49 protein-coding genes, 1 tRNA gene and 5 pseudogenes (1 of these 55 cut by a window edge) are annotated in these 56,584 nt (G+C 68.5%); 29 read left to right on the top strand and 26 right to left on the bottom strand.

The annotated features are described in order from the left end of the window. From ACFXGX_RS24835 to ACFXGX_RS24810, 6 genes are all read left to right on the top strand, one after another. Positions 1-263: the 3' end of a LamG-like jellyroll fold domain-containing protein gene (locus ACFXGX_RS24835; RefSeq protein WP_384795022.1), read on the top strand. Its footprint begins 325 nt before the window's first position; 263 of the gene's 588 nt are visible here — the last part of the coding sequence; the start codon falls outside the window, past its left edge; its stop codon occupies positions 261-263. 968 nt (positions 264-1,231) lie between these two features. After that, positions 1,232-3,469 carry a hypothetical protein gene (locus ACFXGX_RS24830; protein ID WP_384795020.1) on the top strand — a complete coding sequence of 746 codons (2,238 nt, stop codon included), beginning with the start codon at positions 1,232-1,234 and terminating at the stop codon, positions 3,467-3,469. 143 nt (positions 3,470-3,612) lie between these two features. Then, positions 3,613-4,038: an RHS repeat-associated core domain-containing protein gene (locus ACFXGX_RS24825; RefSeq protein ID WP_384795040.1), complete on the top strand. Its 426-nt coding sequence runs from the start codon at positions 3,613-3,615 to the stop codon at positions 4,036-4,038. Positions 4,039-4,093: 55 nt separating this feature from the next. After that, a complete protein-coding gene (locus tag ACFXGX_RS24820) occupies positions 4,094-5,365 on the top strand; it encodes an IS256 family transposase (RefSeq protein WP_384795018.1) in 1,272 nt (423 codons plus the stop codon). Next, positions 5,362-6,261: a hypothetical protein gene (locus tag ACFXGX_RS24815; protein ID WP_384795016.1), complete on the top strand. Its 900-nt coding sequence runs from the start codon at positions 5,362-5,364 to the stop codon at positions 6,259-6,261. The genes ACFXGX_RS24820 and ACFXGX_RS24815 overlap by 4 nt, the downstream gene beginning before the upstream one ends. A 28-nt stretch (positions 6,262-6,289) precedes the next feature. Further along, complete coding sequence (locus ACFXGX_RS24810; RefSeq protein WP_384795014.1) at positions 6,290-6,778, top strand: hypothetical protein; 489 nt, start codon at positions 6,290-6,292, stop codon at positions 6,776-6,778. A 653-nt stretch (positions 6,779-7,431) separates the two neighbouring features. Here the strand turns inward: ACFXGX_RS24810 and ACFXGX_RS24805 are convergent. Genes ACFXGX_RS24805 through ACFXGX_RS24790 form a run of 4 tightly spaced genes read right to left on the bottom strand, consistent with a single transcriptional unit; the run spans position 7,432 to position 9,994 of the window. Further along, complete coding sequence (locus ACFXGX_RS24805; RefSeq protein ID WP_384795012.1) at positions 7,432-8,694, bottom strand: protein-L-isoaspartate O-methyltransferase; 1,263 nt, start codon at positions 8,692-8,694, stop codon at positions 7,432-7,434. Further along, positions 8,694-9,398: an NUDIX domain-containing protein gene (locus ACFXGX_RS24800; RefSeq protein WP_384795010.1), complete on the bottom strand. Its 705-nt coding sequence runs from the start codon at positions 9,396-9,398 to the stop codon at positions 8,694-8,696. The genes ACFXGX_RS24805 and ACFXGX_RS24800 overlap by 1 nt, the downstream gene beginning before the upstream one ends. Continuing rightward, positions 9,316-9,576 carry an NUDIX domain-containing protein gene (locus tag ACFXGX_RS24795; protein ID WP_384795038.1) on the bottom strand — a complete coding sequence of 87 codons (261 nt, stop codon included), beginning with the start codon at positions 9,574-9,576 and terminating at the stop codon, positions 9,316-9,318. Before ACFXGX_RS24795 ends, ACFXGX_RS24800 begins: the two co-directional genes overlap by 83 nt. Further along, positions 9,533-9,994 (bottom strand): NUDIX domain-containing protein, encoded by a 462-nt coding sequence (locus ACFXGX_RS24790; RefSeq protein ID WP_384795036.1) that lies wholly within the window; start codon positions 9,992-9,994, stop codon positions 9,533-9,535. Before ACFXGX_RS24790 ends, ACFXGX_RS24795 begins: the two co-directional genes overlap by 44 nt. A gap of 599 nt (positions 9,995-10,593) precedes the next feature. On the opposite strand from ACFXGX_RS24790, the pseudogene ACFXGX_RS24785 reads away from it, so the two are divergent. The 3 genes and pseudogenes from ACFXGX_RS24785 to ACFXGX_RS24775 form a co-directional block, all read left to right on the top strand. Next, positions 10,594-10,847, top strand: a pseudogene (locus ACFXGX_RS24785) (transcriptional regulator); the annotation flags it as partial. A 63-nt stretch (positions 10,848-10,910) separates the two neighbouring features. Continuing rightward, a tRNA-Met gene (locus tag ACFXGX_RS24780) sits at positions 10,911-10,984 on the top strand. Positions 10,985-11,863: 879 nt separating this feature from the next. Continuing rightward, a complete protein-coding gene (locus ACFXGX_RS24775) occupies positions 11,864-12,217 on the top strand; it encodes a hypothetical protein (RefSeq protein ID WP_384795008.1) in 354 nt (117 codons plus the stop codon). A 72-nt stretch (positions 12,218-12,289) separates the two neighbouring features. Here the strand turns inward: ACFXGX_RS24775 and ACFXGX_RS24770 are convergent, their stop codons facing one another. Next, the gene (locus ACFXGX_RS24770; RefSeq protein ID WP_384795006.1) at positions 12,290-13,660 is read right to left on the bottom strand and encodes a transcriptional regulator; all 1,371 of its coding nucleotides are present in this window, start codon (positions 13,658-13,660) and stop codon (positions 12,290-12,292) included. 184 nt (positions 13,661-13,844) lie between these two features. On the opposite strand from ACFXGX_RS24770, the gene ACFXGX_RS24765 reads away from it, so the two are divergent. From ACFXGX_RS24765 to ACFXGX_RS24725, 9 genes are all read left to right on the top strand, one after another. Continuing rightward, entirely contained in the window at positions 13,845-14,837 is a 993-nt protein-coding gene (locus ACFXGX_RS24765; protein ID WP_384795004.1) for a glycosyltransferase, read from the top strand. Further along, positions 14,828-16,072 (top strand): methionine adenosyltransferase, encoded by a 1,245-nt coding sequence (locus ACFXGX_RS24760; RefSeq protein WP_384795002.1) that lies wholly within the window; start codon positions 14,828-14,830, stop codon positions 16,070-16,072. Before ACFXGX_RS24765 ends, ACFXGX_RS24760 begins: the two co-directional genes overlap by 10 nt. Then, positions 16,069-16,983 (top strand): sugar phosphate isomerase/epimerase family protein, encoded by a 915-nt coding sequence (locus ACFXGX_RS24755; RefSeq protein ID WP_384795000.1) that lies wholly within the window; start codon positions 16,069-16,071, stop codon positions 16,981-16,983. Before ACFXGX_RS24760 ends, ACFXGX_RS24755 begins: the two co-directional genes overlap by 4 nt. Next, positions 16,980-18,020, top strand: a complete 1,041-nt coding sequence (locus tag ACFXGX_RS24750) for a Gfo/Idh/MocA family oxidoreductase (RefSeq protein WP_384794998.1) — start codon at positions 16,980-16,982, stop codon at positions 18,018-18,020. The genes ACFXGX_RS24755 and ACFXGX_RS24750 overlap by 4 nt, the downstream gene beginning before the upstream one ends. A 2-nt stretch (positions 18,021-18,022) precedes the next feature. Further along, positions 18,023-18,889: an AAA family ATPase gene (locus ACFXGX_RS24745; RefSeq protein WP_384794996.1), complete on the top strand. Its 867-nt coding sequence runs from the start codon at positions 18,023-18,025 to the stop codon at positions 18,887-18,889. Next, positions 18,889-20,505, top strand: a complete 1,617-nt coding sequence (locus ACFXGX_RS24740; RefSeq protein ID WP_384794994.1) for a carbamoyltransferase — start codon at positions 18,889-18,891, stop codon at positions 20,503-20,505. The genes ACFXGX_RS24745 and ACFXGX_RS24740 overlap by 1 nt, the downstream gene beginning before the upstream one ends. Positions 20,506-20,536: 31 nt before the next feature. Further along, positions 20,537-21,013 carry an NUDIX hydrolase gene (locus ACFXGX_RS24735; protein WP_384794992.1) on the top strand — a complete coding sequence of 159 codons (477 nt, stop codon included), beginning with the start codon at positions 20,537-20,539 and terminating at the stop codon, positions 21,011-21,013. A 37-nt stretch (positions 21,014-21,050) separates the two neighbouring features. Then, the gene (locus tag ACFXGX_RS24730; protein ID WP_384794990.1) at positions 21,051-21,686 is read left to right on the top strand and encodes an HAD-IA family hydrolase; all 636 of its coding nucleotides are present in this window, start codon (positions 21,051-21,053) and stop codon (positions 21,684-21,686) included. Positions 21,687-21,791: 105 nt separating this feature from the next. After that, positions 21,792-24,020, top strand: coding sequence for a zinc-ribbon domain-containing protein (locus ACFXGX_RS24725; RefSeq protein ID WP_384794988.1), 2,229 nt, complete (start codon positions 21,792-21,794; stop codon positions 24,018-24,020). Positions 24,021-24,471: 451 nt separating this feature from the next. Here ACFXGX_RS24725 and ACFXGX_RS24720 read toward each other — a convergent pair whose 3' ends face one another. Genes ACFXGX_RS24720 through ACFXGX_RS24710 form a run of 3 tightly spaced genes read right to left on the bottom strand, consistent with a single transcriptional unit; the run spans position 24,472 to position 28,936 of the window. Continuing rightward, on the bottom strand, positions 24,472-25,203 hold the full coding sequence (locus ACFXGX_RS24720; protein WP_384794986.1) for a hypothetical protein: 732 nt from the start codon (positions 25,201-25,203) through the stop codon (positions 24,472-24,474). Continuing rightward, a complete protein-coding gene (locus tag ACFXGX_RS24715) occupies positions 25,164-25,472 on the bottom strand; it encodes a hypothetical protein (RefSeq protein ID WP_384794984.1) in 309 nt (102 codons plus the stop codon). The genes ACFXGX_RS24720 and ACFXGX_RS24715 overlap by 40 nt, the downstream gene beginning before the upstream one ends. Before the next feature lie 5 nt (positions 25,473-25,477). After that, the gene (locus ACFXGX_RS24710) at positions 25,478-28,936 is read right to left on the bottom strand and encodes a DNA polymerase III subunit alpha (RefSeq protein WP_384794982.1); all 3,459 of its coding nucleotides are present in this window, start codon (positions 28,934-28,936) and stop codon (positions 25,478-25,480) included. A gap of 336 nt (positions 28,937-29,272) precedes the next feature. Here ACFXGX_RS24710 and ACFXGX_RS24705 point away from each other — a divergent pair, with 336 nt between their 5' ends. Together ACFXGX_RS24705 and ACFXGX_RS24700 are read left to right on the top strand one after the other, a co-directional pair. Beyond that, the gene (locus ACFXGX_RS24705; RefSeq protein ID WP_384794980.1) at positions 29,273-29,710 is read left to right on the top strand and encodes a hypothetical protein; all 438 of its coding nucleotides are present in this window, start codon (positions 29,273-29,275) and stop codon (positions 29,708-29,710) included. 53 nt (positions 29,711-29,763) lie between these two features. Next, a pseudogene (locus ACFXGX_RS24700) lies at positions 29,764-30,578 on the top strand (DNA-3-methyladenine glycosylase family protein); the annotation flags it as partial. Between the two features lie 58 nt (positions 30,579-30,636). Here ACFXGX_RS24700 and ACFXGX_RS24695 read toward each other — a convergent pair. After that, a complete protein-coding gene (locus ACFXGX_RS24695) occupies positions 30,637-30,918 on the bottom strand; it encodes a transposase (protein WP_384794978.1) in 282 nt (93 codons plus the stop codon). 128 nt (positions 30,919-31,046) lie between these two features. Here ACFXGX_RS24695 and ACFXGX_RS24690 point away from each other — a divergent pair, with 128 nt between their 5' ends. Then, the gene (locus tag ACFXGX_RS24690; protein ID WP_384794976.1) at positions 31,047-31,673 is read left to right on the top strand and encodes a TetR/AcrR family transcriptional regulator C-terminal domain-containing protein; all 627 of its coding nucleotides are present in this window, start codon (positions 31,047-31,049) and stop codon (positions 31,671-31,673) included. Positions 31,674-31,774: 101 nt separating this feature from the next. On the opposite strand, the gene ACFXGX_RS24685 is transcribed toward ACFXGX_RS24690, so the two are convergent. From ACFXGX_RS24685 to ACFXGX_RS24660, 6 genes are all read right to left on the bottom strand, one after another. After that, positions 31,775-33,124, bottom strand: coding sequence for a ferric reductase-like transmembrane domain-containing protein (locus ACFXGX_RS24685; RefSeq protein WP_384794974.1), 1,350 nt, complete (start codon positions 33,122-33,124; stop codon positions 31,775-31,777). 204 nt (positions 33,125-33,328) lie between these two features. Then, positions 33,329-33,673 carry a DoxX family protein gene (locus tag ACFXGX_RS24680; RefSeq protein ID WP_384794972.1) on the bottom strand — a complete coding sequence of 115 codons (345 nt, stop codon included), beginning with the start codon at positions 33,671-33,673 and terminating at the stop codon, positions 33,329-33,331. A 463-nt stretch (positions 33,674-34,136) separates the two neighbouring features. Next, a complete protein-coding gene (locus ACFXGX_RS24675) occupies positions 34,137-35,696 on the bottom strand; it encodes an FAD-dependent oxidoreductase (protein ID WP_384794970.1) in 1,560 nt (519 codons plus the stop codon). Next, a complete protein-coding gene (locus ACFXGX_RS24670; RefSeq protein WP_384794968.1) occupies positions 35,693-36,598 on the bottom strand; it encodes an alpha/beta fold hydrolase in 906 nt (301 codons plus the stop codon). Before ACFXGX_RS24670 ends, ACFXGX_RS24675 begins: the two co-directional genes overlap by 4 nt. An 18-nt stretch (positions 36,599-36,616) precedes the next feature. After that, a complete protein-coding gene (locus tag ACFXGX_RS24665; RefSeq protein ID WP_384794966.1) occupies positions 36,617-37,450 on the bottom strand; it encodes an alpha/beta fold hydrolase in 834 nt (277 codons plus the stop codon). A 5-nt stretch (positions 37,451-37,455) separates the two neighbouring features. Continuing rightward, the gene (locus ACFXGX_RS24660) at positions 37,456-37,674 is read right to left on the bottom strand and encodes a hypothetical protein (protein WP_384794964.1); all 219 of its coding nucleotides are present in this window, start codon (positions 37,672-37,674) and stop codon (positions 37,456-37,458) included. A 56-nt stretch (positions 37,675-37,730) separates the two neighbouring features. Here ACFXGX_RS24660 and ACFXGX_RS24655 point away from each other — a divergent pair, with 56 nt between their 5' ends. Then, on the top strand, positions 37,731-38,750 hold the full coding sequence (locus ACFXGX_RS24655) for an alpha/beta hydrolase (RefSeq protein ID WP_384794962.1): 1,020 nt from the start codon (positions 37,731-37,733) through the stop codon (positions 38,748-38,750). A 587-nt stretch (positions 38,751-39,337) separates the two neighbouring features. Here the strand turns inward: ACFXGX_RS24655 and ACFXGX_RS24650 are convergent. From ACFXGX_RS24650 to ACFXGX_RS24625, 6 genes and pseudogenes are all read right to left on the bottom strand, one after another. Next, positions 39,338-39,616 (bottom strand): annotated as a pseudogene (locus tag ACFXGX_RS24650) (phosphotransferase); the annotation flags it as partial. Next, entirely contained in the window at positions 39,613-39,795 is a 183-nt protein-coding gene (locus ACFXGX_RS24645) for a hypothetical protein (protein WP_384794960.1), read from the bottom strand. The gene ACFXGX_RS24645 and the pseudogene ACFXGX_RS24650, both read right to left, overlap by 4 nt. A 150-nt stretch (positions 39,796-39,945) precedes the next feature. Then, on the bottom strand, positions 39,946-43,155 hold the full coding sequence (locus tag ACFXGX_RS24640) for a tetratricopeptide repeat protein (RefSeq protein WP_384794958.1): 3,210 nt from the start codon (positions 43,153-43,155) through the stop codon (positions 39,946-39,948). A gap of 49 nt (positions 43,156-43,204) precedes the next feature. Then, on the bottom strand, positions 43,205-43,753 hold the full coding sequence (locus ACFXGX_RS24635; protein ID WP_384794956.1) for a trypco2 family protein: 549 nt from the start codon (positions 43,751-43,753) through the stop codon (positions 43,205-43,207). 270 nt (positions 43,754-44,023) lie between these two features. Continuing rightward, positions 44,024-44,353: a hypothetical protein gene (locus ACFXGX_RS24630; protein ID WP_384794954.1), complete on the bottom strand. Its 330-nt coding sequence runs from the start codon at positions 44,351-44,353 to the stop codon at positions 44,024-44,026. 139 nt (positions 44,354-44,492) lie between these two features. After that, complete coding sequence (locus ACFXGX_RS24625) at positions 44,493-44,708, bottom strand: hypothetical protein (protein WP_384794952.1); 216 nt, start codon at positions 44,706-44,708, stop codon at positions 44,493-44,495. Positions 44,709-44,899: 191 nt separating this feature from the next. On the opposite strand from ACFXGX_RS24625, the gene ACFXGX_RS24620 reads away from it, so the two are divergent. Then, positions 44,900-45,079 (top strand): hypothetical protein, encoded by a 180-nt coding sequence (locus ACFXGX_RS24620; protein ID WP_384794950.1) that lies wholly within the window; start codon positions 44,900-44,902, stop codon positions 45,077-45,079. 486 nt (positions 45,080-45,565) lie between these two features. On the opposite strand, the gene ACFXGX_RS24615 is transcribed toward ACFXGX_RS24620, so the two are convergent. From ACFXGX_RS24615 to ACFXGX_RS24605, 3 genes are all read right to left on the bottom strand, one after another. Next, entirely contained in the window at positions 45,566-45,712 is a 147-nt protein-coding gene (locus ACFXGX_RS24615; protein ID WP_384795042.1) for a hypothetical protein, read from the bottom strand. A gap of 134 nt (positions 45,713-45,846) precedes the next feature. Beyond that, the gene (locus ACFXGX_RS24610) at positions 45,847-46,224 is read right to left on the bottom strand and encodes a toxin Doc (RefSeq protein ID WP_384794948.1); all 378 of its coding nucleotides are present in this window, start codon (positions 46,222-46,224) and stop codon (positions 45,847-45,849) included. Further along, entirely contained in the window at positions 46,224-46,463 is a 240-nt protein-coding gene (locus ACFXGX_RS24605; protein WP_384794946.1) for a hypothetical protein, read from the bottom strand. Before ACFXGX_RS24605 ends, ACFXGX_RS24610 begins: the two co-directional genes overlap by 1 nt. 203 nt (positions 46,464-46,666) lie before the next feature. On the opposite strand from ACFXGX_RS24605, the gene ACFXGX_RS24600 reads away from it, so the two are divergent. Further along, positions 46,667-47,056, top strand: coding sequence for a hypothetical protein (locus tag ACFXGX_RS24600; protein WP_384794944.1), 390 nt, complete (start codon positions 46,667-46,669; stop codon positions 47,054-47,056). A 20-nt stretch (positions 47,057-47,076) separates the two neighbouring features. Here ACFXGX_RS24600 and ACFXGX_RS24595 read toward each other — a convergent pair. Then, positions 47,077-48,195, bottom strand: a pseudogene (locus tag ACFXGX_RS24595) (IS630 family transposase). A 107-nt stretch (positions 48,196-48,302) separates the two neighbouring features. Beyond that, entirely contained in the window at positions 48,303-48,851 is a 549-nt protein-coding gene (locus ACFXGX_RS24590) for a GNAT family N-acetyltransferase (protein WP_384794942.1), read from the bottom strand. 910 nt (positions 48,852-49,761) lie between these two features. On the opposite strand from ACFXGX_RS24590, the gene ACFXGX_RS24585 reads away from it, so the two are divergent. From ACFXGX_RS24585 to ctaD, 5 genes and pseudogenes are all read left to right on the top strand, one after another. Beyond that, the gene (locus tag ACFXGX_RS24585; protein ID WP_384794940.1) at positions 49,762-50,715 is read left to right on the top strand and encodes a TIGR03557 family F420-dependent LLM class oxidoreductase; all 954 of its coding nucleotides are present in this window, start codon (positions 49,762-49,764) and stop codon (positions 50,713-50,715) included. 734 nt (positions 50,716-51,449) lie between these two features. After that, positions 51,450-52,289 (top strand): SigB/SigF/SigG family RNA polymerase sigma factor, encoded by an 840-nt coding sequence (locus tag ACFXGX_RS24580; protein ID WP_384794938.1) that lies wholly within the window; start codon positions 51,450-51,452, stop codon positions 52,287-52,289. 414 nt (positions 52,290-52,703) lie between these two features. Beyond that, positions 52,704-53,033: a hypothetical protein gene (locus tag ACFXGX_RS24575; protein WP_384794936.1), complete on the top strand. Its 330-nt coding sequence runs from the start codon at positions 52,704-52,706 to the stop codon at positions 53,031-53,033. Between the two features lie 282 nt (positions 53,034-53,315). Further along, positions 53,316-54,521 (top strand): annotated as a pseudogene (locus ACFXGX_RS24570) (IS256 family transposase). A 228-nt stretch (positions 54,522-54,749) separates the two neighbouring features. Further along, positions 54,750-56,417 carry a cytochrome c oxidase subunit I gene (gene ctaD, locus ACFXGX_RS24565; protein WP_384795034.1) on the top strand — a complete coding sequence of 556 codons (1,668 nt, stop codon included), beginning with the start codon at positions 54,750-54,752 and terminating at the stop codon, positions 56,415-56,417. Positions 56,418-56,584: the final 167 nt, after the last annotated feature.

Below are 56,584 nucleotides of genomic sequence, written 5' to 3'. Positions count from 1 at the left end.
ACGCCCAGGCAGCAGCTGACCCGGAAGACACTTCCAGGCTTGGCGCGCTCAGGCTCTACGTCGACAGCGCCCTGATGGGTGACGAGGACGGCGTGCCGTACTCAGCCCCCTGGCAGGGCGGCGGAGCGTTCGAGATCGGCCGGGCAAAGATCAACGGCGCGGCCGCGCGCTACTTCCCCGGAACGATCGACAGCGTTCGCGTCTGGGCCGGAGCCACCTCCACCGACACGATCGCCAACCGGCGCAACGCCGAACAGCGGTAAGAGCAGGGCGGGACAGGGCGGGCCTCCTTGCCTGCCCTGTCCCGCCCCCTTCTGCTCGGTTTCGTTTCTGCTCGCATCGCCCGCGTACCTGCGCGGATGTGCTGTCGAGCTCCGGCGTTCTCGGGCGCGGACACCGACGCCCGGGCGCTTCCTGTCCCTTTCCATTTCTGAAAACGGGAAAGAACCGTGTCTCCAACACCCTTCCGCACACGTTTGCCAGGGGCAGTCATACGTCGCTGGCTCGGCCGTGGCGCACTCGTCGCCTCCCTCTCCCTTCTGCCGCAAGTCGTAGTTCCTGCGGGCTATGACTTCGCTGCGCAGGCTCAGTCCCAGGCCGCCCGCAAGCCGCTTGAGCATCGGTCCAAGGCGAAGACCGACAAGGTGGGCGTGCTTAAGCCCGGCGTGTCCAAGGCCCCGAAGGATAAAGCCGCACCGGCAACCCGCCAGACCCGTGAGCGGCTGAAGAGAGCCGCCTGGCCGAAGGCTGGGAAGGCCACCACCGAGGTTGCAGCGACTGGCAAGGCCGCTATCACCATCGGCGGACTCGGCATGACGCTGGCCCAGGAACCCGCCTCAGCAGCAGTGAAATCGGCGAAGACCAAGAAGAGGGCGAAGGCCACCGGCCCGGCCGAGAAGGTGGCGCTCAGCATTCACTCTCAGTCGGCCGCGAAGAAGGCGGGTGTCAACGGCATCCTGCTCACCGTCGACCCGGCGGGAGCAGCATCCGCAAACTCCGCCGGTGACACCGACAAACTCCGCCTCTCCCTGGACTACTCCTCCTTCAACGATGTCTACGGCGGCAACTTCGGACCCCGTCTGCGCTTGGTGAGCCTTCCGGCGTGTGCGCTGACCACTCCAGAGAAGAAGTCCTGCCGCACCCAGAGCCCAGTGGCGGGCGCGGACAATAACGCGGAGTCCCAAGCCCTGACAGGCACCGTCTCCGCCCGCGCATTCGCGGCCGGCACCCGATGCTGTTGGCGGCGGCGGCCGACAGTTCCGGCGGTGGAAGCGATTACAGCGCCACCTCGCTGTCCCCGACCGCAACCTGGGAGGCGGGCGGCAGCACCGGGGACTTCACGTGGAACTACCCGCTGCGGGTTCCCCCCGCGACGGCGGGTCCGTCCCCGAACCTGTCGATCTCTTACAACTCTGCCTCGGTGGACGGCCGTACAGCAGGCGAGAACAACCAGACCTCGGTGATCGGCGAAGGCTTCTCCACCACCGAGTCCTACGTCGAGCGCAAGTACGGCTCCTGCAAGGACGACGGCCAGTCCGGCAAGGGCGACCTGTGCTGGAAGTACGGCAATGCCACCCTGGTCCTCAACGGCAAGGCCGTAGAACTGGTCAACACGTGCGCTGACAAGGCGGCCTGTGACACCGCAGCGCTCTCGGAGGCGGCTGGCGGCTCGTGGAAGCTGAAGAACGAGGACGGCACCCGCGTCGAACATGAGACCGGCGCCACCGGCAACGGCGACAACAACACCGAGTACTGGAAGGTCACGGACGCATCCGGGATCCAGTACTTCTTCGGCAAGCACCGGCTGCCAGGCTGGAGCGACAAGGGCACCACCGACACCGCCGACGACGACCCGGTCACCAACTCCGTCTGGACCGTCCCGGTGTTCGGTGACGACGCCAGCGAACCCTGCTACAAATCCAGCGGCTTCGCCGATTCCTCCTGCAACCAGGCTTGGCGCTGGCACCTGGACTACGTCGTAGACGCCCACGGCAACGCTTCCACGTACTGGTACAGCAAAGAGACGAACTACTACTCCAAGAACGCCGACACCACGGTGAACGGCACCGGTTACACCCGTGGCGGCTACCTCAACCGCATCGACTACGGCCTGCGCAGCGACCTGATCTACGCGAAACCAGCCGCCCAGCAGGTTCGCTACACCTACGCCGAGCGCTGCGTAACCTCGGGCGGCTGCTCCAGCCTGACGTCGGCCACCAAGGCGAACTGGCCAGACGTTCCCTTCGACATGATCTGTGCGGCCAGCACCAAGTGCACCACCCAGATCGGTCCGTCCTTCTTCACCCGCAAGCGCCTCACCGACATCACCACCTCGGTGTGGAGCGGCACCGGCACCACCCAGCGTGACGTGGACACCTGGCATCTGGACCAGAGCTTCCCCGACACCGGTGACGCCTCCTCGGCAAGCCTTTGGCTGAACTCCATTCAGAACACGGGCAAGGCCAACGGCACCACCGCAGTCATGCCCCCCGTGGTCTTCGGCGGATTCCAGCTGTCCAACCACGTCGAAGGCAGCGGAACGGACACCCTGCGCTACATCAAGTGGCGTGTGCGCACGATCAAGTCCGAGACCGGCTCAACCCTCACCGTCAACTACTCCGACCCCGACTGTGTGTGGGGCAGCAGCATGCCCTCAGACGTCGACAAGAACACCCGCCGCTGCTTCCCAGTCAAGTGGTCCCAGTCCGGCGCGACTCCAACCACAGACTGGTCCCACAAGTACGTAGTCACCTCCGTCCTCCGGGACGACCCGTACGGACACGCCGACACCGGAGAGACGTACTACGACTACCAGGGCGGCGCCGGCTGGGCGTACTCCGACGACGAGGGCCTGACCAAGGCGTCCAACCGCACCTGGTCGCAGTGGCGCGGCTACGGCAAGGTCGTTCAGACCTCAGGCAACTCCGAGGGACCACGCTCGAAAAAGCTCACCCTCTACATGCGTAGCCTGAACGGCGAGAAGGAACTCGACGGCACCGCCCGCGTGGCTAAGGTCACTGACTCCACCGGAGCTGCGATCGACGACTCTCGTCAGTACGCCGGCTTCGTCCGCGAGACCATCGTCTACGACGACACCGAAGAACTCAGCGGCACCATCAACACTCCCTGGTCCCACAAGACCGGCAGCCACGCCTACACCTGGGGCACCACCGACGCCTGGATCGTCCAGGCCGGTGAGACCGTCACCCGTACCAAGACTTCCAGCGGCACCCGTACTGTGACCCAGAAGACCACGTACGACACTACGTACGGCATGCCGATCACGGTGGAAGACAGCGGCGACGCCGCCAAATCCGGTGACGAGTCGTGCGTACGGACCAGCTACGCCCGCAACACCACGGCCTGGATTGTGAACGCGGTCTCGCGCACATTGAAGGAGAGCTCAGCCGTCTCACTGAAGGCACCAAGACCACCGACTACCTGTACGACGCCAATGGCGAACTCCTGATCCGCCGCAGCCCCGCCAAGACTGTCCTCTACCTGGCCGGTCAGGAACTCCACTACGACACGGCCGCCAAGAAGTTCACCGCCCAGCGCTACTACCCAGCTGGCGACGCCACCGCCGTCCGCACTGAGACCGGCCTGTCCTGGATGGTCGACGACCACCACGGCACCGCCTCCATGACCGTGGACGCCACCACCCAGGCCGTTACCCGCCGCTACACCAAGCCCTTCGGCGAGACACGCGGCACGACACCGTCGACGTGGCCCGACGACAAGGGCTTCCTCGGCAAACCCGCCGACGCAGACACCGGACTCACCCACATTGGCGCCCGCGAGTACGACCCAGCCAGTGGACGCTTCCTCTCCGCCGACCCCATTCTCGCCCCCAGCGACCACGAGTCCCTCAACGGTTACTCCTACGCCAACAACACTCCCGTCACCCTGTCCGACCCCACCGGCCTGCGGCCTGTCACGCCCTGCGAGCACGGGTGCAGTGACGGCCACGGCGGAAGCACTGTCGACCGCCTGGAGCGGGAGAGCGTGTCTGAAAGATCGTGTAAGTCCGTGATGTGACAGCCTGGCCCGGGGCTCGGCCTCGGGCCCTTGGGCCGGGCGGATCGGACGAGTCATGGCAGACAAAGACGAAGCGGCCGGATCCGTGGCCGACGACGAGATGGTTGACGAGGTCGTCGAGCGACTGCTCGACAAGGCTGACGCCTCCGGGGCGGCCCTGCTCGGTGAGGGCGGGCTGCTGACGGAGATCACCCGGGCCGTGCTGGAGCGGGCCCTGGAAGCCGAGATGAGCGAACACCTCGGCTACGAACGCGGAGATCGGGCAGGTCGCGGCTCAGGGAACTCCCGCAACGGGACTTCGCCCAAGACCGTCCTCACCGACGCAGGGGCGGTCACGCTGGCGGTTCCACGGGACCGCAACGGCGATTTCGAACCGCGCATGGTCCCCAAGAATGCCCGTCGGCTCGCCGGGTTCAACGACCGTATCCTCCCCCTCTATGCACGCGGCATGAGCGTGCGCGACATCCGCTGCCACCTGGCCCAGATCTACGACGTCGAGGTCAGCCCCGACCTGATCAGCAAGGTCACCGACGCCGTGATCGACGAGCTCGTGACCTGGCAGAACAAACCCCTCGATGCTGTCTGGCCGATCATCTACATCGACGCATTGTGGGTGAAAATCCGCTCGGGGTCGGTGACTTCGAAACCGGTCTACCTGGCCGTCGGAGTCGACATGGACGGCCGCAAAGACGTCCTGGGCCTATGGGTCGGCTCCGAGGGCGAGGGCGCCACCACGTGGATGGCAGTGCTGTCCGAGCTGCGGAACCGCGGCATCGAGGACGTCTGCATCGTCGTCTGCGACGGCCTGAAAGGCCTGCCCGACGCGATCACCGCGACCTGGCCCAAGGCCACCGTCCAGACCTGCGTGATCCACCTGACCAGAGCCTCGCTGCGACTGTCATCGGCGCGGGACCACCCCAAACTGATGCCGGCCCTCAAAGCGATCTATGCAGCTCCGACCCAACAGGCCGCCGAACAGGCTCTCGACAACCTCGAGGCCTCTGACCTGGGCCAACGCTACCCGGCGATGGTCCGGACCTGGCGGTCTGCCTGGCCGGAGTTCACGCCCTACCTGGCGTTCCCACCAGCCATAAGGACGGTGGTCTACTCCACGAACATGGTCGAGTCGATCAACTCGCGACTCCGCAAGGCCACCCGCAACCGCGGCCATTTCCCCTCGGAACAGGCCGCGTTGAAGGTTCTCTACCTCGCAGTCCGCGAGCAGATCAACCCCAAAGCGCGCGACGCGAACCACGTCGCCGCACACTGGAAAGAGGCACTGAACCAGTTCTCACTGTTCTTCGAGGACCGGCTCAGCATCCAATGAAACCAGGTGACTTACACAAGATCACTGACACGCCCGAGCGGGACGGAAACGGATGGACATACGTCTCCACCGACACCTACAGCCAGACATTCCAGTACCAGAAGGCGGGTGGCGGCACCGGCAGTGGCACCATGACCGTCACAGTCCACACGGAGGGCGGCCACAAATCGGCGCAGGTCCTGTTCAAGAAGGGACCAGATCCGAAGCCCGAGCGAAGAGACGGATCGCAGTGCAGATCCTGCTGGGCGATGGGAACGAACCCCTACTACGACGCGAAGGCTAACGACCTTCCCGATACGCCGAAGCTCGCAACCTGGCAGAAGATCGTTCTGGGTGTTGTCGCAGGTGTGGCCGCGGTAGTGGCCACCGCTCCGGTGGCTATCGTCGTGGGCGAGGGATGCCTGGCCACGGCGCCGGCCTGTGCCGCGGAAATCGCTGAGATGGCGACCGGCGGCGCGTCCGGCGGAAGCCTGACAGCGGGGGCTGCTGGCGCCTCTTTCACTTGGGCTGGCAGTAAAGTCCGATACAGCGAGACCGCCACAGCCATCGGCGACGACGCCAACACGATCCAGAATTTTATGCGATCGACCGGCGCCAAGGGGCACGACGTGATTGTCCACGGGGACGAGGCTGGCAATTTCCGAGTGGACGGCTTTATCACCCATCCCGAGCAAATCGCCCAGCTCGTCCGAGAGAATCCGAGTTACAAGGGAGGCCCCATTCAGATCGTCTCCTGCCATGCCGCATGCGGTTCCGCTGAAGAGCTCGCGGAAGCTATGGGAGTAAAGATCACTGGCGCCAGTAAGCATCAGGTGGACCTCGATCCCGTCGCGGGTACCGTGCGCGAGTGGCCGAACGGTTCCCAAGGTGATCCCGTGCCCTGGGGAATGCGGTAGCCAGTAGGATGCGGCTAGAAATATTGTGATGGCGCCACTCTTCGGCGGGCAGGCGGACCTTCTTCTCTCCGCCGAAGAGGTCGCACCTACGGTCTGGAAGATTTGCATGACAAATATCGCCCCCTTGGGGGTATTCGGCACGATCGCGAGCCAGTCCGCCTTTTCGGAAAATGCCAACGAGCTCCGACAGCGGGTGGGCGCCATCCCTAAAGAGGAACGGGCAAGGATCGTCGAGTATCTTCGCTCCGGCACCCCCATCATCGCCCTGATGGGATTCTCGGAGGACGTCTTGGGTAACAAGTTCTCCCGGCCCGGCGGCACCGCAATCATGAGCGACGGGCGATTCTTCTGGCGACTCGACGCGGCTGACTACGTGCAGCACTACGGGATCGAGCTGCCCGAAGAGTTCATCGCCCACGGCGATGCCCGACAGTGGGCCCCTACAGCCCTTTCCCGAGAGGAGGTTGCACAGGTTGACCGCCACCTCGGCCACCTGCGGAAAACAGGGGCTCTTTGAGTTCCTACCCGAGATCCCGGCCGGGCTGAAGAGAGCCCCTCTTCGTGGCCTCCACGTCTGTACCACTCACCCTGGATGCTGACCCGTGGGAAAGGCGCGCAATCGCCGCAAGCAGTGAGTCAGCGGTCCGGGGTGAGAGCCCATCTACGTGACAACAGCGGACGAGCGCGGACGGCTGCGGACCATCAGCCCAGGTGATAACCCCACCAGTTTCAAGGTCAGGCGCCACTTAAGTTGCTTCGGGACGATGAGGTCGTGGTTCCATCTCCCGCCACCCGACAACTAAACACTAGGCCAGGGGCCTGATCCGCATCGTGGATCAGGCCCCTGACTGGTTTCTGGGGTCTCCAGGCGGGGGCCGACAGGACAGGGTGGATCAGGCCCAGGGCGCCGGCGGCCATCGTGCCGTCCGGGGCGTCGACGACAAACGCCCGCGCGTCGGCCGCCGGAGCCAGCCGGGGCGCCAGCTCGCCTGCGGACCGCCCGATCTACGCCTCGTCCCAGGGTGAGGACCGGACATTGCGGAGCGCATCCGGATGATGCCCACTGCATCAGCAGTCGTCGCCGCGCGCACCGGTACTCGCCCAGCAGCAGAGGACGGATTGGCCGTGGTGGCGGGTGCGGCGTTTACCAGGGTTCTCCTGTCGGTGAGGTCACGAGGTGGCTCGTCCATCGAGCGGGTGGGGGGCGGGTAGTTGCCAGGACAAGCGTCCACACCGGGACGAGGCGCGCTGCCCGCCGTCCGCGTCGAAGGAGAGGCGGTAGCGGTCGGGGGAGCGTGCAGCCCGCCACCGGTCGGCGAGGTCGTGGATCTCTTTCCAGATGTCCCGCGGCCCTTGGACGGTGACGCTCCAGCGCTGGCGGCCCACCGGCTCCGCGCGCATCCAGGATCCGCAGCCGGGTGCGGCGATCGCGAGATGCTCAGAGCCGAAGTCCCGCACCAGACCTCCGAGGAGATGGTCGGCCGCCAGCCAGAAACCGCGGTCGCTGTCCGCGGGCGGCGTCAGCCTGCTCCGCTGGGTCCACGTGCCGGGCTCGGTGGCCATGCGCTGCCGGAGTTCCTCGCTGAGCCAGATCCGCGCCATGCCGTGCCCGGCACGGTGGGCGAACCCCACGGCCCGCAGCTCCGCCGTAACATGCCCGCCGGTAGTGCGCCGGACGACGGCGAGGCCGGGCCACGACGGGGACGCGCTGGTCACATGCGTCAGCAGTGTGCCGCCGGGAGCGAGTTGCTCGACCAAGGCCGTTGGCACGCACTCCACCGTGTACGACACGAAGATCCGGTCGAACTCCCGTCCCGGCACGCCCTGTGCGCCTGGCCCGCACACCACCTGCGGCCGGAAGCCGAGATCAGCCAGGCGGGCGGCGGCCGCGTCGGTGAGGTGCCGGTCCCGGTCGAGGGTGACCACCCCTTGGTCGCCGCAGACCTGGCAGGCCACCGCGGCGGTCACCCCCGCGCCCGTCCCGACGTCCAGTACCCGCAGGCCCGGGCGCAGATCCAGCTCCTCCAGCAGCTCGACGGTCAGGCCCATCACTGTCGACATCGATGTGATCGACGCCCCCGACCGCGTCCCGCGCGCCCGGCCCAGCAGCTGCTCCCCGTCGTGCTGGATGAGCACACTGGCCCCGTCGTACAGCAGTCCGAGCAGCTCTGGGCGGTCCTGCGGCACCGACCAGTCCAGCAGATTCCACCGTGGCGGCTCCTCGCCCGGGCCGCTGCGCCGTACGTACGCCTGCGGCATCAGCACCTCGCGGGGCAGCGTGAGGAGGGCGTCGCGGACCGCGCCCAGCCGTAGAGACCCTTCCTTCTCAAGCCGCGCGACCATCGCTGCCCGCGCGGCGGCTGGGTCCGCTTCCGCATCCGTCGGCGTGGCCTCGTCGGCCGGGCCGGCGGCGGGACTGTCCACAGTGCTCATCACTCGCCCCAGCCCTGCTCGGAGTACGGACGCCCATGAAGGATTCCGTCGATCGCCCGGCGGGTGTACGGCACGACTGCGGCTGGAAGGTCCTGCGGCTTCCACCATCGCCACTCCACGCACCGGTCGGGTTCCAAGACTTCCGGGTCGCCGGTCCAGGAGCGGGCCTGGAAGACGAGCGCGATCCTCGGCCGGGCGTCGGGGGAATCGACGTGGTGCACCGTGTGGACGAGCTCGACGTCCTCGGGCTCGATGGTGAGGCCCGCTTCCTCTTTCGCTTCCCTTACGAGGCAGTCGATCGCCGTTTCCCGCTCGCAGTGGCCGGCCAGGAAGTGCCAGGTGTCCGGCGCATACGCGGAGTCCGGGTGGCGCAGGCCGAGGAGGATCCGGCCCTGGTCGTCCTGGAGATGGAGGTGCACGCCGACGATGTGCAGCTCGGTCCCTGGCGGAGCCTCGTCGGCAAGCGGGCCGGTGCCGTCCGGCGGTCCCTCGGCCGCGGGGAGCTCGGCCGCGTGGCGCAGGATCAGGTCCCCGAGCCCGGGGCTCAGGCGCAGCCGGTCGAGCATGTCCACGGTGCACCACGTCAGCAGGACACCTTCGCGGAGATCCACTGCCTCGGCATCACCGCTCCAGTGCCCGGCGTAGACGCAGATGGGTACCGCCAGGCCGTCGACGATCGTCGCCTCCTGGACGGCGAAAGGCATCAGGCCCGCCGGGTACGAGGCCCGGCGTCTCCTCTGCCAGCTCGCGCCGCAGTGTCGCCTCGAGGCTGGCATCGTCCCGCGACCGTTTGCCTCCCACGAGGGCCAGGACCCACGGCTCCCACATGCCCGCACGGTCATCTCGTAGGTGAAGGAGGTAACGGCCAGCTCCGTCGTGGATCAGGGCGGTGGCGCTGACGGGCTCCGGGCGCCGTCCAGGCCGTGCGGCTCGGCACCGAGGAGCTTGGCCCGCAGTGTGGGGGAGCGCACGTCGGCGTACGGGAGCCACTGGGCCTCGGAGACCTCTCGTCCTGCAGGGCGAGTGCGGGCGGCTGCTCGGCGGTGAGATAGAACGCGAAGCGGATGTCGAAGTGCTGGTGAGCGGCCTCGCCTGTATCCGGGTTGGCGTCGATGTCATGCACATCCACGTCGATCGGCTCGTCGAGGAACTGCGGTGTCAGACAGAGGTCGCCGGGGCGGAGCCCGGCCTCTTCGCACACCTCCCGTACAGCCGCGGCCATGAAGGTATGGTCACCTGCCTCAACGTGGCCGCCTGGGGGCAGAAGCTGTCCCGTGGCCCGGTGGCCGATGTGGAGCACCCGCCGGTCGCGGTCGATGACGACGGCACTGCAGGTGACGTGCCCGGGCAGCGTCGTACGGGCGGTCACGTCGACAGGCCGGTCTAGGGCGGCGAGCAGCACGGTCAGGGCGTCACGCTCGCCGGGATGGCGACTGAGGTACGCCTCGACGGTCCTTGCAAATCGCGGAAGAGTCGGCCACGGCTTTTGGCAGGTTCCCGGCTGCACCGTTGCCTCGTTCGATGGACGTCAATGAGTTCCCCCTCGTGGACGTGATGGTGGCGTTGCCGTACTCAACGACGCCGCATCGATTTCGGACACCTGCACTTTCGGACGGGTTGCGTACCCCGGAATTGAGCGGATTTTCGAAGGTGCGCTCTGCACCGACCCTTGCCGCGCCAGAGCACACGGCCGGTGACGGATTGGCCGAAACGCCGACACTCCAGCAGCTGTGTCTGTCCGACGGGCATCCGAGGCCCGCGGGGCAAGGACTTGGGCTAGGCGGCGGCGCGCTGCGCGGTCAGCAAGACCGCCGTGAGGGTGCCAGCTTTGGTGATCCGACCATCGCCGCACATTGCTACCGCGTCCTCCAGCGCGACCCAGCGCAGCTCCATGCCGGCTTTAGGCGCCTCAACCGCGACGGACGCGGTACGCGAGTGCAGATCCACCCGCTCAACCAGTCCCAGGTGCCGCAGCGGCTGCAGCGTGTGGTGGAGTACCGGACGATGAACGTGCGCCGCTGGGACCGCGTCGTCGGCTCTTGGGCGGCATGCGACCACCAGAGCCTGACGAGGCGTGGCAGGACACGATCGTCGACCTGGGTTCGCAGTGGGGCCAGTACGAGTACGTCACCAACATCGGCTTCGCTGCGTAGAAGCCCTGCGTCAGGCGATGGTCTTCGGCAGCGGCTGTGATGGCGTACGGTGGGGGCTACCGACGCGGGGTGGAGCAGCTCGGTAGCTCGCTGGGCTCATAACCCAGAGGTCGCAGGTTCAAATCCTGTCCCCGCTACTGCTGAAGAGGGCCCGGATCCATGCGATCCGGGCCCATTCGCACTCCCTGGGACCCGACCGGCTGGCGCGGGGCGAGGCTTCGGCCTGGCGGGCACGATTCGCGCCGGAGCGCGCGACGTCCTTTCAGCGGGAAAGGCTGGGCTGTCTGGCACACGCATTACAGACTCTTCCTCGCCCTCGCCGCCCTCTCTGTCCTGGCAGCTGTCCTTGCATTCGCCTCCGGACGCACCTGAGGAACTCACCGTGCCGAAAGGCAGCCCCCTGACCGAGATCCTCAGCAGCGTGCGTCCCCGATCAGAAACAGTGGGCGGCAGCGGCCGTCCGCGCTCAGGTGGAGTCTGGTGGTGAACCCACCGCGCGAGCGGCCCAAGCCCTCACCTCCCGAACCACCTCCACCAGGGCGCTTGTTGTAGCGGGTGGCCACGGCCCGGTGCTGTTTCAGCCGATTGATGGCTCGCTCGACGGTATTGCGCAGCGCAAAGCCTGCTGGCCAGAAGCGTACCCAACGCCCAGCCACCCACCTGCGTACGGATGACGGGACGCGGTACGAGGCGAAGCTCCGCGACCGCGCCCACCACGCCCCTGCCTGGCGGCGCTACGCCGAGCAGACCCGGCCCGCCCTCCGAGACGAACTCGCCCGACGTCAACAGCAACGACGCAGCGCGATGACCAGGAGGACCTACGAGCCGGTGCTGCGCGAGCCCGAAGAGGGATAGTCGGTAGCCAGACTCCCGTGCAGCACCCGCTGGGACTCGGAACCGAGCGACCCCGGTCCCGGGTCTGGGCCCGCGATCCAGACCGCCGATGGCCTTTCAGCAGCACTGGAGGCGTCGAGCGCTTGCGCATAGCATCCACGTATTGGAGAAGGGGGCGCAGAGTGCGGGAAGAGTGGCTTGATGACGAGGCGCTCAGTGCTGCGGTCGGGGAGTGGGAAGCCAATGAGCAGTTCGACGCCGACCGTACCGAGTTGATGCTTGAGCAGGCTGCAGCCGGTCAGGTCGTCCCAACCGGGGACGACGCGGTGCTGTTCGCCCTCGCGGAACTCCTCAAGCTGAAGGGCCGGGAACCGCGGGAGGACGCCCGCCAGCGGGCATTCAGCGCGATGATGGACGAGGCCGATGGGGTCCGTGAACACAAGCGAGACCCGGATCGGGTCGAGGAGACTCACCAAGCGCTGCTGAAAGCCTTCCGGGAGCAGCAGGCGGGCGGCACAGGTTCGGCCGCCTCGTAACGGCAGCCGCACCCCGCGTGGCCACGGCCCGCAAACAGCCCACGCACCTATTTCCTTCCTGCTTCTGGTGCGCTATGCGCTGAGCTGCAGAAATTCCTTCACCGCTCGTACGTGCTGGTGGGGGAGGAGCTCGTCGCGCAGGTCGTCGAGAGCATCGGTCGGGCGGGCTGAGCTGAGCATGGCGTTCTGCGCATGGGCGTTGGACGCGACGGCGCACGTGGCGTCCAGGTCGCCGAGCTGGAGGTGCGCGCGCGCCGTGCGCGTGAGATATAGGACGTGGTCGCGCACGTATCCGTCGGCTTCGTACCGTGCCGTGCGCGCGTGCTCGAAGTGGGTCAGGGCGCGGCGCGGGTCGTGGAGGTCGAGCGCAGAGGAGCCGGCTAGCATCTCGATCTCGCCCGGGTTCAGCCAGTACGACCACGGCGGGTCGTTCTCGTGCGGCCCGCAAGCGTACTGGGTCCGGGCGGCGTCGAGCTCGTGCCAGCAGGCTGCGCGGTCGCCGGTCTTGGACAGGGCTCGGGCGGCACGGGCGTGGAGCATCGACTTCACTCGCGGGGTGGCGCTGTGTGTGGTGGCCTCCTGTGCGGCGCGCACCAGCTTGACCGCGTCGTGCGGGTTGCCTTCGGAGTAGACCTGGATGGCCATGAACGCCAGGGTGTTCGCGCCGGCCTGGTGGTCGCCCGCGCTGGCGGAGGCGCGGAGCGCGGTGATGTAGAAGCGCTGGGCGCGTGCGTGACGGCCCGCGTCGAACTGCAGCCAGCCACACATGCGGGCGGACTCGGCCAGGAGGGACAGGAGCCGGTGTTCGAGGGGCCCGTGCTGGCCGGTGTTCGAGGCCAGTTCGTTGAGGAGTTCGTATTCGGCGATGGCTGTCTGACGCAGCCGTGCTCCGCCTAGGACGTCGTCGAGCCGCCGCAGGTCGTCCAGGCGCTGTTCGAGGGTGTCGAGCAGCGCCGGTGTGAGGCGCGCGCCTGAAGGGGATGCGCTTGCCGGGGCCGCGGCGGCCGGCTGGGTGAGCGTGAGGCTCCAGTTGGCCGTTAGTCCGCTCAGCGTTGCGCCACTGGCGATGAGAAATCCCCGTCGATCCTGCATGGAGCCTCCCCGAGCGGCAGCGGCTACTGCTGCCACGGTACCTGCCAGGGTCCAGGGGCTGTCGAGAACGGGGCGGTCATCGGAGAAGGACTGCAGGAGGAAGGCCGGCCATCCGAGTTCGTCGACGGCTTCGCGACGGATGCCGTGGAGGCGGGCCATGGCGTACCGGGCGTGCAGGTCGGGGGAGTTGACGCCGTTCTCCCACCGGCTGATCTTCTGCCGGCCCTTGGCCATCCGGCCGTATCCCAGCGCGTAGTGGACGTCGTCGAGCCGGTCCAGGTACTGAGCTGCGGTCAGCCCCAGGTCGGCACGCAGCACGGCCAGCGGATGCCGTAACAGCGGGTCGGACATCGCGTTCCCCCTCCTGCGCAATCTCCCTTGTGACCAGCAACTTTATCCCTCGTCAGCAGACCGGCGCAGGACGTCGGAGCAGGGTCCGCAACACCTCCGCAACATCAAATTCCTTCCCCGGCACGGGGTGTTGGCGGTGACATGTTGCGCATCCCATCCCCCATCCGTGTGAGAAGGGAGCCCCATGTCTCAGACCGAGTCACCGCAGGTGTCCGTCGTTGTCAGCGCCTGCGGCAACACCCGCAAGATCCGCAAGCTGCTGGACGCACTGGCGCAGCAGACCCTGCCGACCGCACAGTTCGAGGCGGTCGTGGTCGACAACGACCGGCCCGGCCCCATCCGCCCGATCCAGGACGCGATCCGTGACGGCAACTGGCCGTTCACCGTCCGGGTCCTGTACGAGCCGACGCCGGGCCTGAGTGCGGGACGCAACCGCGGCATCTGCGCGGCGCGCGGCCCCTACGTCGCCATCACCGACCCCGACATCACCCCCGATCCCGACTGGCTGCAAGCCCTTCTCGCCGCGATCGAGGAGGAGCAGGTCTTCGCGGTCGGCGGCCGGACCACCGTGGAGTACCCCGGCGGCCAGGCCGTGACGCTGACCCAGTCGCTGCGCGAGTGTCACGGCGCCGTGGACTGGCCCAACCGCCGGGAGGTGGCCGTGTGGCCGTACTGGGTCACCGGCTGCAACCTGCTCTTTCACCGCCAGACCGCCCTGGACATCGGACTGTTCCGGACCGACCTGGGACGGCGGGGCCGGTGGATGGGCGACTGCGAGGACCTCGAGTTCATCGACCGGGCCCGCCAGGCCGGCCACACCACCCTGATCGAGCCGGACGCACTCGTGTCTCACCCGGTGTACCGGCGAGAGACCACGCTGCCCTACTTCCTGCGCCAGGGCGCCGGGCACGGCGTGTGCGTGGCCCGGATGCATCTGAGCGTGAGGGTGGAGCCCGCCGCGATCCAGGCCGGCCGAGCAGCCCTTCACGGCGCGTGCATCAATCTCGCCGCCGGGTGGACGTTCCTGGACCGCTCTCGCGCGGTCGAAGGCGCCCGCGACCTCGCCCGGATCGGCGCCTACCACCTGGAGCGGACCCGCCTGCGCCTGCGCGGCCGCCGCCCCATCGCTTTGGCCCAGCTTCCCGCGACGAAGGAGACCACCGACTCATGGACGTGATCACGACGACCGGCCTCCCCCCGGCTTCCGCCCCGCAAGGCGTGGAAGTCGTCGAACGGAAGGGAACCGGTCACCCCGACACCCTCGCCGACGGGACCGCCGAGGCGATCTCCCGCGCCTACAGCCGCTACTGCTTGGAGAGGTTCGGGGCGATCCTGCACCACAACACCGACAAGCTCTCCCTGCTGGGCGGCGCGGCCGACGTGCGCTTCAGCCATGGCGAGCTCACCGCGCCTGTCCAGGTCCTGGTCAACGGACGCATCACCAGCGCTCTGGGCGACCACACCATCCCGGTCGACGACATCATCACCACCGCCGCGAAGGACTACCTCGCCGGAGCTCTGCCACGCCTGGACGTCGAGCGATGGGTCGAGGTCCGGCCCCGGCTCACCCAGGCCTCAAGCCCCGGCGCCGTCAGCGGCCCCGACACCGCACAGCGCGAAGCCTCCCGCCAGCGGTGGTTCGCGCCGCGCAGCCTCGACGACCTCGCCGAGCGGCACCGCCTGTTCTCCAACGACAGCAGCGCCGGGGTCGCCTACTGGCCGCTGGGGACGGCCGAGCAGCTCGCCCTCGGTATCGAGTCCCACCTGACCGGGGAGGCCTTCCGCGCCGCGCACCCCTACTACGGCACGGACATCAAGATCATGGTCGTTCGGCACGCCGGCCTTGTGCAGGTGACCGCGTGCGTGCCGCAGATCGCCCGTGAGACTCCGGACCTGGACACCTACATCGCCCGCCGGGCCCAGGCCCGCGACCTGATCGGGGAGCTCGCGGCACAGATCGCGCCAGGACACCGGGTGCGGGTCGCCGTGAACACCCGCGACGTCGACGAGCGGCCCGAGCTGTACCTGACAGCCACCGGATCTTCCATCGAGTCTGGCGACGAAGGCGTCGTCGGCCGCGGCAACCGGGCCAACGGGGTGATCAGCATGTTCCGGCCCTGGTCCGCGGAGGGCGTGTCCGGCAAAAACCCCGTCTACCACGTCGGCAAGCTCTACAACCTGGCGGCCGCCGACGCCTCACGCCGCCTGCACGAGCAGACCGGGCTGGACTGCGCGGTCGCTCTCGTCTCCCAGTCGGGCCGGGACCTGACCGACCCCTGGCAGGTCATCGTGCAGACCTCGGGCCACGAGGCCGTACCCGCCGACATCGTCCGCAGCGTGATCGACGACGTCATGGCCGGCCTCGGCGTACTGCGCGAGCAGCTCCTGGACGGAAAGCTGGCCACGGCATGAGCGCATCCACCACCCGTATCCCGCCCGCGGCCGAGCGGTTCGTGCCCTGCCTCAACCCGGCCACCCTGAGCGGGATCCCGCTGGACCAGTTCCTCGCCCTGGCGGCCGGCGCGGGCTTTCCCACCGTCGAGGTGTCCATCCAGCAGGCTCAGACCTACGGCATCCCCGCGCTGCGGAATCTGCTTCAGGAACTGGGCCTCACGGTGGCCGCAGCGAGCGGCATCCTGCCCGCCGGTGACGTCCTGCCCGCCCCGCTGCTGGTCGACCCGGACACCTACCGGGCCTGCCTCGCCGGACTCGACCGGCGGCTGAAAGCCATGGCCGACCTGGGATGCACCGTGGCCACCACGGTCCTCAACCCCCGCTCCTCCCTCCCATCCGGACCCGCCCGGGCCCTGGCGGCGCAGCGGATCCGTGACCTCTCCGACACGGCCGCCCCTTACGGGATCAGGCTCGCTGTCGAAGCGGTCAGCGTCCGCAGCGACCTGCCCGCCGAACTCGACGGCCCCCACCCCGTGCTCGACACGCTGCCCCAACTCGCCGCACTGCTGCAGGAGTCCGGGGCCCGCAATGCCGGAGTGCTGGTGGACTCCTTCCACTGGGCGGCCGCCGGATCCGACCCCGCGCACCTGGCCGCGCTCGGTCCCGGCCGGATCACCCACGTGCAGATCGCCGACATCCCGGCCGGCACCGATGCCGGTGAACTCACCGACGGCCAACGCCTGTTCCCCGGCGACGGCGCCCTGTCCTGGAACACGTTCGCCGACGCGCTCACGGCGTGCGGATATGAGGGGCCGCTGTCGGTGGAGCTGTTCAACCCGCAGCTGCGGGCGCTGCCCGCAGGCGAGATCGCCCGCCTGTCCCACCACGCCGCCACCCGCTGCTGGACTCACCCGGAGGCACGCCGATGACCCCCACCCACGACGCCACGGTCCACCGGCCGTGGCGGGTCGCGGTCGCCGGGTGCGGCGCCGCGGCCTTCGGCCTCCACCTCCCCGTCCTCACAGCCTCCGCCGCGTTCGAGGTGATCTCGGTCGCCGACCGTGACCCGGAACGCGCCCGCGCCGCACGGGCCCGGTTCGCCATCCCGCGCGCTGCCGCCCGGGCCGGTGATCTGCTGCAGGACGCCGACGTCGTGGTCGTCCTCACCGGGGTCCACGAGGGTCTCATCGAGGAGGCGCTGGACGCAGGCGTCCACGTCGTCACCGAGAAACCGGTCTGCCTCGATGTCTCGCGCACCCGCAGACTCGCCGCCCGGGCAGCGAAGTCGGGCCTGCTGCTGGAGGTCGGCGCGATGCGTGCCCACGACCCAGCACTGCACGCCGCGCTCGCCCAGGTCCCCGAGCCGCACGGCGGGTGGCTGGTGAAAGCCGACGGACTCGATGCGGCCGCCCGCCGCCGCCTGCTCCCGGCCGGCTTCACCCCGTACACCTTCGACCAGGACCCGCCCCAGCCCGTGCCCGACGACCTGGAACCCCATCAGGTCACCGCTCTGCAGATCCTGCTCTGGCAGGGCTACCACCTGTTGACCGCACTCGTCCTGGCCGTACCCGGCACCACCGCCACGGCGTGCACGCTCGACCCGGCCGGACAGTCCGTGCACGCCACGCTGCACGGCCCGGCGGGCGAACCCTTCACCCTGGTGATCACAGCCACACCCGACGGTGTCTTCCGCGAGCAGATCCACCTCGCCGACAACGCCCAGGCGGCCACGATCGACTTCGCCCGCCCCTACGAGCCGGCCGCCACCACCCGGCTGACGACCGCCGCCGGCACGACCACCGAGTTCGGTGACCCCTTCACCGCCATGTGGGCGGCCACCGACGCCCGACTGCGTGGCCAGCACCCCGCCGACCTGCCCACCAGCGTCCACCTCGCGCTCCGGGTCGAGGAACTCGCTCTCGCCCTGGCCCGCCTCGCCGGCCTCAGCACACGAAAGGAAGCCTGACCATGGTCAGCAACGCCCCCGTCCTGGCCCTGGACGGCCCGCCCGGAGCCGGCAAGACCTCTCTCCTCGCCCGCATGGTGAGCGCCCTGGGCGACGACACCGTGTGGTTCACCGAGCCCAACGCCCGCCTCGCCACCGGCCTGGCCGCGCCCGTGCACCCCTCACCCGCCGCACACACCCTCTGGTTCCTGCGCCACGAACTGGCCAAAGCCCGCGCCATGCGCCATCTCACCGCCGACCCCGACACCCGCCTGGTCATCTCCGACCGCAACCACCTCGGCGCCCTCGCCTACTGCTACGCCACCCGCGCCGACGACGCCCTGCCCTACACCACAGCCCGGGACTTCTACGCCCGCCACATCGCTCCCCGACTCCCCACGACCGTCCTGACCGCCATCCTTCTGGTCAGCCCCGGCGAAAGCCTGGCCCGCCGCGGCAACGTCGCCGAACTTCCCCGGTGGAAGCAGTGGTTCGACGAAGGCCTCCTGGAGAGGCTGCACACCTTCTACACCGACATCGCGCCGACGCTCTGCCCCACCCAGCCACTCGTCATCAACACCGACGGCGCCACCCCGGACACCGTCCTCGCCCAGAGCTCCACCCTGCTCGCCGACGCCGGACTCGACCACAGCGCCCGGCGCCTCACCCGCACACCCGCCCCGGACTCACGGCCTGTGCTCGACGAGCACTTCACCGATGCCTACGCCAGGCTCGGCGGTCTGGAAGCCTTCGGACACCCCTTCACCCACCCGATCCACCACCGCGGAGATACCGTCCAGCTGTGCCAACTCGGCGCCCTGCGCCGCGACCACTCCGGCAGCACCCGCCTGTGGGACCCGCTCGCCGACCTTCAGCGGAGGGCCGCCTGATGCCACGCACCCCCTGCGTCGTCGGCATCAACCTCGGCCACGACGGCGGCGCTGCCCTGATCACCGACACCATGATGGTCGCGATCGGTGAAGAGCGACTCAACCGCACCCGCTACAGCCCCGGGTGGCAGGCATCCCTCCTCTACTGCCTGCGCGCGGCCGGCCTGACGCTCTCCGACGTCGACCTGGTCGCGGTCAGCGGTATCGGCCGCACCCCGCCCACCCGGGCCGAAACCGGTCTCACCCACCTCGGCATCGACCCAGCCAGGATCATCCCGGTCGACCACCACCTCGGCCACGCCTATACCGCCTACTGCCTCAGCCCGTACGACGAAGCGACCGTGCTGGTCGTCGACGGAGGCGGCAACAACAACGACACCGAGACCTACTACCGGGCCACCCTCGGCGGCATCGAACGCCTCGGAGGCAACCCCGCCACCCGGCCCCGTTCCGCCGGGATCGGCGCAACCTACGAGGCCTTCACCAACTGGCTCGGCTGGCACGAACAGGAAGCCGGGAAGACCATGGCGCTCGCCTCCTACGGCGATGCCGGCCTCTACCTCGCCCCGCTGTTCGACGTCGTCGACACCCAAGTCCACGGACAGCTCACCCGCAGCCACGCCCCCGGCGTGGCCGACCTCGCCGCCCGCACCGGCTTCGACTTCGGCCCGCACGGCAGCCGCGGCAAGCACGAACTGGGCAGGAACGCCGCCGCCTACGTCCAGAGCCAGACCGAGCGAGCCCTGGGCACGCTCGCCGAACAGGCGATCGCCGCGACCGGCCTCGGCAACCTGTGCCTCGCGGGCGGCGTAGCCCTCAACTGCGTCGCCGCCGACAAGATCCGCCGCCTGGGCACGGTCACCGGCTACTTCGCCCCACCCGCCTCATCCGACCGCGGCCAGGCCCTCGGTAGTGCCCTGTATGCCTGGCACCGTCTGACCGGCGACCTGCCCCGCCGGCCGCTGTCCCACGACTACTTCGGCCGCGACTACACCCCTCAGGAGATCGAACAGGCCCTGCGCCGCGATCCCCGCTCCGGACTCGTCGAACGCCGCAGGACTGCCTTCACGTGGCGCCGCGAGAGCAACATCGCCCGGACAGCCGCCCAGATGATCGCCGCGGGAAAGATCATCGGATGGTTCCAGGGCGGCAGCGAGCTCGGCCCCCGCGCGCTCGGCGCCCGGAGCATCCTCGCCGACCCCCGCACCACCGGCAGCTCCGACGCCCTCAACCAGAGGATCAAGCACCGCGAACCGTTCCGGCCCTTCGCGCCGGCCGTCCTCGCCGACCACGCCTCCGCCTGGTTCGACCTCGATGTGGCCAGCCCCTTCATGCTGCTGGCCCCGCCCGTCCGCCCCGATCGCGCCGACAAGATCGCCGGAGTCGTGCACGTCGACGGCACCGCACGCGTCCAGACCGTCGACCCGGCCACCACACCCGCCTACGGAGCGCTGATCCAGAACTTCCACCAGCGCACCGGAGTGCCCGTCGTCCTGAACACCTCCTTCAACGACCGCGAACCCATCGTCGAGACCCCCGCTCACGCCCTCGCCACACTCCAGGACTGCGATCTGGACGCCGCATGCATTGGCCCATACCTGGTCGAACGGGCCTGACCGCGCCCTGGGAACTGCCAGACTGGACAGCATGACAACCTCCACTCCACCGCTGAGGGAAGCCGCCCGCGCCATCGTCCTGGACGCCGAAAACCGCGTCCTGCTCCTGCGCTACGACGAGAACGGCGGCTTCTGGGCAACACCCGGCGGATCGCTGGAGGACGGGGAAGACCACGCCACCGCCACGCTCCGCGAACTGCGCGAGGAACTCGGTATCGACGGCAACACGGTCGAACTGGGAGCGCAGCTCGCGGAGCGCAGCAAGGACCATCTCGTCGGCGGACGACAAGTCCGCCAGGTCGAGAAGTACTTCCTCACCCGAGTCGCCGCGGCCGACGTGGCGCCCGACCGGGCCACCCAGCCCGACAACATCCGCGAGCAGCGCTGGTGGACCCTGTCCGAACTGAGCGCCACCACCGAGACGGTCTACCCCCTCGGCCTCGCCGGCCTGCTCGCCGATGTCCTCACCAACGGTGCCCCCGCACGGCCCGTCGTCCTGACCGGATAACCCGGCGATTCGCCGTACGGGGCCGCACACTGCGGGAATGACTCAGCATCATCCGGCACACCCGCTCCGGCCGTATGAAGCCGTACTCTGCGATGTCGACGGAGTCCTGCGCCACTGGCCCGCAGACACCGAGATCGAACAAGCCAACGGGCTGCCGGCCGGCGCGCTCGCATCCGCAGCCTTCGCCCCAGCCCGCGTCCTCCCCGCCGTCACCGGGAAGATCACCGACGCGGAGTGGAGACACGCCGTGGCGGCCGACCTCGCCGCCATCTGCGGCTCCAAGGAGCGGGCCCAGGCCGCCGTAGCCGCCTGGACGGAACGCGTCCCCGTCGTCGACCAGGAACTGGTGGATCTGCTCACCCAGGTTCGCGCCGTCGCCTCCGTAGCCCTGGTCACCAACGGAACCACCCGCCTTGAGCAGGACCTCGCCGGCCAAGGACTGGACAAAATCGCCCATGCAGTGGTGAACACCGCCCGCATCGGTGTCGCGAAGCCCGACCCTCGCGTCTACCACCTGGCCGCCGAACTCGTCGGGGCCCCCGCCCGGCGCTGCCTGTTCATCGACGACACCGAAGCCAACGTCATCGCAGCCCGCGAGGCCGGAATGGATGCCGTGCAATATCGCACTCTCGACGAACTGCGCGAGACGCTGACACCACTGCTCAACCAGTAGTGCATCGTCAAGGCCCCTTGCCGATCGCGGGGAACCGACGACAGGCGGCTCGCGGGCAGAGGCCGACGGGACGGTGTTGTCACAGCCTCCCCGTAGCCTCCCGCTGTGCCTCCCCGACCTTCCACGCGCGCAGTCGTTCCTGCCGGCGCAACGCTCGCCGACTTCCCGCACCTCGCCGAGCAACTGCATCCCGACGAAGGCCCAGCGGCGAGCATTCCCGCTCGAAGCCGACAGCCCCGCAGGTGGCGCTGCGGGAAGGCTGACGACCACGTCTGGGAGGCGCCTGCCTACCGGCGAGCCGCCGTCGGCGCGGGCTGCCCGTTCTGCGCCGGAAAGTACCCTTCCGAGACCAACAGCCTGGCCGCGCTCTGCCCGGACGTTGCCGCCGAGCTCGACCTTGAGGCCCCTGCCACGGCAGGCCTGACCGCCGACCAGATCGTTGCTGGATCGCATCGCAAGGTCGGCTGGCGCTGCTCGACCTGCGATCACCGCTGGGTGGCCGGTGTCGGACCGCGCACCGACCGACGCAGGGCAGGTTGCCCCAACTGTGCCGGCCGCGTGCTGACACCGGCCACGAGCCTCGCCAGCGTGCGCCCGGACATCGCCGCCCAGTGGCACCCCACCCGCAACGGCGAAACGCGGCCCCAGGACGTCATGCCCGGCAGTGCAACGAAGGTCTGGTGGAAGTGCCCGGCAGGGGGTGATCACGAGTGGGCAGCCAGCCCGAGCGCCCGCGCCCGCGCGAAGAACCCCACGGGATGCCCGTGCTGCGCCGGGTATCAGCTCTCCGTCACGAACAGCCTGGCCTCCCTCTACCCGGAGGTCGCCGCGCAACTGTGCCCCGAGCGAAACGATGGCCTGCTCCCGGGGCTGGTGCTGGCCGGCACAGCGCAGGTCCTGTGGTGGCGCTGCAGCGGGGGACTGGACCACGTGTGGGAAGCGTCCGTCGTGGCCAGAACGAAAGGCGGCAACGGCTGCCCCTACTGCGCGAACCGCCGGACGTCTAAGACGAACACTCTCGCGCTCCTTCCGGAACTGGTTGCGGAGTTCGACTTCGCCAAGAACGCGCCGCACACACCGCAGTCGCTGCACCAGTCCGCCCGCCAGAAGGTGTGGTGGCGGTGTCCGATGGGCCCAGACCACCGCTGGTGCACGACTGTCGCCAACCGGGCCCGGACCGGTCACGGCTGTCCTTTCTGCCTGAACCAGCACGTGTCGGTCACCAACAGCCTCGCCACCCTGTTCCCGCAGATCGCCACAGAGCTGGACCCCGCCCTCAACGGCGGCCGCACAGCGCACCACTACGTCGCGACCTCGAGCACGACGGCGACCTGGCATTGCGCGTTCGGGCACACCTGGACTCTGCCAGTCGTCGCTCGGACGCGGGCCGCAGCGAACGGGGGCGGTGGGTGCCCCGACTGCTATCCCACGCGAACCTCGCTGCGCCAGCTCGCGCTCGCATCCGCCCTCGCCCACGCACTTCCGAACCTGACGGTCGACTCCCGCCCTGCACCGGTCCGGGGGCTCGACGGCCAAACGCGCGAACCGGACATCACCATCCCCGCGCTGCGCCTGGCTCTCGAGTACGACGGGTCCTTCTACCACCGCGGCCGTGACACCCACGACGCTGCCAAGTCGCAGGCGCTGCGCGCTGTCGGCTGGCAAGTCGTCAGGCTCAGGGAAACCCCACTCGTCCCGACGCACGACCACGACCTGGTCGTGCCGATCCTGCCTGCCGCCCAGGCGGACACCCTCGTCCCCGATCTGCTCACTCACCTCCTCACGTTCCTCGACGCGCCCGGTCGCGCCGTGCTGGCCGTCGAGATCGGCGCAGCCCGGACCGTGGAACGGCCGGCGTGGCAGTGGACCGGCCCGCCCCCGCGATTCCAGGAGCAACTGCAGGCCCTTCGGACGTTCGCGGGACGGGAAGGGCACGGCCGTCCCGCCAGCACCCATTGGGAGGGCGACTGCGCGTTGGGCGGGTGGGTCATGGAACAGCGGCGCCTGTACCGCGCGGGGAAGCTTCCCCCAGTGCAGATCCAGCTCCTCGAAGCGGTACCAGGGTGGGTGTGGGTCTGGAGCGCGTTCCGCTGGCAGATGTTCACCGATGCCCTGGCTTCGTTCGTCGCCCGAACCGGCCATGCCCGCGCCCCGTACGGACACATGGAGGACGGGTACCCGCTCGGGGTCAAAGTCGCTTCTATCCGTGCCGACCATCAGCAGGGAAAGCTTCCGGCTACCCGGGTCGCGGAACTCGAAGCGCGCCCAGGGTGGAAGTGGCGGCCGGAGCGGATCGAACAAGCTGCCGAGCACGTCGACTTGCGGCTGTTCTGATAACACCAGGGCGAGCGCACCCCCTGATGAGCGGTTCCGTACTCCAAGACCAGAAAGCCGAGCGGCCTCTACTCGCTGGCGTCGTGCTCGTCGAGGGCGCTGAGAACGCCGCGCAGCAGCTCCGCGGCCTCCCCGTGCTCGTTCAGCGCCCAGAAGAGAGCGGCGATGTGCCCGGCAACCGGGGCGTGGCCGCCGGACGCGGTCTTTTCGCCACCTGGCCGCGGCTGATGGACCTGCCCTTCTCGAACAGCGAAGCCAAGTCGGCGGTCGCCGTGTGCAGCCAACCGAGGCCGTCAGCGGCGGTCGCGGGAGCGGACTTGTGGGCGGGTGGGCGAAGGGCGGCTTGGTCCAGGACCTCCAGCTCCAGCCCAGGCCCTCGCACAGTTCTCGCGCCGCGTCCCGGACTTCCTGTCCGACCGGGGTGACCGAGGCGGGCAAAAGGACGGCAGGTCTACGTTCTTCGCGTAGTCACGGCAAGGACGGCAGCGTAGAGCACGCTGTGTCCATAGCGTGCTCGAGCGCGGTCAGCGACGGCTTCGATCGCGAGGGGCTTGTCGTCTTCGTTGTCGAGGGTGAGCTGGCGGCAGGCCCGCTCGTCAGGGCGCAGGGCGTCGGCGCGCAGGGCGATGCTGCGCACCCGGGCGCGCTGGAGGCCGAGGGAGTCGTACAGCGCGTATGCGGTGCGGGCCAGGAGCACGGTGTGCTGCGTGGCCTCGGGCAGGGTGCGGCCGCGGCGGGTGGAGCTCCCGTCGGCGTAGTGGACGGTGCAGGTCACGCCGGTGGCGATCCGCCCGGAGGTGCGCAGTCGGGCGCCTAGGTCGTCGGAGAGGGCGAGCAGGGCGCGTCGGTGCTGGGCCGGGTCGAGTTCGTCGCGTTCGAAGCGGTGCTCGCTACTCATGCTGGCCGGCGTGGGGGTCGGGTCGACGATTGTGGTGTCGTGGCCGTGCGCGCGCTCGTGGAGGGTGCGGCCCGGGCGAGCGCCGAGGAGGCGCTGCAGTGTGAGCTGGGGAACGTCGGCCACGTCACCGATGGTGTGCAGCCCGTAGTCGGAGAGCGTCGCGGCCGCTCGGGCGCCAACCCCAGGCAATTCCCGTACGGGCCGCGGCCGCAGGAACCCGTTGACCGCTTCGGGGGTGTCCTCGATCACGAGGCGCCGCCCGGGCGCGGTGAGCGCGCATGCCATCGTGGCGAGCATCCGGGTAGGTGCCGCGCCTGCTGCGCTTTCGAGGCCGTAGTGGGCGATGATCCGCAGCTGGATGAGTTGATCAGTCCGCGGACGTCGCGCTGGAAGTAGGGGAGTGCGCCGCTCAGGTCGAGGACGGCGCTGTGCGGCTCGATCATCTGCACCCGTGGCGTGATGTTCTCCAGCAGGCGGCGCACCTGCTCGGGCAGTTCGGCGTCGGAGCCTGGTGGCAGGTCGAAGCGCAGATGAAGGATGCAGCGACTGCTCATGGTGTTCACCCGGCGCTTCCCTGGCTGCGGTGGCCGAGTCGGCGCAGGTCCGCGGACCGGGTCCCGGCCGGCTGGAGGTCGGCGTACGGGTGGAGCTTCGCTCCTGCCGTGCCGTCCGTGAGGGTCCGCTGAGGCGCCGAGGTACTGGGCTGGGCGGGTGTCGAGGCGGGGGAGGGGCGGCCGAGGAGGTCGAGGGCGGCCTGCGGGCCGTGGTCGCGGCGGGCGGCGGCGACCTCGTCCAGGTCCCACACCATTTTTCCGACCACGGTGCGCCGCGGCCCGCGTGCTTCGACAGTTCCCCGCACCAGCAGGAGCCCGCTGTGGAAAACGGTATGGGCGCACGCCTCGTGAGAGTCCTCGAAGAAGGCGATGTCCACGAGTCCGGAGCCGTCCTCCAGCGTCACGAAGATCACCCGCTTCCCGCTTGGAATAGGCGGCGTCTGCGTGGAGGCCCGCACGCCGGCGACCAGCACCCTCTGGCCGGGAGCCATCGCTTTGAGGTGGGCGGCGTCGGTGGCGCCGAGCTCGCGCAGGAGCCGGTGATGGTGGTCCATCAGGTGGTGCGTGACGTCGATCGACAGGGTCTCCAGCTCTGCACTCAGCTTGTCCCGGCCGGTCATCTCCGGCAGGCCGCTCGGCTGTGCCGTCACCAGCTCCCCGCCCAGGGGCAGCTGTCCCTCGCCGGCCCGGCGGTTGCGGGACTGGCGGTGCAGCTCGGTCGCCTGCAGCAGCAGGTCCCGTCGGGTCAGGCCGCCCGCGAGCGGGCCTAGCGCGCCGATCCGGATGAGGCGCTGGGCGAGGGGCAGGGACGGGCGGGCCCGCTGCCACAGGTCCTGCAGACCGTTGTAGGGCTGTCCGGCGACCAGCCGCTCGGTCTCTGTCTCGCTGATCCCTTTCACCGTGGAGAACGCGAGCCGCGCGCCCCAGCCCTCGTCGGTCTTCTCGACGCTGTGCTGGGCGCCGGAGGCATTGACGTCGACGGGCAGCACGGCCACGCCGTGGCGCCGGGCATCGGCGACGATGACCCGCATCGGCCACATGCCAGGGTCGTGTTCGAGGAGTCCGGCATACAGGAATGCCGGGTAGTGGGCCTTCAGGTAGGCGGACTGCAGGGCCGGGACAGCGAAAGCCACGGCGTGCGCACGGCAGAATCCGTACGCCCCGAACTGGGAGATGATCGACCACACTTCGTCGAGCACGTCTGCGGCATAGCCGCGTTCGCCGGCGGTGCGGCGGAACCAGGCCTCCACCCTAGGCAACCGGTCCGGGTCGGCCAGGGCGCGACGGGCGACATCACCTGCGGCCCGGTCGCAGCCGGTCATCCGGACCAAGATCGCAATGATTTGCTCATGCCAGATCACGACACCGTACGTGTCGTTCAGCACCGGCTCCAGGTCAGGGTGCGGGTAGCGCGGAGTCGCGCCGTGCCGGGCGGCGATGAACAGCGCCGGCATGCCTCCCTTGACCGGGCCGGGCCGGAACAGACTGATGTCCGCGACGACATCCTGCATGTGGCGCGGCTGAAGCCTGCCCACCAAGTCCTGCTGGCCGGGAGATTCGAGCTGGAACAAGCCGACGGTGTCGGACGCCTGGATCAGCTTGAACGCCAGCGGGTCGTCGAGGTCGACGTGATCGGGGTTGTCCAGGTCAAGGGCCCGGCCGGTGGCCCGGTGGATCTCGGCGACCGCGTGAGCCATCGAGCTCTGCATCCGTACGCCCAGCACGTCGAGCTTCAGCAGGCCGAGATCTTCGACATCCTCTTTGTCGGATTGCAACATCAGGTATCCGGCCGGGGTCGGCTGCACCGGGACGCGGTCCAGTAGCGAGACGTTCGAGATGATCACTCCGCAGGGGTGCATGGCATACCCGCGCGGAAGGCCGTCCAGACCCTCCGCGAGCTCCCACCACGGCCCGAACTGTTGCGCGCGTCCAGCAAGTTCGCGAAGCTCCGGCAGCTCTGCGAGGGCCCCGCGGATGTCGCGGGCCCGGATGTGCGGGAAGCTCTTGGCGACCTCACCGATCACCTGCGGCGCAATCCCCAGAGCGAGCCCGGTGTCCCGCAGGGCGTGCCGGGCCCGGTAGGTCTCGGGCATGCCGGTGACCGCGGTCCGCTCCTTCCCGAATCGCTCGATGATCGCGTCGTACACCTCCAAGCGCCGCTCCGACTCCACATCCAGGTCGATGTCGGGCAGCGAAGTGCGACGTTCTGAAAGAAAACGCTCAAAGAGCAGTCGGTGAGACAGAGGGTTGGCTGTTGCCACGAAGAGCGAGTGATTGACCATGGAGCCCGCACCGGACCCGCGCGCCGCCACCCGAATCCCCAGGGCCCGGGTATCCGCGACCACCTGAGCCACCGCGAGGAAGTAGCCCTCGAATCCGAGCCGGCCGATCACGTCCAACTCATAGTCGAGCTGCCGGACAGCAGGCTCGTCGCGGTCCAGGCCGCGGGCGATCATCCCGGCCTCGCAGCGCTGCCGCAGCAGCCGCATCGCCGAACCCGCCTCCGAGCCGGCGCCCACCACGGACGGCTCGGGAAAATGCGGACGCCCCATCCCCAGCTCGGCCGCGGTGATGGTGCATGACTGGCCAGTGGCCTCCGTCTCTGCAAGCAGACGGGCGGCCCGGGCCCGGTCGTCGCCGACGGCGCGCGCGACCTGCTCGGCGGCCGCGGCCATCGCCTGCGGTCCCTTCAGCCACCGCTCGCCACTGTCCAGGCGCCGACGGTCTATGGGCCGCAGCAGCCGCGCGGCATCCAGGACGTCGGCCAGCTGGTGCTGGCCGGGGTCGGCGTAGCGGACGGACTGGGACAGCACTGTTCGGACGCGGAGCTGGTCGCCCAGGCCCACGGTGCGTGCCGCCAGCCGCAGTGAGCCCGCCCCCGTGCCCTCCAGCCCCAAGTACACGGCCTCCAGACGGAGCCGGTCACCCGCGAGGTCCCGCCACGGAGCGAGCAGCCGCTCCGCGATGTCGGGCCGGCCGGCGGACAGCGCACGCAGCGGCTCGGCGGACGGTCCGAGCATCAACACCAGGTCCTCATCCGCGTACGCCCGCAGGGTCGGCCACGACACGACCGGCAGGCCATCCCCGGCCTCAGCGTGCGCGGCGGACACCAAGCGGCACAGTCGCGCCCACCCCGACAGGTTCTGCGCGAGCAGCGTGATCCGCAGCAGCGGCTCCTGAACGTGCGCACCGCCGCGCGCCGGCGTCCGGGAGCGACCGGCTGTGGGGTCCGGTGAGGTGAGCGGGGCAACGGCCATGTCGACGCCGAAGACAGGGCGGATACCGGCGGCCGCTGCGGCCTTGGCGAAACGGACGGTGCCCGCGACGGTGTCCCGGTCGGTCAGCGCCAGGGTCGTCATCCCGCGCTCGGCGGCGCGCTGGACGAGGGCGTCGGGGAGGGACGCGCCGTAGCGGGCCGAGTAGCCGGAGGCGACGTGCAGGTGAGTAAATCCACCGTCCAACACCTCCAGAATCTCGTGTAGCTCGCCCTGACCTGTGACCTCTCCAGGTATCCACCATAACCGTCATTCGCACAAGTGTGCGAATTGGTGAACCTGACCCTTCCTTCGCACGCTCATTTGATTTCTTGGGCGCCTGCCTGATGCGGCCCCGCGCGACGTGGGTGCCCTGTGTCGTGAATCTCGGGCGTTGTCGGCGCTGTGCAGTACGCCCCGCGCGAGGTTCGGGTCCCGCGCGTTCCTTGGCCAGCTGGCCGTGGAGCGCGCTGCGGCACATCGGAGCAGCCGTGGCTCCTCTGCCCTCTGCTGGAGATTTCTGCGGCTCGAACTAAGCTCCGAGGCATGACCACAGCCCCCACCTCGAAGGACGACAGCTCCGCGCAGGCCACACCCGCCGACGCCCCGTTCGACCCCCTCGCATTCCCCAAGGACCTGCTCGACGCACAGCGCCGGGAAGCCACGCTGTACGCCGAGCTCCACGCCCACCAGGCGCCGCTCCCCTGGTCGCGTGAACCGCACGAGGGGTGGGCGGGAGACCCGGACCAAAAGAGGCGCGGACGCCCGTCCACCGACGGCTGGTCCAAAGACCAAGCCGACACGTACGACAAACTCTGGGAAGACCTCAGGAAGGCAACGGCGGCCGTCCAGAGCCACACGTGGTGGGACCGGTGCGAGAGCGAGGGCATCAAGGGTGCGGCTCTGGTTGCCGCCCGCATGGCCCTTACGCACGCCGACGGCGCAATCCCGCTTCAGCAGGCCGACGTCGAAACCGCCGCCTGACAGGGAGGACGCGCGACCTACGGCCTGTCGTAGGCGGCGCCTAGGGTGGGGGCATGCCCCGTCGCCTATGGGTGCCGCCCGAGCCGTACGATCTGGCCCGCACGCTGCGGGTGCTGCGGCGCGGTAAGAGTGACCCGACCTGCCGGCGGGAGGCGGACGGCACGTGGTGGCGCACGTGCCGCACACCCCATGGCCCCGTCACGTTGAAGATCACCGAGCACGTCAGCCCGGCCGACGGGACTGTGATCGCCGGGGACGCCTGGGGACCGGGAGACGACTGGACGCTGGAAGCCCTTCCCGCCCTGCTCGGCGCCGACGACGACCCCGCCGCGTTCGTCCCGCGGCACCAGGTCGTCGAACGAGCACACCGCAAACACGCCGGCTTGCGCCTCCCGCGCACCGGCCTGGTCATGGAATCCCTCGTGCCCACCGTGCTGGAGCAGCGAATCACCACCGGCAGCGCCCACTACGCCTGGCGCCGCCTCCTCACCCGCTACGGAGAACAGCCACCCGGACCCGCACCGCACGGGATGCGCGTCATGCCCCCGCCGCAGGTGTGGCGGATGATTCCGTCCCGGGAATGGCACCGCGCAGGCGTCGACCGCGCCGCGCCACCGCAATCCTGCGCGCCTGCCGCCACGCACGGCGTCTGGAGGAAGCCGCGGCCATGTCCCTGCCCGACGCCACCGCCCGCCTCCAGCTGATGCCCGGGATCGGCCCCTGGACCGCTGCAGAGACCCTGCAGCGCTCCCTCGGCGCGCCAGACGCCCTGACCCTCGGGGACCTTCACCTGCCCGTGCAGATCGGCTACGCGCTCACCGGCCGCCGCGACGGCACCGACGAGCTGATGCTGCAGCTCCTCTTTCCTGTCAAGTCAGCGTGTTGAGATTCGGTCCCGGACTCCCTGGGCGAGCTCACCGGGGTCATCAGCGGCATGGACGTGGCCATTCGCAGTCGCGGACGCTGCTGAGCTGGTAGGCCGCGCCGAGCATGACCTTGCGGATGGCCTTGACCAGCGCCAGGTGGTGGTCACCGCTCACAAGCCGGACCCCGGCCAGGCCGCGCTCACGCAGGGAACGCAAGAACTGGGTCCGGAACACCTCGGTCTCGCTGACGCCGACCATTACTCCCAGCACCTCGTGGCCGCCGTCCTCGGTGATCCGGTCATCGTGGGCGGATCCGAAGGGGCGCCGCCACTCTCTGTCCAACCGGCGGTCTCCATAGTGGATACGGTGTTGCTGTTATGGTGTTGGCTGAGGAGGTGGACGTTTCAGTGGCGGCAACTGGTCCTACGCGAGCGACCCCGGCATGTGGTCGGGGGCCGGGGCGTCCGCCCGTGCCGCTGGAGCGCATCGTCTCCACCGCACTGCAGATCGTGGACGAAGACGGGGCCGACGCTCTCTCGATGCGGACGCTGGCCCAGCGCCTGGGCTCGGGCACGGCGACGCTGTACCGGCATTTCGACAACCGGACAGCACTGGTCGCCCATGTCGTGGACCGCATGTTCGGCGCCGTGGAACTGAATGGCGACGAACTCCTCGCGATGGGCTGGCAGCAAGCGCTGCGGACGGTCGCGAACACCATGTTCGACGCCCTGGCCCGGCACCGGAACGCGGCGCGCCTGATGGTCGAAGAGATACCCGTGGGGCCGAACGCCATGGCGCTGCGGGAGCACTGCGTCGCGGCGCTGCTCGACAGCGGCTTCCCGCCGCGACTGGCCGCCCACGCCTTTGCCACCCTCGCCCGCTACGTCCTCGGATTCGCCATACAGGTCAACGGTCATGGCAGCGGCGGGCAACTCGCGGACGCACGACTGTCCGCCGCCTTCCAGAGCGTCGATCCAGCCTTGTTCCCGGCCACGGTCACCGTCGCCGGGTCGATGCCCGTTCCGATCGAGGACGAGTTTTCCTTCGGACTCGAACTCCTTCTCAGCGGGCTTGCCCACCTGCGCGACGACGCCTGACCAGCCAGGACGATGTCTCGGCCGGCGCATAGGCGGCTGGGGCAACCGGTCGCCGGATGTTCAGGCCTACGGCTGTCGTGACCCGAGTGGTCGGCGGTTCGTCAGCGGAAGGCGAAGTGTTCGGCGTGGAGGTGCTCGCGGGGGACGCCCTGGCGGTGGAGGGCGCGGGTGAGGTTTTCGATCATTGAGGCGGGGCCGCAGAGGAAGATGTGCGTGGCGGGGGTGATCGGTCCGGCCTCGGCCTGGATTCTTTCGGCGGTCAGACGGCCGTGGTGGCGGCTGAACGTCGGGTGGAGCCGGAACTCGGGGCGGTGTGCTGCCGCTGCGGTGAGTTCCGGGAGGAACGGTGCGTCTTCGGCGGTGGGGGCGCAGTAGAAGAGGTCGGTTTGGGCCGGCGCTGCACCGGGGTGGGTGAGCCAGCCGAGGAAGGGCGCGATACCGATGCCGCCCGCGATCCATATCTGCCGGGGTCCGCCGAGGGTGTGGTCGAACATGCCGTAGGGGCCCTTGAGGGTTGCGGGGTGTCCTTCGCTCACGTCCGTGTAGAGGCCGCGTGTACCGCGGCCCAGGGCACGGATGGTGAGGCGTACCGAGCCGTCGTCCTGCGTTCCTGCGACGCTGAAGGGGTGTTCGTGCCACCCGCCGACGCGCAGGTAGACGAACTGGCCTCCTGTCACGGGAAGCGCCGTCTTGCCGGTGGGCGTGAGGGTGAGGTCGAGGATGTCGGGTGTCGGCCGCTCGACACGGTGGATGGTGTAGTCCGCCCGGGGTTCCCTGTGCCGTAGCACCAGTTCGTCGTAGGCGTAGGCGGTCATGCCGATGGTGGCCATGGTGACGTAGATCGCCAGGAGGGGCGTGGATCCGTTGATGATGAGATCGAGGAACCAGCCGTGCAGCAGCGCCGACAGGAGCAGCAGGCCGGTGAGGCGGTGCAGGAACAGCCAGCGCTGGTAGGGCAGTCGGAGGATGCGGCCGACCTGGCCGAGTGAGATGAGGACGAGCAGCAGCAGGCCGATGGTGGAGACGGCACCGAGGAGATGGCCCATTCCTACCGACGCGGTTTGGTGGGCGTAGCCGTGCTGGCTCCCGTCGAAACCGGAGAAGAAGTGGAGGAGCAGGTGGGGGGTGAGCAGGAGGATGGACCAAATGGCGTACCGCTTGTGCTGCCGGTACATGCGGTCCAGGCCGCCGAACCACTGCTCCAACCACATCAGGCGGGTGGCCAGCACCAGGGTGCAGGACATCAGGTAGGCGGACAGGACGCCGGCGAACTCGCCGATGAAATAGACGGCGCTGAGGCCCTCGGGCCTGAGCCAGTCCCAGGCCAGGTAGAGCATGACCGCTCCGGTCGTGACCGACAGGGGTCCGACGTGGCGCTTTTTCAGGCGCGCGTCCAAGGGGGCGCGTGCGATCCGGATAGCGTAGATCGCTATCGCGATCAGGACGGGCATCGTCTACCCCTCGGGGTCGGCACTGTGGACGAAGGGGCGCTGGTGAAGTCGGCGGACCGTGGGGGCGCGGCTTGAGCGCCATCGGGCCCAGGTGGCTGCGGTTCCTGCCACTCTAATATTGGCTACAGTGTAGCCGTTTCTCTGCTTTCAGGGCGACTGCTGGCGCTGCCCATCCGTGGAGGCGTGGACTCGATCGGCAGCGCTTCAGGCGAACAAGGCCGCGAGGTATGAGGCGACAAGCACCGCGCACACGGCGGCGGGCACGAGTTTGGCAACCTGGTCGCCCTTGCGCAGGTGCACGACCACAGCTCCGGCGAGCAGCAGGAGAAGCCCGGCCCCCGCGAGGCCGCCGAGCGGCGGCACGGCGAGGCCGAGCGCCACGCCGGCGACTCCTGCCAGTTGCAGCACGCCGATGCGGCGGTAAGCGGCGACGGAGAAGCCGGTCTCGGCGGCCAGCTCGCGTGCCTTCGGCAATGCGAGCGTGTTGAGCACTCCGCTTGCCCCGAAGATCAGGGCGATGAGGCAGGCGAGGGTGATGGTGAGGATCATGAGGTGATTCCAGGGTGTCGGCGTCGGGGCGGCGGGGGCGTCAAGGGTGACGACCCGATGGCGCGCAGGTCGTCACGAGGCTGTTATTGGATGGGCGGGCCCGGTCGGGTTGCCGTCCGGGCGCATCGCGCGGCGTCCAAACGGGCGATTTGGTCGATCAGGTCAGGGCTTGTCGGCGACGGTCCACTCTTGTGCATTCGTCGCACAGGGTGCCCCGCCCCGGCACCGGAGCCTGGGAGTTCCTGCTGCTCGCTGGCCGTGACGTCGGCGGCACCCTGGCTCGGGATGGTGCTTCGGGGCGTCGCGCAACAGCCGTTCCCGCGCAGGCTGGCCGATGATGACGCGGTCGGAGAAGTCGACGACCTCGGTGTCCGACCGGTGCGGCGTCATCGTGCCGTCGTGCGCCCCGCCCAGCAGTGTGCGGCTCATGCAGGGACCCCGGACCGGGTTAGGTGTGGCGCGGCTAGGGCATGGTGCGGCTCTTTGTCGGCGGCGTCATCGCCCGCACGGCGGCCTGCGTAGTGGTGCGGAAGTCCCGGGTGGCGATGTGCCCGATGTAGCCGTCGGGGCGGATCAGCAGCACCGTGTTGCCGGTCAGGCCGTAGGCACTGCGCAGCGTGTTGCCGTGGTCGGAGAAGGCGCGGCCGTCGCCCGCGGCCGATCCGACGGTCAGCCGCTTCAGCTGGGCGCCCGTCGTCGGCCAGTCGAGGAGTTCGAGGTCCCGGGCGGCGCCGGGGCCGTAGGCGATGGCGGTGAAGTGCGGTCCCTGGAAAAGGTTGAACAGGCGGGTCTCGGCGCCCTCGGCGCCGAGCAGTCGAGCGTCCGGGGCGCGGTCGCCCACGTGCAGCGTGCCGGTGTCGCTGCTGTCGCCGTCGGCGGGGCCGAGCGGGCCGCCGTAGTAGGTCAGGGCGAGCTGCTGCTCGTCCTTGCCGCGCTTCATGCTGGAGGGGTCGAGCTTGGCGATGCCGCCCCACTTCTCCGTGGACAGTCCCAGGACCCCGGCGGCGATCGGCTGCCGCTCGGCCTCGTAGGTGCCCAGCAGGGCCGGGTCGGCTCCGGCGAGGACCTGGCCGAGCTTCCAGCCGAGGTTGTAGCCGTCCTGCATGCCGGTGTTCAAGCCCTGGGCACCGGCCGGGGTGTGGACGTGCGCCGCGTCGCCGACGAGGAAGACGCGTCCGCGACCGTAGTGCTCCGCAAGACGGATATTGGGCCGGAACACGGACTTCCAGTGGATCTCGTGCAGCTGGATGTGCCGGTTGCGGGTGTGGGAGTGGATCCGGTCAATAATGGCGCCGATCTCCTGGGGCGGCACCTCGTCGGGCGTGAGCCGGATCATCCACTGGAACATGTCGCTGCCGGGGAGCGGGCAGGCGGCGATGAGCTTGCCGCCGAGGCCGGGCCACATGTGCCACCGGTTGCGGGCCAGGCCGCTGACGGAGGCATCCACGATCAGCACGCGGTCGGACTCGTCCGTCGTCCCGGCGAAACCGATGTCGAGCTGCTTGCGCACCGCACTGGAGCCGCCGTCGGCCCCCACGGCGTAGCGGGCGACGACCTCCTCGACCCCGTCCGCGCCCACCACCTTGGCGAGCACCGTGTCCTCGTCCTGCGTCAGCTCGGTCAGTTCCTTGCCGAACTCGACCTCGCGGCCGAGCTCACCGAGCCGGGCGTGCAGGGCGCGGTCCGTGCGGAACTGCGGGATCAGCCAGGTGTTCGGGTACGGGACGTCCGGGGTTGCCTCTATGGTGGGGAACATCCTCCACGGCATGCCGAGGGGTCCGGCATGGAGCCCGAGCTTGGGATAGAGGTCGCCGCCGGCCAGCACGTCGTCGAGAGCGCCTAGGTCTTCGAGGACTTCGAGGCTGCGGGGCTGGATGCCCTTGGCGCGCGAGCCGTCGAAAGCGTGGGGGGACCTGTCGACGATCCGGACGTCGAGTCCACGGCGTACGAGGTCGATCGCCAGGGCGGAGCCCGAGGGGCCGGCGCCGACGATCAGTACGTCGATGGTCTGCGGGTTGTTCATGAGTCGAGCCTTTCGGTGCGTGCGGACACGAACGAGACGAGCTGATCGGCGACGTCGCGAGGCCGTTCGAACGGGGCCATGTGCCCGCACTTGGTGATGACGTGATGTTTCTGGGGCTTCAGCAGGGCGCGCGCCGCGTCGAAGTGCACCGGCGGCGTGACGGTGTCCTCGTCGCCCCACAGCAGCAGCGTCGGAATGCCCAGCGCCCCCGTCCGCCGGAAGAGGTCGTCACGGCCGGCGAGAGGCAGGTGCTGCAGGGTGTCGAAGACCGCGTACAGCGAGCCCTCGAAGCGGAGGGTGCCGAGGACCATCTCGGTCAACTTCGCGCCGAGCTCAGGGTCCCGGACATTGTGCCCGAGGTGCCCCTGGAGCAGCTGAAGGCCGCGACGGCGGGCGACCACTCCGGCCAGCAGGTCGCTGCGCAGCAGCCGGTCGGGGGAGGCCAACCGCGGTTTCGCAAGACCGGCGGGTCCGACGATGGTGAGCGTGGACAGCGATGAGCGGTACTGGGCGGCGTACGTCATGGCGACGAGTGCGCCCATGGATGTGCCGACCAGGTGCAGGGGCCGCGCCGTCAGGCCGAGCCGGTCCGTCAGCTCGGCCAGCTGGCGCGTGAACAGCGTCTCGTCGTATCGCGCCTGTACCCGGTCGGAGTAGCCGCGGCCGTAGGCGCTGCAGGTCAGCGTGCGCAGCCCGTGGGCGTGCAGCTCGCTGACGAGGCCGTCCCAGTAGGACAGCGGGATGGTCAGACCGCCCGCCATCAGGACCACGTCCCCAGCCTCGGGCCCCGTCAACTCGTAGTGGGTGACGCCGGCGGACAGCTCGACGAAACTGCCGCGTAGTTCCTTGCGCGAGTCGGCGGTGAGCTTGCGGTCCTCGCCCGGGGCGACGAAGTACTTCATGGCAGGGTCTCCTTGCCCTCAGTTCGCGGGGGTGCCGGCGCGGGAGCCGAGGAACTTCGCGATCGCGTCCGCGACCCACTGCGGTTTCTCCTCCGGCAGCAGATGGCCGCCGTGGGGGTGGACGAGCTCCTGGGCGCCGGGGATGTCGCGGGCGAAGTGCTGGCCGTCGATGCTCGCGCTGCGCAGCACTAGCGTGGGCACCGTGATGCGGGGGATCTGCGCGCTTCGATCCGGCTGGCCGGTGTTGCAGAAGTCGACGAAGGCCGACCGGTTACCGGTGCGGCTCATGAGCTGATAGGCGCGGTCCACCATGACGTCGTCCACGATCTGCGAACGCGGCCCGACGGCCTCCCGCAGGCTGCGCTCGATGGCCCCGCGCGGCATCACCCGCCTCAGCAGGGGCCGCACCAGCGGGTTGCGAGTCAGGCGCATCCCCGCGGGCACCGTCTTCTCCGGGTAGCCGGTGGCATTGACCAGCACCAGGCCGGTCAGCCGCTCCGGATGATCCAGCGCAACGTTCCAGGCGATGTTGCCGCCCAGGGAATTGCCGGCCAACGCGTAGCGCGGCACGCCCAGCACCTCCGCGAAGCCCGCCACCGTCGCGGCGTACGCCGGGATCCGGTAGTCGCGGTCCTTGCGCGGGCCCGTCAGTCCGAACCCCGGCAGGTCGGGACGGATGACGTCGAACGAATCCGACAGCAGGTCCGTCGCGCGGTCGAAGTGCTGCAGGGACGAGGCACTGCCGTGCAGCAGCACGAGTACCGGGCCGTGCCCGGCGCGCTTGTAGTGGATCCGCAGGCCGTCCACCTCGACGAACCGGGAATCGGGCTGGGGCTCAGACCAGGTATTCATAATGGCTACACTGTTACCGATAAGGTGGTCGTGTCAAGCGGAAGCCCTCGTCGCGGGCGTGGCCCCGCCTCGGCCGACTCCTGCACGGCAACCCAGATCGCGACGACGCCGAAGCGGCCGACCATGTCGCCGAGGATCTGCTGCGGATGTTCGGCCTTCCCGGCGGCAAGGCCGAGATCTGCCGGCAGCCACTGCCCGACCTGGAAGGTGCGGCCGACCGGCAAGGCGCCACCCCTTGAAGCCGAGAACCGCGACCACCCGAACGAAAGGCGTGCAGTACATGACACTCCGACGCGTTCTCAGCGGCCTGGGCGCCGCAGCAACTCTCGGCGCTGCCGCAGCGATCAGCGCACGTCGCCGCGCTCTGGCGGCAGTCCCCCGCGAGCTGCGGCACCCCGTGCTCTTCCTCCCGCTGAACTTCAGCAACCCGGTCACTCTGGCCATCGCACGCCGCGTCGTGCCCTTGGCGGGAGCCGCCTCCAGGCCCGGCGTCCGCATCGAGCAGCGCACACTGCCGGCCACGACCGACGACCCCTCCGTCGAGGTGCTCACCTACCAGGCACCATCAGGCCAAGCGCCACGCGCCGCACTGCTCTGGATCCACGGCGGAGGAACCGTCATGGGTGCCGCTCAGCAGGAGAACACCTGGTGCAGCCGCGTTGCCGACGAACTCGGCGCTCTGGTCGTCAGCGTCGACTACCGCCTCGCACCCGAAAATCCGTACCCCGCAGCTCTGGACGACTGCATCGGTGCGCTCCGCTGGCTTCACGCCAGTGCCGCCGCCCTCGGCATCGATCCCGCACGCATCGCCGTCGGCGGCGAAAGCGCCGGAGGCGGACTCGCCGCCGCCGTCGTCCAGCGCGCCCACGATTCGAGAGTGCCGGTCCGGTTCCAACTCCTCCTCTATCCCATGCTCGACGACCGCACGGCTCTACGCGTCGACCCACCGAACAGCGCCCTCTACACCTGGACCCCGGACTCCAACCGCTTTGCCTGGACCTCCTACCTCGGCCGCCCGCCACAGGACCGCGACGATCGCCCCTACATTGCGGCGGCAAGGCGTAAGAACCTCGCCGGGCTGCCGCCCGCGTGGATCGGCGTGGGCGACCTCGACCTGTTCCACGACGAAGACGTCGACTACGCCCGACGCCTGAGCGAGGCCGGCGTCGCCTGCGAGCTGCGGCTCGAACCAGGCATGTACCACGGTGCTGATGCCTTGCTCGACGGTAAAGCACCTTCGATGACCGCTTTCCGCACCGCCGCCCTGGACGCTCTTCGAACTGCCCTGGCAAAGCCCTGACCGCCCCGGACATGCCGAACCAGCCTCGGAGGACGGGACGGCCTCTACGGCACCGGGCCTCCGCCCCTCGACACGCATGCCGGCCTCGGTGAACACCGGTACAACTGGCAGCACGCTCGCGCCGATCGGCACCTGACCGGCGCGAGCGTCCTGACGAGGTCTTCGTTCGAGGACCAGGTTGCTCCGGCCGACAGGCTCGACTGGAGTCGCTGTGGCCACGACGCGAGCACCTGCCCACCAACCGGCTTGAGCTCGGCGGCGAGCGCAGGGGGATGGTCTTCTGGGTCCAGGAGGACTGGTCGCCCAGCACGGTGAGCAGCAGCCTCCGGCCCGCCGACCGCCGATGTCATCCGCCAGGACGTCACCGAGTGTGTCCCTCCAGAGCGCCTTCAACACGCTCATTCAATAGGGAACTCCTCGAGCTCTACACCGGCCAGCGCCACCGCGCGACCCGCCTCATCCTGATCGGCGGCCCCCTGCCGGACCGGCGCGCACACCGAGCCCCGCACAGCCGCATCGCCCACCTCTAGCGCGGGGTCTGCCGCCTTGCAGTCGCGATACCGGGATGGCGCGCAGCTGAGAGGCGGAGGGCGGCGCCCGGATGGTTCGCCGAACCGCACCGGGGTCGGCACCGGGAGCGGCAGGCGCGGGGCCAGCACGGGCAGCCACCGCCGCTCCTTCAGCTGGGGTTCCCCGGTAGGGTCCATGCGCTGCATGCGCACGGCCAACTCGTCCCCAAGTCGCCACATTTGGTTGCCCCAGCCGCCTGCCACCTCGCGGATGGCCAGCCCTGCAAGGTCTGGATGTTGCTCATTCAGCAGGTCACGGACCAGGTCTGCGGTGATCTCGATCTCGGTGTCGGTCATGCGAAGGCACAGTACCGAGGCGGCAGTCGGAGCGGCTCTCGTTCTCCGGAACGTCTGACCTTGGGACGTCCGCCGTGGTTGCCCTTCTTCGCAGCGGTGACCTGGCCTTCGAGAGTCGTCTCCCGGTTGTGCTCGATCTGCCCGGCGACGGCGAGCACGGCGAAGAACATCGCGCCCATGCCATAGGGGTCGTAGATCGCGGTGGACGGTTCGGTGAGGAGTTCGAACTGGATGCCGGGGCCTGCCGCTCGGTCGACAGCGTTTTCAGTTCGGCCGCGTTGCGGGCCAGGCGCTTGAGCTCGTGAACGGTGAAGATGACCTCGGTGTCGTCAATTGTGGGAATCGGGCCGGAGTGAATTCTCCCTGAGCCAGCGACGGACTGTCTCTGCCTCCGCCTGACGCCCGAGCCCCTCAAGCAGAGCTGCTTGGAGGCCCAGAACCTCATGCAGTCGCGGGAGCACGGACGGCATTGTGGCAAGGTATGGGCGGTAAAGCTCTATAGCCTCTCCTGTCACGCATAGCGCCGCGGAAAAATCACCAGCCCCCGCAAAATGGGCGCCGAGTTTGGTCAGCGAGGTAGCGAGGGCGGGCTCATAGGCAGCCGGATCGCCCACCGCGAGCCGACGGTATATCTCCTCCGCCTCGCCCGTCGCGCGTAGCGCCCCGAGAAAATCACCAGCCCCTGAAAAATCAGCGCCGAGGTTGGTCAGCGAGGTAGCGAGGGCGGGCTCATAGGCGGCCGGATCTTCCACCGCGAGCCTACGGTAGATCTCCACGGCCTCTTCGGCGGCGTTCAGAGCCTTATCCCAGCGCTCCGCCTCCGCAAAATCAGCGCCGAGGTTGGTCAGCCAGGCGGCGAGGGCGGGCTCATAGGCGGCCGGGTTCTCCGTCGCGAGCCGGCGCTGGATCTCCACCGCCTCCTCGGCGGCGGCGAGCGTCTCGTCCAGGCGGCCCGCTTCCGCCAACTCGATGCTGAGGTTGGTCAGCGAGGTGGCGAGGTCGGGCTCGTAGGCGGCCGGGTTCTCCGTCGCGAGCCGGCGCTGGATCTCCACCGCCTCCTCGGTGGCGGCCAGAGCCTTACCTCGGCGCCCTGCCTCCGCCAACCGAATGCCGAGGTTGCTCAGCGAGGTGGCGAGGTCGGGCTCGTAGGCGGCCGGGTTCTCCGTCGCGAGCCGGCGCCGGATCTCCACCGCCTCCTCGGCGGCAGCCAGGGCCTCACTCCGGCGCCCCGCCGCCGACAGATCAACGCCGAGGTTGGTCAGCGAGTGCACGAGGTCGGGCTCGTAGGCGGCCGGGTTCTCCGTCGCGAGCCGACGCCGGATCTCCACCGCCCTTTCGGTGGCGGCCAGAGCCTCATCTCGGCGCCCCACCGCCGACAGATTAGCGCCGAGGTTGGTCAGCGAGGCGGCGAGGTTGGGTTCGTAGGCGGCGGGGCTGTCCGCCGCAAGTTGCTGGTAGGCGCGCGTGAGGGCAGTGGTGAGGCGAAGGGCAAGGGAGCTGGTGATGCGGGACGGGGAGGGGAGTGCCTCTGCCGCAGTCTGGACGACTTGGTAGGCGAGGGAGGCGGTGTCCAGAGCCGTGTCTAGCGTGTGCAGGACGTCTTCGCTGTCTGTGGCGCGGCCGGCGTTGTAGTGAGCGATGGCGGCACGGGCCAGGACGATGATGAGCTGAGCCTGCTGTCCAGAGGCTGCCGCACCGAGCAGAGCAGGCAGCGTGAAGTCGCCTTCAGCGAGGGTGCTGGAGGCGTGGTACTCGGCGATGCGGTCGGGTTGAAGGGAGCCCCAGTAGCGGCCGCCGTCGGCTGGGTACAGGGAGGCGAGCCACTTTGCGGCGAACTTCGTCTGATGGGCGGGCAGGCCGGGCAGGGTCGTGATGACGTCCACTGCCTCCTTCTCCGTGCCAGCTCCGCACAGGGCAGCCACGGCCACGGCAGCTGCCAGGGTGGAAGTCGGCAGGTCGAGCTTGTAAGCGGCCCCTTTCGCGCTCTCTTCCCAGAAGCGCTCCTCATGTAGGAGGAGGGTGCTCTCCAGCGTGGTATCGGGCGATGTGTCGACTGGGCGGGGTCCGTGCTGCAAGAGGGAGACCAGGGCGGTCATCTGCAGCGTGAGGACGTTGTCGTAGCGGTAGTCGTGCAGGTCCGCAGGGGGTCGGAGCTCGGCGGCGAGGGAAGTCCAGTCGTGTGCGGGCAGGTCAAGCAGCGGGAGGAGGCGGGCGAGGTCGTGGGCCGCCTCGTGGAAGGCATCGTGCCGGGCCCGGGCGGGCCGGCTCGTCGGAGTGAGCGGGGCGAGCGGGACGACCGGGGCCCTTTTGAGAAGTTCCCGCACAGCGGGAACCTTCGCGAGGGAGCTGGTGCGCCATGGGCCGTCGGAGCGAGCGAGCAGCAGCACGCGCACGCGTTGGCGGGAGCGGTGCAGGTTGGTGATGAGGCTGGAGAGCAGGCGAGGGCGGGTCTCCGCGTAGTCGACGACCAGGAGCAGGTTCAGAGAGGTGGACAGGGTGGTGAAGTCGGGTGGGACGGCGACCGGAGCGGGGTCGTCGGTGAGGTCGGAGCTCAGGTGTCCGGTGACCCAGCCGCGCCAACCGAGGGTTTCGGTGAGGCGGCGAGCGAGGCGGGTCTTGCCCTGTCCTCCGGGACCGGTCAGCACACGTACCTGGATGGCAGGCGTGCCGTTCTCGCACCATGCCTGCAGGTCGGCGAGTTCACTGTCGCGGTCGTGAAAGGCGACGGCTTCGGCGTCGGCACGCAGCAGAGCGGCGGGGGAGGAAAGGTTGCGGTCGACGGCGGCAGGCTTGAGCAGGCGGATGGGTTCGACCGGTTCGAGGGCGGGTTCCCAGCCGGTGTGCTCGGTGATGAGCGTGCGGAAGGTTTCGTCGGCGAGGAGGCGGGCTGCGGGAGTTGCGGTCAGGCGGGTGCCTCCGGCATCGGCCTGACGGTCGCGGCGCACGACGCCGCACAACAGGTCGTCGCCGTCGTTGTCGACGGTGAGGACGGCGGCGCCCGACATGCCCGACCAGCGACTCCCGCTACCAGCGACGTCTGCCGCCGCGAACGTGGGGTTTTTGCCGATGAGTTCGTAGCGGCCCGCCAGAGAGCCGGTGCCCGGGGCGATATCGCCGAACAACTGCTCGTCCCCGCGCCGACCGTCGGCGATGTCCTTTTGCATGCGGGGGAAGCCGGTCGCGGCGACCGGCTGAGGGCGGTTTCCGATGATAAGGCCGTAGCGCTGGGGCGGTCGGGTGAGCATGTCACCTAGGGACTGCGGGACCTGCCAGCAGGGGTCTTCTGTGATCTCTATCAGCGCGGCGTCCATGCTGGCGTCCTTGCGCTGCCAGCGCACCACCGCAAGGAACAGCTGCTCGCTGGTGTCGGGAAGGGTCACCATCACCGGGCCGTCGGCGTCCGGGTCCATGTGGTCTAGGACGTGGGCGGCGGTCAGCACCAGCCGCGGCGCGACCAGGTAGCCCGATCCGAACCCCTTGTTTCTCACCCCCTTCACGAGCCGGTTCACCCGGATCTGCACTCGCCGGTCCAACTCCATCAGCTGCTCCCCGCTGCCTCGCCGATGCCTGCAGTACCCGCCAGCAGGTCTATACCTCGTCGCTGACGTCGATGTCACCGCCGTCAGGCCGATGCGGGGTCAGCTTCACGCTCACCGTGTGGGTGGCCTTGCTGCCGCTTTCCTTCTTCGCGCCCAAGCTGATCACGCTCCATCGCAGACCGCCGTCGACGCCCTTGGTGCCGGTCAGCTCCAGGCCGAGGTCCAAAGTGATCTCCCCCATCGTGAACAGCACCCCCCGCTGTCCTGTGCCCGCAGGGCGAGCAATCCGGTCCTGCGCCTCGGCGACCTGATCCCGCAGCAGCGCGATCGCGTCCGCCAGATCCATCCACTCCTGATCCGAACCGTTTGCGTTGCCCACCAGAATCCCCCTCTTCTCCACCCCGTTGGCAGCAGACTTATCCGGCAACACCAATCCTCCCGGAACGAACCAGCGGAAACCATCCCGAGATCGTCGTGTTCTTCGACAACCTGACCCGCGCCCGGCCCCGACTCCACCGCCACACAGGGGCGAGCCGTTGTTCTTCTTGAAGGTTCCGTACGCATTGGCCTGCTCATCAGGCAGGAATTCCACCGGCACACGGCGGACCGTAGTCACGCCACGAGTCCGTACAGCAGGCTTGCCCAAACTGCCCCGAGAACACTGATCGCTGTGTACAGCTAGCCGACCGCGGTCGTTCTCAGCGCCAACGGCTGTACCGATGTCCCGAGGCCAGTGAGGCCCGTGGGTTCAGGCAAACCGAAGTCTGTTCAGCGGGAACTTGCGGGTCGGTCCGTGTGCATCAGCTGGGCGAATCGATGGGTTCGGCGGGAACCGTGGGGTGGGCGGCGAGGCGGCGGGCTTCGATGGTCACCTCGGCATCGACCTGGTCCACGGTTCTGTCGTCGTATCCGAGGATGTCGTACTCGCAGCGAGGCGCTCGGTTAGAGGCAGCTCATGTCCGTGGCTGACGAACCGGAAGGTGAACTCCCAAGGCGTGAGCTCTCCGGCGAGCATGCGGCGTGCGAGGGTTCGGGCGGCGGCTTCCTGACCGGCCTCGCTGCCGACCGGATAGAAGGCGAGGCCGAGTTCGTCGAGTGCTGCGGGAAGCAGGTCGTGGACGTCGTAGTCCGCCTCGACGCGCGCAGGCGGCGAGCATTCTACGGCCGGGGGTGTCGAGTCCAGCGACGAGCGCATCACAGGCGGCATTCACCACGTCGCTTGCGCGGATTTCCCCCATGTCCCAGAGAGCGGCATGGTCCTGTAGAGCGATTGCTGCTGCTTCAGCCGACGTCACTCGCCCATGATTCCTTCACGGTGCGTCCAGGTCGACCAGATTTCATCGAAGGTGCTGTTCAGCGGCCTGTTCCAGGATGGCTCGTGCGGAGTCCGCGTAGCGCATGCGGGTTTTCTCGTCGAGGCCGAAGACCTCGGCAAGGTGGAGTGGGTTAGGGCCCTGGACCATGGCCTCTTCGAGCTGTCGGTCGACGCGGAGCCGCTCCAGGGTGGCGTCCTGTCCGCGCGTCGGCGCGCTGATCCATCGACCCCCCGCCACGAGCCCCTCAATGACACACCGTTAGAGAGGCCCTAGTTCAGAGAAGTGACCAGGCCAAAGCTGATGGCGCCGGACCAGATGGTGCGGGGCATGCAGAGTCCTCCGTGGTGGGCCGCCTCACCGCCAGGCTATGGCGGCGGCCCGACGGTCGCACGCGGGCCACTGTGGGTCCGACCAGCGATGATGTCCCCATGGCGATCACGATGCAGAACTTTGGGCTCACCTGGACCGACCCCGACGGCACCCCGCGCGCGGCAGCCGTCGCCTACGACAAAGCCAGCGCCGAGGACCGGAAGGCACGCCTCGAAGCCGGCGACGCCACCCACGTGGAGATCATCGAGGCGAAGCCAGGTGAACTGCCAAAGGTCTGACGGCCAGCTGCCGACGCCGCTACGTTGACGCCTTCACCACGCACATCTGGGGGCTCTCCATGAAGGCTGTCTGGTACCTGCTCGCCGCCGTCCTTGGCGGCCTTGCCCTGGCTGGCCTTCGGCGCATCGCCCACTATTCCGATGTTGCAACGCTCAGCGGCGACGTAGGCATCACGCTGTTGTGCCTCGCCGGCTCGTGGGGTTGCCTCAGGCGTGTCGCCATCCTTCGGGAGTCTCCTGAGCAGCCGCCTCAGGCCTGAGGCGAGGCAGCCGCATGGCCTCCCGTGGGGTGCCCCTATGTGTTTGGTCAAGGTGGCGGGTGCCGGGCAGGAGGCCGTCTGGCACTCTGCCTGCCATGAGTGATGAAGCGCGTGGGCAGGAATCAGCTGATGAGGGCATGCGTCCGTGCGTCTTCTGTAATCACCCTGTCGTGATCGACTGTCTCGACGAATGGGACTGCCCGATGTGTGGCGTGCCCGAGGAGAATCAGCCTGAGGTGGCGGGCCGGGATTCATAGAAGGTTCCGTCGCGGCGCATGGCGAAGAGGACGTCGGCTCGTCGCCTGGCGAGGCAGAGCAGGGCCTGGGTGGCGACGGAGGCCACCACGAGATGAGCGGCATCGCTCGCCTGCACAATCTCACCCTCGCCGGATGGACAAGCGGACCGAACGCCGGTCATCCGCACTCGCCCGAAGATCCTTTACGGGACAGGTCTCCGGTTGGTTCGTATCCATTCGGAAGTGATGTGCGCCTGCTCCGTTGCCGGCGTCAGAGCCGCCAGGACCGGAGGATGTCCGCAATGGCGAAAATGCTCAGCCGAGTCTCACGGACCTTACGGATCAGTTCAGGCAGAGCTCCGTAGGGAGGGTCGATCCCTTCTCCTGACTGATCCATGTACTGGGCGGTGACGAACGCGGCGAAGAGGCTGTTTCGGTGGGGGAGCGGCTCGAGACGCACGAGGGTGTGCATAAGCGCGGCCGCGCGCCATGCAGTGTCAGGGTCGGATGTGGCGAGCGTCGGCATGCGCGTCTTGTGGCGTGCGACGGCCGCGACAAGGGCCGAGTAGTCGGCCACCGCCACGTCGTCGTGGCCGAGCGCGGCCTCCTGGACGTCCAGCAGCCACGCGACATCGATGTACAAGATCATCAGGCGGCGGCAGCGCCTCGATCGCGGTACGCGGGGGGAACCTCGTCGGGGAACGCCTCGTCGAACTCTTCGCGCAGCCTGTCCGCCCATCGAACAGCGCCACTCACGAACCGTTGGCGCTGCCCCTCGCGAACACCAAGATCGTGCAGGTACTGCTTGAGACTCTTGCCTTCGGCTGCCGCGGAAGCGCGCACAGCTTCCATCTCGTCGTCGGTGAAGGTCACATTCAGTGATGGCATACCGGGATGGTACCTAGTCGGTACCTGCTCCCGCGACCCTATGCGCACATTCCACCCGGCAGTGCGTCGGCGCTTCGAGTCTCCGCACACGTCTAGTGCTGTGACCGCGAAGGTTCACCGGGTCAGGGTGAGCTGCGAGTTGGGATGGTCTGGTCAGCGGTGTAGGGAGCCTGCCGTGCCCCCGGCTCTGCGACGATTGCTGAGTGAGCAAGCAAGAGTGGGACACATTGACCAAGTCTGAAGAAGCCTTCATGGTCAATTCCTATGAGATCGACATCCTGCCTGGTGTCTGGGGCGATCTCGACGAAGCCGACCAGTCCCGACCGGTCAACGAGCTGGCGGGAATCTTGCTCGCTCTCGTCGATCGTGGGTGGATCGAGGTCCGCCGACTCGCGCCGTGGACCTCCCCCGCCGGGGAGAACGGCTTCCAGCCCGGCGAGCTGGTGCCTCGTGATCAGCTTCCGGCGATTCTCGAAGACGCGGCCAATTGGGAGTATCCCGAAGACGGGAACTGGATTGGCGCGTTGACCCTGGTCGAGACCGAAGCGGGAAAGAAGATCACTCGTCTTTCTCCCGAGGAGATGGCCGGGTAGACCGCTGTGGCGGAGAAACCTTAGGCCGCTGCCAGCGGTCGGCCGCCCCAGCGGAGGCCCTTCTCGCTGCGGATACGGGCTCGTTCGCGGCGTTGGGCGGCCAGGACGTCGGGGTGGCGGGCATTGGCATTGCGCCAGCGCAGGTGGCGGTGCAGCTCGCGGGTCTGCACGGTGTGGTTGGGGTGGTTCGAGTTGGCCAGGGTGAACTGCCGCAGCGGCCCGAAGTGCGCCTCGATCGGATTGGCCCAGGAGGCGTTCGTCGGGGTGAAGCACAGCTCGACGTTGTTCTTCCACGCCCACCGGCGGATCTTGGCGCCCTTGTGGGCGGAGAGGTTGTCCATGATCACGTAGATCGGGGCGCCGTCGGGGCGGGCGGCGCGGATGGACCTGAGCGCGGCCAGGCTGTTGGCGGCGCCCTTGCGGCGGCGGTTGACGCCCCAGAGGGAGTCGTCGCCGATGGAATAGCAGCCGTGGAAGTAGGTCACGCCGTGGGTGCGGTGGTAGGTCGCCGGGACCCGGTCGGGCCGACCCTGTTCGGCCCAGCAGGATCCGCCGGTCGGGCGTATTCCGAGCGGCCCGAACTCGTCGAACGCGAAAACGCGGTCAGGGAAGCGGTCCAGAACGTGCTCGATCCGGTCCAGCTTGGCATCGCGGTCAGGATCGGTGGACTCCTTCCCAGGTCTTGGTCCGCTGGAAAGTGATGCCGCGTCGGGCGAGCAGGCAGCGCAGGGCCTCACGGCCGATGCGGATCACCCGCCCGTGGACTCTGCGGAGGTATGCGGCGAGCTTACGGATCGACCAGCGGGTGACGGGCTGGGCGAGCTGGCCGGGCGGGTGGTGGCCGTCTGAACGACGAAGTCCTCGTCCTCAGGACTGAGTTGGCGGGGACGGCCTCCCGCCCACTGAGGGTCCAAGCAGGCCAGGCCGATCTCGTTGAAGCGGTGAATGACATCGCGCACCGTGTCCTCGTCGGCCGCCACCAGCTGGGCGATCACCGGCACGCGGTTCCCGCCGGCAGAGGCCAACAGCATCATCGCGCCCCGGTAGCGCACCGAGCTGGTGCTGCCCCGCCGCACGATCTGCTGCAGCCGCTGCCCCTCCTGGTCGGTCAGTCTGCGGACTTTGACCGGCTCTGCCACCACGCCTCCACGCACTGGATTGGATGTGTCCCCACATCCAACCGGCCCACAGCCCCTCACCGCCAAGCGCGACCCGGTGAACCATCACGGTCAGAGCACTAGCTAGGTCAACCGGACGGCGTGACCGAGGACCACACGCCGAACCACTGCTCGGCGCCGTACTCCTCGAACCGCTCCACCTCGGTGAACCCCAGCTTGGCCGCGAGGCGCATCGAGCGGTCGTTGGCGGTCTGAGTGCAGAGCACCACCGGCTCGCTGGGGAGGGCGTCGGCGAACCAGTCGAGTGCCGCCGCGCACGCCTCGGCGGCGTACCCGCATCCCCACGCTTCCGGCAGGAACATGTAGCCGAGTTCGGCCTCTCCCGCATCCGGACGAACGTGACCTGGACGCTCTGCGTCGCGCCGATCGAGCGTGATCATGCCGATCATCACTCCGTCGAGATCGATCACGAAAAAGCCAGGGCGCCGCCCGGGTACCTCAGGTGCCGTGCGCTTGAGCTCATCACGCGGTCGCGGGCCACCGATGAAGGTGCCCACCTCTGGCGAGGCGAACAGCTCGATGAACACCACGCGGTCGCGGGCCTCGGACTCGCGGAGCACAAGCCGTCCGGTCCGTATCGGGGCAGGTGGCCAGGCGACGGGACCTAACTCAGTCATGGCGGGCAACCTATCGCACGCCCGTGAAAGAGATCCGAAAGAGAAGGCCTAGCACTGGCGCTGGCGGGCTGTGAGCCACGTGAGGCGCCTCCGCGCGCTGGAGCGTGGGTCGCGTCCCGCCAAATACACCGAATCGGCCGACGCGACCTGTCCGTGCCGAGACGCTTAGCTGAAGACAGCGACGCGACGGAGGGGACGCGATGGGGGGTACACCGCGGTGCATCCGCAGTGGGGACGGATCGACGCGTCGCTGGAGGACCTGGGGTGCGGCCGCGCGTGGTCGGATGTCCACCGTGTCACGGGCATGGAGCTGACGTGCCCGCAGTGCCAGGGGCGGGTCTTCGCCCGGATCTCGCAACACCGCCTTCCGCACTTCTACCACCAAGTCAGGCCGCCCGACTGTGAACTGGCGAACGAGTCTGCCGCCCACCACCTGCTGAAACTGGAATTTTCCGACTGCGCTGCCAGTGTCCGGATCGCTCGTTTGAGCGGCTTTTGACGCTGTCACGTTCTTATTTACCGATCCTGGCAAGCCTGTTCGTCTCGTAGGGTGCAAGAACCACGGCTGGTTCCAGAGCCCAGGCTTCCGGTGAACACCTTGCCCCACGCCTGCCGGGGTAGTTGTGTCGGCGCATCCGGCGCCCGCTCCTCCACCTCGGGCCCGGGCCCCGCCTCCTCAGGAGTCGGCACACCGTCGACATCGTCTTGCTCTTTACGCCCCGGAGGGCTGAATCTCGTCATTTGCCGCCGAATACCCCAGCTCACGGCCTTGAGCAGCAGACTGCCGGACTGATCAGTAGGGGGGCGGAGGGTCAAGCGGACTGGCGCGCCCGGATCACTGTGCGTTCACGGGGGCAGGTGCTGGGTACTCGCCGCTCAGCACTGCCCGATCATCAGGTGAGGGGCGCCCATGACTACGTACGGCTACTTCCTCTCGTCGGAGGAGTTCACCCCGGCAGAACTGATCGCTCAAGCGCGGGCTGCGGAGCAGGCCGGATTCACGGCGCTGGCGATTTCCGACCACTTTCACCCGTGGAACGACGAGCAAGGCGAGAGCTCCTTTGTGTGGTCGATGATCGGTGCGCTGTCCCAAGTGTGTTCGCTGCCGATCACGACGCTGGTCACCTGTCCCACTGTGCGGATGCATCCAGCCATCAACGCACAGGCCGCAGCTACCGCAGCCGTGCTGACGGGGGGCCGCTTCCGGTTCGGCCTGGGCACCGGTGAAGCACTCAACGAGCACATCCTGGGGGACCCCTGGCCCGAGGCGTCTGAGCGCATGGACATGCTGGAAGAAGCGGTGCAGCTGTTGCGGAGGCTGTTCACCGGCGAACAGACCACACACAAGGGCCGGCACTACACAGTGGAGAACGCCCGCCTCTACACGCTGCCGGCCGAGCCGCCGCCGCTCTACGTATCCGGCTTCGGGCCGCGCGCCGCCGAGCTGGCCGGCCGAATCGGCGACGGGTTCGTGACGATGAGCCCGGACGAGGGCCTGGTCGGGCAGTTCCGCCGGGCCGGAGGCGGCCAGAAGCCCGTCATCGGGGGAGTGAAGGTCTGCTGGGCTGCGGACCGGGCACAGGCCATCAAGACCGTCCACCGGCTGTGGCCCAACCAGCAGCTCCCCGGCGAACTGGCGCAGATCCTGCCCACTCCTGCCCACTTCGAGCAGGCTTCCACCCTGGTCACGGAGGAGATGATGGCCGACGCAGTCATCTGCGGCGACGACAGGGACGCGCACCTGGGCGCCGTATCGCAATTCGCCGATGCCGGCTTCGACGAGGTCTATGTCAATCAGATCGGACCTGATCAGGAAGGCTTCTTCGACTTCTACCGCACCCGGATCCTCCCCCATCTGCACTGAGCCAGCCACGGCCGACGAGCTCCGCGACCAGGCGGCAACTGGGTCCTGGGAAACGACGCGAGGGGCCCGGAGTCGGCTGCCGGGCCCCTCACTGTTGCGCGCATGAACCAGTGCGCGGCGCCCTGTTCAGCACACCGCCCTGCAAACCGGGCGGAGCGTTGAACGGCAACGGAAGCGACCCGCGCGTGGGGATGGGAGCCGCTCCGCCTTCATCGTGTCGCCGGGCAGGGCGATCGGCGATGCGAGGAGGTCGTTCGAGTGAGGACAAGGTCGAGTTCGCGTTGGTAGGCGGTGCGTCCGCTGGTTTGCGCCACATGATCGATTCCCCCGATCGCGGCCCGGGGGACTGGCGCCCGACCCTGCCAGCTCCCGTGGCGCGAAGTTGGGATGCGCACTGGTCAGAGACGGCCACCGGCTGAATAGACATGGCCGACGCTGGCCAGTCGCGCCAGGAAAGGCGGCCGATAGCCCAGCACTCGAACAGGCGGCCCTGGTGTCGGGAACGGATACAGGTCGCTGAACGGCAGGGTTTGTGGGTGAGGGCGCGGGGCAGGCGGGGTTGTGTGCTTCGGACCGGAGGCGCGCGCCCAGCGGAGATATGCCGCGCGGCCCGCAGCCTTCGCTGGTGGTCTGTGTAGCTCTTCTCTGTACGGCATGTCCCATCACTCTCGTTCGAGCCCGCCTCCACAGTTTCTGGCGGCGGTCCGGACGCGCCGTCCAGGAGGGACCCCCGCGTGCAGACCGAGATGTCCCCTCGCCGCCCGCACACCGACAACGCCTCCAAACCTCACAGCGCTCCACCTGCCTCCGTAGACCGCGGCTACGACAACTCACCCGACACTCTCGGGCTCTTCGTCGAGATGTCGGAGCTGGACGACGGGCCGGAACGGGACGCGCTGCGCAACGAACTGGTGAGCACCTGGCTGCCCATGGCCCACCGGATCGCCAGCCGGTTCCGTGGCCGCGGCGAAGCCATCGAGGACCTGCGCCAAGTCGCGGCCCTTGGCCTGGTGAAGGCCGTCGACGGCTTCGACCCGTCCCGCGGCGCCTTCGAGAGCTACGCGGTCCCGACCATCACAGGCGAGGTGAAACGCGACTTCCGGGACCGGATGTGGGCCGTACGCGTCCCGCGCCGGGTGCAGGACCTGCGCAACCGCGTACGCATCGCCCGCCGGGAACTGAGCCAGCGCCCCGGCGCCGCCGATCCGACCCCTACCGAGATCGCAGCCCACACCCGCCTGACGGAAGAAGAAGTAAACACCGGACTGGAAGCCATGGAGAGCTTCAGCGCCCTCTCCCTCGACGCGCAGATGGGCCCCAGCGAGGACGGATACAGCCTCGGCGACACCCTGAGTGCCGCCGACTCCTCCTTCGACACCATCGTGGACCGCGAGGCAGCCAAGAAGGAACTGCATCGGCTCCCCGAACGGGAACGGACCGTCCTGTATTTGCGCTTCTTCGAGGACATGACACAAGCCCGCATCGGCGAGAAGCTCGGCATTTCACAGATGCACGTCTCCCGCCTCATCTCTCGTAGCTGCGCCCGTGTACGTAAAGCGGCTCTGTCCCAGTGATCGGCGAATCAACTACGCAAAGGGGGTGGGCGCAGATGCGTCAGTTACTGGCCTTCGGGGCCAGCGATCAGTCTGTGGCCTGCGCGGAAAATGAGCAGGTAGTGCTGGCCAGGCAGCTGCAGAGTCGCGGGGACCGGCACACCGCGGTGGAGCATACGAGAATCGCAGTGCTGGCCCTGGGGCGGTTCATTCCGGTGGGAACAGTCCTGTCTGAGGCCTCTCGGCGCGCGGATACCGCGCTGGGCCGTGCCGCGGAACTGCTCACTGGCTGGGCGCCCGCCGTCGAACGCGATCTGGGTCTTCGTGTGGCCCTGGAAGAGGCGATCTGGGAGTTTCATGGAGCTTCCCCGAGTCCAGCATTCCGGGCGAATTCGCGCGCAAATGATCCGATCCCCGGGACGGGGGAGGACCGTGGTGGACCACGCGCTTGAGAACGGCGTGCTCGTCCTCACCCTTGACGATGAGCCCGGTCCACAGCTGCACAATTTGGCGAGTCTGATCAGTGACCTGGTCCATGTGCATGCCCCCACGCCTGCGGTCATCGTTCTCGGTGCCGTGGTGACCGATGCGATGATCGAAGCCGTTGTGGAGGCGCACCACAGGTGCCGGCAGGTCAATGTTCTGATGTCGGTGGCGACGCCCAACGCCTCCGTCCGCCGCACTCTGCAGGCTCAGGGCAGAGGCCTGGTTGTTCACGCCCGCATCGATACCGCCATCACCACAGCCGACGCCACTCCCGCATAACTGCCGGCACCATCCCTGCCCCGTCAGGACACACGCCGGAATCTGTCTCGGGCGGTCACGCTCCATTGCAGCATCAAGCCCGCCCGGACTTCCGGAGGAATCTGAGCAGACAACGGGTGTGCCGCTCGTAAGGAGCCGGGAGTGTAAATCTAACGGCGGATCCGACGATCATGGGAGAGACGTCAAGTGACTGAGACCGCCGTGGAGTTGGAGACCGTGGAGCCTGTCGAGAAGGACTTGTCCGGGCCGCCTGTGCCCGTGTCGGACGAGCAGTTGGTGGCAATGCTGGTGGAGCGGGCTCGCTCAGAGGGACTGCAGCTGACCGGGCAGGGCGGGCTGCTGCAGCAGCTGACCAAGCGGGTCCTGGAGTCCGCCCTGGAAGGTTAGATCACTGATCACCTCGGCTACGAGAAGCACGACTCAGCCGGCCGGGGCAGTGGCAACTCCCGCAACGGGGGCCGGGCCAAGACTGTGCTGACCGACGTCGGGCCGGTCGAGATCAAGGTCCCGCGTGACGTGTCGGGCACGTTTGAGCCACAGATCATCAGGAAGCGGCAGCGCCGGCTGACCGGGGTCGACGAGATGGTTCTGTCGTTGTCCGCGAAGGGGCTCACGCACGGCGAGATCGCCGCCCACCTGGCCGAGGTCTACGGGGCCGAGGTGTCCAAGCAGACCATCTCCTCCATCACCGACAAGGTGATGGAGGGCATGGCCGAATGGCAGAACCGGCCGCTCGACCGCGTTTACCCCGTTTTGTTCGTCGATGCGATCAACGTCAAGATCAGAGACGGGAAGGTCGCGAACCGTCCGATCTACGTGGTGATGGCCGTGACCGTGGACGGCACCCGCGACATCCTCGGCATCTGGGCCGGCGACGGCGGCGAGGGAGCGAAGTACTGGCTGCACGTGTTCACCGAGCTCAAGAACCGTGGCCTGGACGACGTGCTCATGCTGGTCTGTGACGGGCTCAAGGGTTTGCCCGAAGCCGTGGAGGCCGTCTGGCCTCGCACGATCGTCCAGACGTGTGTGGTGCATCTGCTGCGGAACTCGTTCCGTTACGCCGCCCGTCAGGACTGGGACAAGGTCGCCAAGGCTCTCAAGCCCGTCTACACCGCACCCGGCGAGGACGCAGCCACGGAACGCTTCCTGGAGTTCCAGGAGGCGTGGGGCCGGAAGTATCCGGCGATCGTGAAGCTGTGGTCCGACGCCTGGGCAGAGTTCGTGCCCTTCCTCTCCTTCGACGTCGAGATCCGAAAGGTCATCTGCAGCACGAACGCGATCGAGAGCGTCAACGCACGCATCCGCCGAGCTGTTCGCGCCCGCGGGCACTCCCCCAACGAGGCCGCCGCCCTCAAGTGCATCTACATGGCGCTGATGAGCCTGGACCCGACCGGGAAGGGCCGCAGGCGGTGGACCATGCGCTGGAAAGCACCCCTCAACGCGTTCCAGATCGCCTTCGAGGGACGCCTGACCCCGAGCAACAACTGACCATCAACAACCAAGATCAGCCGTTAAATTGACACACCCATCCGGGCGACGGGCTTGGCCAGGGAATGAGCGCGTCTGGGAACCCCGCTTTCGACACGAGTGGTTCCGCGGACGGATGAGCGTGCACCTTTGATTCATATCCGGGACGTTAGGGACTGAATATTCCTGATGGGGCGCAGTTTTTGACGGAGGTTGCTGGTGACTGCGGATACGGAGTCGGCCACGTTGGTGCCGACCGAGGGGCGGCGCGGTAAGGGCCGCATCGTCGTGGTCTGGTTGACCACCACGGATCATAAGAAGATCGGGCACCTGTACCTGATCACGTCGTTCGCGTACTTCCTGTTCGCGGGTGTGCTGGCGCTGCTGCTGCGCGCTGAACTGGCGCGGCCGGGACTGCAGATCCTCTCCACGGAGCAGTACAACCAGACGTTCACACTGCACGGCACGATGATGCTGCTGCTGTTTGCCACGCCGACCTTCGCCGGCTTCGCGAACGCGATCATGCCGTTGCAGATCGGGGCCCCGGACGTGGCGTTCCCGCGGCTGAACATGCTGGCGTACTGGCTCTTCCTGTTCGGCGGGCTCATCGTCATCGGCAGCCTGTTGACGCCGCAGGGCACGGCGGACTTCGGATGGACGGCCTATACCCCCCTGAGCGGTGGGGAGCGGTCCCCGTATGTCGGCGGCGATATGTGGATTATGGGGCTGGCGTTGTCCGGGTTCGGCACGATCCTCGGTGCGGTCAACTTCATCACCACCATCATCTGCATGCGCGCTCCCGGTATGACCATGTTCCGGATGCCGATCTTCACCTGGAACGTGCTGCTGACCTCGGTCCTGGTGCTGCTGGCGTTCCCGGTGCTGGCGGCGGCGCTGCTGGTGCTGGAGGCCGACCGCCGCTTCGGTGCCCAGGTCTTCCAGGCCGAGAACGGGGGAGCCATTTTGTGGCAGCACCTGTTCTGGTTCTTCGGCCATCCCGAGGTATACATCCTGGCCCTGCCGTTCTTCGGCGTGGTCACCGAGATCCTGCCGGTCTTCTCCCGCAAGCCGATTTTCGGCTACATGGGGCTGGTCGGCGCGACCATCGCGATCACGGGCCTGTCGGCGACGGTGTGGGCGCACCACATGTTCGCCACCGGGGCGGTGCTGCTGCCGTTCTTCTCCTTCATGACGTACCTGATCGCGGTGCCGACGGGGGTGAAGTTCTTCAACTGGATCGGCACGATCTGGCGGGGTTCGCTCAGTTTCGAGACCCCCATGCTGTGGGCGACCGGTTTCCTGGTGACGTTCCTGTTCGGCGGGCTGACCGGCGTCATCCTTGGGTCGCCTCCGCTGGACTGGCACGTCACCGACACCTATTTCGTCGTGGCGCACTTCCACTACGTGCTGTTCGGCACGATCGTGTTCGCCATGTTCGCCGGATTCCACTTCTGGTGGCCGAAGATGACGGGCACGATGCTCGACGAACGTCTGGGGAAGATCCATTTCTGGACGCTGTTCGTCGGTTTTCACATGACGTTCCTGGTGCAGCACTGGCTCGGTGCGGAGGGAATGCCCCGCCGCTACGCCGACTATCTGGCGGTGGACGGCTTCACCGCCCTGAACACTCTTTCCTCCATCGGCGCCTTCCTTCTCGGCCTGTCCACCCTGCCCTTCCTTTACAACGTGTGGAAGACCGCCAAGTCCGGCAAGCGCGTCGAGGTGGACGACCCGTGGGGTTACGGGCGTTCGCTGGAGTGGGCCACCTCCTGCCCGCCGCCGCGCCACAACTTCCTCACCCTGCCCAGGGTCCGCTCCGATTCCCCCGCCTTCGACCTGCACCACCCCCAGATCGCCGCGCTGGATCAGAAGGAACACAGCGGACGGCGCGACGCGATCGACCCCACCGGTGAGTGAGGCCGACCCGGCATGAGCGACGAACCCATGAAGGACCGGCCGCCACGGTCCGTGGCGGCCGGCGTCAACGACGTCGAAGGGTTTTTGCTGCTGCAGGCCCAATACGAGGCCGCACAGCGCGAAGCACAGCGATTCACCGAGCGCATGCCCTGGCTGACCACCGCCCA

This window comes from Streptomyces sp. NPDC059371 (assembly GCF_042751995.1).
Lineage (GTDB): Bacteria > Actinomycetota > Actinomycetes > Streptomycetales > Streptomycetaceae > Streptomyces.
Note: the sequence above shows the minus strand (reverse complement) of the source record. Positions and strands in the feature narration are given on the sequence as shown.

Excerpts from the sequence above, each read along its gene's own strand:
- ACFXGX_RS24620 (WP_384794950.1), top strand. The coding sequence starts at position 44,900 with ATGGCGATCACGATGCAGAACTTTGGGCTCACCTGGACCGACCCCGAC.
- ACFXGX_RS24765 (WP_384795004.1), top strand. The coding sequence starts at position 13,845 with ATGTCTCAGACCGAGTCACCGCAGGTGTCCGTCGTTGTCAGCGCCTGC.
- ACFXGX_RS24800 (WP_384795010.1), bottom strand. The coding sequence starts at position 9,398 with ATGCCTTTCGCCGTCCAGGAGGCGACGATCGTCGACGGCCTGGCGGTA.
- ACFXGX_RS24655 (WP_384794962.1), top strand. The coding sequence starts at position 37,731 with ATGACACTCCGACGCGTTCTCAGCGGCCTGGGCGCCGCAGCAACTCTC.
- ACFXGX_RS24805 (WP_384795012.1), bottom strand. The coding sequence starts at position 8,694 with ATGAGCACTGTGGACAGTCCCGCCGCCGGCCCGGCCGACGAGGCCACG.
- ACFXGX_RS24770 (WP_384795006.1), bottom strand. The coding sequence starts at position 13,660 with ATGTCCGACCCGCTGTTACGGCATCCGCTGGCCGTGCTGCGTGCCGAC.
- ACFXGX_RS24750 (WP_384794998.1), top strand. The coding sequence starts at position 16,980 with ATGACCCCCACCCACGACGCCACGGTCCACCGGCCGTGGCGGGTCGCG.
- ACFXGX_RS24670 (WP_384794968.1), bottom strand. The coding sequence starts at position 36,598 with ATGAAGTACTTCGTCGCCCCGGGCGAGGACCGCAAGCTCACCGCCGAC.
- ACFXGX_RS24645 (WP_384794960.1), bottom strand. The coding sequence starts at position 39,795 with ATGGGCGCGATGTTCTTCGCCGTGCTCGCCGTCGCCGGGCAGATCGAG.
- ACFXGX_RS24720 (WP_384794986.1), bottom strand. The coding sequence starts at position 25,203 with ATGGCATGCGCGCTCACCGCGCCCGGGCGGCGCCTCGTGATCGAGGAC.
- ACFXGX_RS24715 (WP_384794984.1), bottom strand. The coding sequence starts at position 25,472 with ATGAGCAGTCGCTGCATCCTTCATCTGCGCTTCGACCTGCCACCAGGC.
- ACFXGX_RS24705 (WP_384794980.1), top strand. The coding sequence starts at position 29,273 with ATGACCACAGCCCCCACCTCGAAGGACGACAGCTCCGCGCAGGCCACA.
- ACFXGX_RS24585 (WP_384794940.1), top strand. The coding sequence starts at position 49,762 with ATGACTACGTACGGCTACTTCCTCTCGTCGGAGGAGTTCACCCCGGCA.
- ACFXGX_RS24685 (WP_384794974.1), bottom strand. The coding sequence starts at position 33,124 with ATGCCCGTCCTGATCGCGATAGCGATCTACGCTATCCGGATCGCACGC.
- ACFXGX_RS24605 (WP_384794946.1), bottom strand. The coding sequence starts at position 46,463 with ATGCCATCACTGAATGTGACCTTCACCGACGACGAGATGGAAGCTGTG.
- ACFXGX_RS24815 (WP_384795016.1), top strand. The coding sequence starts at position 5,362 with ATGAAACCAGGTGACTTACACAAGATCACTGACACGCCCGAGCGGGAC.
- ACFXGX_RS24740 (WP_384794994.1), top strand. The coding sequence starts at position 18,889 with ATGCCACGCACCCCCTGCGTCGTCGGCATCAACCTCGGCCACGACGGC.
- ACFXGX_RS24675 (WP_384794970.1), bottom strand. The coding sequence starts at position 35,696 with ATGAACAACCCGCAGACCATCGACGTACTGATCGTCGGCGCCGGCCCC.
- ACFXGX_RS24590 (WP_384794942.1), bottom strand. The coding sequence starts at position 48,851 with ATGACTGAGTTAGGTCCCGTCGCCTGGCCACCTGCCCCGATACGGACC.
- ACFXGX_RS24810 (WP_384795014.1), top strand. The coding sequence starts at position 6,290 with ATGGCGCCACTCTTCGGCGGGCAGGCGGACCTTCTTCTCTCCGCCGAA.
- ACFXGX_RS24610 (WP_384794948.1), bottom strand. The coding sequence starts at position 46,224 with ATGATCTTGTACATCGATGTCGCGTGGCTGCTGGACGTCCAGGAGGCC.
- ACFXGX_RS24760 (WP_384795002.1), top strand. The coding sequence starts at position 14,828 with ATGGACGTGATCACGACGACCGGCCTCCCCCCGGCTTCCGCCCCGCAA.
- ACFXGX_RS24825 (WP_384795040.1), top strand. The coding sequence starts at position 3,613 with ATGGTCGACGACCACCACGGCACCGCCTCCATGACCGTGGACGCCACC.
- ACFXGX_RS24755 (WP_384795000.1), top strand. The coding sequence starts at position 16,069 with ATGAGCGCATCCACCACCCGTATCCCGCCCGCGGCCGAGCGGTTCGTG.
- ACFXGX_RS24745 (WP_384794996.1), top strand. The coding sequence starts at position 18,023 with ATGGTCAGCAACGCCCCCGTCCTGGCCCTGGACGGCCCGCCCGGAGCC.
- ACFXGX_RS24735 (WP_384794992.1), top strand. The coding sequence starts at position 20,537 with ATGACAACCTCCACTCCACCGCTGAGGGAAGCCGCCCGCGCCATCGTC.
- ACFXGX_RS24830 (WP_384795020.1), top strand. The coding sequence starts at position 1,232 with ATGCTGTTGGCGGCGGCGGCCGACAGTTCCGGCGGTGGAAGCGATTAC.
- ACFXGX_RS24640 (WP_384794958.1), bottom strand. The coding sequence starts at position 43,155 with ATGGAGTTGGACCGGCGAGTGCAGATCCGGGTGAACCGGCTCGTGAAG.
- ACFXGX_RS24680 (WP_384794972.1), bottom strand. The coding sequence starts at position 33,673 with ATGATCCTCACCATCACCCTCGCCTGCCTCATCGCCCTGATCTTCGGG.
- ACFXGX_RS24730 (WP_384794990.1), top strand. The coding sequence starts at position 21,051 with ATGACTCAGCATCATCCGGCACACCCGCTCCGGCCGTATGAAGCCGTA.
- ACFXGX_RS24665 (WP_384794966.1), bottom strand. The coding sequence starts at position 37,450 with ATGAATACCTGGTCTGAGCCCCAGCCCGATTCCCGGTTCGTCGAGGTG.
- ACFXGX_RS24820 (WP_384795018.1), top strand. The coding sequence starts at position 4,094 with ATGGCAGACAAAGACGAAGCGGCCGGATCCGTGGCCGACGACGAGATG.